Origin of the sequence: Rhodococcus rhodochrous (assembly GCF_900187265.1) — a bacterium.
Classification (GTDB): domain Bacteria; phylum Actinomycetota; class Actinomycetes; order Mycobacteriales; family Mycobacteriaceae; genus Rhodococcus; species Rhodococcus rhodochrous.
Genome location: NZ_LT906450.1, coordinates 1,779,049 through 1,836,719 on the forward strand (window position 1 = coordinate 1,779,049; position 57,671 = coordinate 1,836,719).

Here is a 57,671-nt window from a genome sequence, read left to right on the forward strand (position 1 = left end):
GACTGCGAAGAATGACCAGTCTGGATGCCACCGATGCGCGTCTGCTCCTCGAGCTCACACGCACACCGCGCGCCACGGGAGTCGAGCTGGCGCAGCGTCTCGGGTTGTCCCGCAACACCGTCCAGGCGCGCCTGGCCCGATGGGAGGCCGAGGGCGTGCTCGCCTCGTTCGACCGGCGCGTGGATCCCGTCAGCCTGGGCTATCCGCTCGCCGCCTACGTGGCCACCCGGGTCGATCAGCACCGTCTCGACGAGGTCGTCGACGAACTCGCGCAGATCCCCGAGGTCACCGAGGTCTACGGGCTGACCGGGCAGATCGACCTGTCGGTGAAGGTGGTCGCCCGCGACGCCGACGACCTCTACCGGCTCGCGGGCCGCATCCTGAAGATCCGCGGCGTCGAACGCACCGACATGTCGTTGGTCATGCAGGACCTCGTCCCGCAGCGCACGTCTCCGCTGCTGGCCCGGGCGGCCGGGCGCAGCGGAGACGAGACGGCGTAGAGCGTCAGCGGCCCGCGTTCGGGGTGGCCAGCTGTGCGGCGGCCTTGCGGATCTGATCGGGGATCGGGACGGGGCGGCGCGTCTGCGGGTCGACGTAGACGTGGACGAACCGGCCGGTCGCGGCGGGGATCAGGGTGTCGTCGGCCTCCCGGAAGATTGCGAGCGAATAGGTGATCGACTGTGTGCCCAGGCGTTCGACCGCCAGTCCGACCTGCAGGCGGTCGGGGAAGGACAGTTCGGCGAGATAACGGCAGGAGGTCTCGGCCACGACCCCGATCGCGTCGAGTTCGCGGATGTCGACACCGGTGGTGGAGATGAGCCACCCGTTGACCGCCGAGTCGAAGTACGAGTAGTACGTGACGTTGTTGACGTGGCCGTAATGGTCGTTGTCGGCCCAGCGCGTCTGCATGGGCCACAACACCGGGAACTGCTCCGGCTCAGGCGGGGCGGCTGGGCTCGTCGGTTGGCGGTTGCTCACGTCTCGACGATAGTGCTCTCGGCACGGCAAATCAGACCAACCCCCACGCCAATCCCGAACCGAGACGCAAAACCCTCGAATCGGACGTGTACAGGGCGTGTTCGCCGCTGGGTCGTCCCAGCGCGCGCGGCGTGTCGCCGCAAAGCCGGAACGGCATGTGCCGTTCGTGTCAGGATCGGGTCATGTCCGATACCCCCGTTCTCCTCTCCACCGTCGAACTCGCCGAGATGATCGAGCAGGGCCGGTCGCCGGTGATACTCGACGTCCGCTGGGCGCTCGGCGACAGACACGGACGGGACCGGTTCCACGAAGGGCACATCAGCGGCGCGGTCTACGTCGACCTGGACGAGGATCTCGCCGATCCGCCCGCCCCGGGGCTCGGCCGTCATCCGCTGCCCGACATCGACCGATTCCAGGCCACCGCACGCCGGTGGGGGATCGACGACGGTGCTCTGGTCGTCGCATACGACGACAGTGGTGATCTCGCCGCGGCCCGCGCCTGGTGGCTGTTGCGCTGGGCCGGGCACTCCGAGGTGCGGCTGCTCGACGGCGGACTGCAGGCGTGGATCGCCGGCGGGCACCCTCTCGCCGCAGGTCCGGGCGGCGAGAAGAAACCGGGCAACGTGACGTTGAGTCCCGGCCACATGCCCACGATCGGTCCCGACGAGGCCGCGGCCTTCGCGACCCACGGAGTCCTGCTCGATGCGCGGGCCCACGCGCGGTACTGCGGCGACGAGGAGCCGGTGGACCGCCGGGCGGGGCACATTCCCGGGGCGGTCAGCGCGCCGACCACCGAGAACCTCCGCCAGGACGGTTCGTTCCTGCCCGCGGATCAGATCGCGCACCGCTTCTCGAAGCTGGGTGTGAAGCGCACCGACGTCGCCGTGTACTGCGGATCGGGAATCAACGCCGCACACGAGATCGCCGCGCTGGAGATCGCGGGCATCGACGCCGCCCTGTATCCGGGCTCGTGGTCGCAATGGTCGGCGGATCCGAAGCGGGAGGTCGCCACCGGCAGTTGAGCGATCCGCCGGCCGATGCGCAGTTCTCGTCGACGATTCGCGAGATCGCCGACGAGAACTGCACGCCGGAGCCGGCCGCGAATGGGACACCCCGGAGTATCCCGGAGAAACGCCCGGTAAATTAACGCAAATGAAGCATTTCGCCCGAGGCCGTACGACGATCACCGTAGGTGCTGCAGTCCTGGCGACCCTGCTCGCCGCACCGACCGTATCGGCCGCGCCGGTGCCGGCCGATACGGCACCGTCCCACTGCGTATCCGCCACTCCCCAGGCCGAGATCGCCGCACTGACCGATCCCGCGGGAATCGACACCTTCGACGACGCCCGCACCCGGATCGCCGAGCTGCGCGACCTCCTCACCCGCAGCGACGACTACCGTGGCACGTTCGTCCTCGCCTTCGACGAGATCCTCGAACTCACCGGCCCGACCCTCGACTCCGGGATCTACGACGATCCCGAATGGGCGTCCGCGCTCGCCGTCGAAGTGGTGCGTCTCTACCTGGCGAATCTGCACGAGTACGTGACCGGCGGGTCGCCGGCGCCGCACTGGGCGGACGCGCTCGCGCTCACCGAACAGTGCGACCGCAGCCCCGGTCGCGTGTTGCTCGGCGCGATCGTCGCCCACCTGGTGGTCGACTTCCCGGAAGCGCTCGTGACCATCGGATCGACGCCCGAGCACACCCGCGATTTCTACACCTTCGGTGAAGCGCTCGTCGATGCTGCACCCGTGATCGCCGAGGAGTTCGAGGCGGTCTACGGCGTCGACCTCGGCCCGTTCTTCACCGGCTGGTTCGTCGGCGACCTGGTGGGCGACACCGAGACCACCACGTTCATGTTCCAGTCGGCACGAACAGCCGCGTGGGTCAACAACTTCGGTCTGCAGAACCCCGCCACGCACGACATCACCCGCCTCGAGATGAACGTCGCGGTCGACGCTGCCACCGTGGTGCTCGACGGTCTCGAGCAGGCCGGAATCGTCTGACGACGGGGTCGTCCTCGGTTCCCGCCGTTCAGGAACGGGAGTACTCCGACGCGCGGCGCACCTGCTCGCGCGTCGGAGCCACCCCCGTGTAGAGCTCGAACTGCAGCGCCGCCTGCAGCGCGATGACCTCGTCGCCCGTGATCGCCGGGATGTCGTGCTCGCGGGCGAACCGGACGAGCGGGGTGTCCGGCGGGACGGCCACGACGTCGAAGACCGTCGCCGCTGCGGCGACGAAGTCGTGGGGGAGCGGCAGGTCGCCCGATTCGGCGCCGCCCGCCATCCCGATCGGAGTGGCGTTGACGATCAGCCCAGGGGTGACCTCGCTCGTGTCGGCGCGCCATTCGTAGCCGTACTTGCGCGCGAGCGGCCGTCCGGTGTCCTCGTTGCGCGCGACGATCGTTCCGTCGGTGAATCCGTTGTGGCGCAGCGCCGCCGTCACCGCCTTCGCCATGCCCCCGCTGCCCACCACCGTGACCGGTAGGGCGGAGTCGACGCCGTGCTCGACGAGCAGATCGCTCACCGCCTGATAGTCGGTGTTGTAGGCGTGCAGGACGCCGTCGTCGTTGACGATCGTGTTCACGGACTCGATGGCCCGCGCCGAATCGTGCAGCACGTCGACGAGCGGCAGCACGGCTTCCTTGAACGGCATGGACACCCCGGCTCCGCGGATGCCCAGGCCGCGTATCCCCGCCACGGCGTCCTCGATGTTCACGGGCGCGAACGCCTTGTAGACGAAGTCGAGACCGAGTTCCTCGTAGAGGTAGTTGTGGAACCGGGTGCCGATGTTGCTGGGGCGGCCGGACATCGAGATGCACAGCCGGGTGTCCTTGGAGATGCGCTCGAGCATTTCCTCACCGTAGACCGGATGCACTCGGAAACATCGATGTTCTTGCTTGAGCATGCTGTTCTCATGATTAAGAATGAGATACTGTCCGATACATGGGAGACGATCTGGGCGCAGGCGGACTGAGATTCGAACGGGAAGGCGCGATCGGCTGGTGCATCATCGATCGGCCCGCAGCACGCAACGCATTCACCCCGGCGATGTACTACGGGATCAAACGTGCGGTGCGACTGGTCAATTCCGATCCCGACCTCGCTGCCCTCGTCATCACCGGTGTCGACGACGTCTTCGCGCCCGGCGGTGACCTCGGCGGTCGCGCCGAACCCGGCGACGATCTGCCCGAGGGCCTCTCGGGAGTGGACGTCGTCCCGTTCCTGACCATCCGCGACAGTCGCGCCCCCGTCATCTCCGCCGTCAACGGCATCTGCCAGGCCGGGGGACTGCTGGTCGCGATGATGTCCGACATCGCCGTCGCCAGCGAACGCGCGACCTTCCGTGTCCCCGAACTCCTCCGGGGCATCCCCGACGCGACCTTCGCCGCAGCACTACCCGCGCACGTCGGTCTCGCCGCCGCCCGCGACCTGCTGTTGTCGGCGCGGGTCTTCGACGCCCACGAGGCGCAGCGCCTGGGAGTCATCTCCCGCGTCGTCCCGCACGAGCAACTGCGCGAGGCCGCCCTCGAAGCCGCGCGGCAGGTCCTGCGGACCGCGCCGATCGCGCGTGCCCAGGTCAAGCGCATGCTCAACGAGCGCTACGGGCAGTTCGACTACCAGACGATGTTCGGGGCACTCGAGACCTCGCCCGAACCCCGCGAGGGGATGCGGGCCTTCATGGAGAAGCGCGAGCCCGACTGGATCCCGCGCAACCTTCCCGCCTGAGCGGCAACACGGGCACGCTCCCCGCGACGGCATCACGGGCACGACTCCGCCGCGCCCAGCAGGGCACGGTGGTCGTCGACCGTGATCGGCAACGCGTAACGCACCGCCACGGTCAGGTACCGGCCGGCGAACCAGCAGCGGTAACCCGGAGCCGGGGGCAACCACTGCGCCGGCGTGCCGTCGCGCTTGTCGAGGTTCGCCTGCCCGTCGACGGCGACGAGGTTGTAGATGATGTCGTTCGCGAACCGGCGCCGCCGTTCGGCAGGCCATGCGGAGGCACCGAGATCCCAGGCCGCGGCGAGTGGATAGATGTGATCGATGTGCACGGCGTTCGCCGCGGCGCGCCGGAACTCCACGCGCGCCCCGGTATACGGATCGTTGAGGACCCCGCTCGTCACGACGCAGTCGTCGGTGCCGGCCCGGAAGGTGGGGGAGGAGAGGTCGCGCGCGAGGACGTTGTTGCGGGTGTCGCACCCGTCGTGCCCACCGGCGCCGGGGTGGTCGTCGGACCAGGCCGGACCGAACACACATCGCTCGCCCGCGCCGCAGCCCCGCTGATAGCCGGGCACCTTCCGGCGCTCCTCGACCACCGTCACCTGCTCGAGCAGGGCATGCACCTCGGCTCGGGCGGGGCTGCCCGGCACCGTCCCGGATCCCGGCGCGGTGCGGTCCCACAACCACGACACCGCCACCGCGACCAGCACTGCCGCCACCCACCATGTCGCGTTCCCCCCACGCACGCGGCGATCCTGACATGCCCGGCCGACACGATGCTGCCGACAGGACCCTCGGGGCGGAGCGATCCGGAGTGAGGCGATTCGGAGTGAGGCGATTCAGGGGAGCGTGACGACGATCTTCCCGCCGGCGTGCCCGGACTCGACGAGTTCCAGGGCGGCCCCGGCTTCGGCGAGCGGGAAGGTCCGCTCGATGCGCGGCGCGAGGACACCCCGCTCGACGAACGCCGCGACCCGCTCGAACACCTCCCGGGTCCGTCGCCGCGTGATGCCCGAACCGCCCAGCTTCTCCGCGCGGGCCGGATCGGCGACACTCACGACCCGTTCCGGCGCCCGCGTCAGCGCGACCGCCCGTTCGAGCACGTCGCCACCCACGAGGTCGACGACCGCGGTCACCGCCCCGCACCGCTCGGTGATGGCCGCGACCCGCGCGTCGAATCCGTCACCGGACTCGATCCACAGTCCGCCGCACGATTCGACGAGTTCCCGTTTGCCCGCGCTCGCCACGCCGAGCACGGCGGCACCCGCGGCGTGCGCGAGTTGCGTCGTTGCCGACCCGACACCACCACCGGCCCCCAGGACAAGGACGGTGTCCGCATCGACGATCTCGAGGTGCTCGACGATGTCGAAGGCCGTTCCGGACGCGACCGGGAGGGTGGCCGCAACCTCGAACGGCACGGAGTCGGGCTTGTGCGCGGCAGCCCGCGCGTCGACGAGGGTGTACTCGGCGTAGCCGCCGTAGCCCTCCGCGGTGGCTCCGAAGACGGCATCGCCCGGCCGGAAGCGGGTGTCCGGACCGACGGCCTCCACCACACCCGAGACCTCCCGGCCGAGCACCGCCGGGAAGTGCACCGTGACGCTGCCCGTGCGCCGTCCGGACCGCACCTTCCAGTCGGCGGGATTCACGCCCGCGGCCCGGACCGCCACGAGGAGCTGCCCCGGACCGGGTGAGGGGACGGGGGTGTCGAACAGCTGCTGTGTCTCCGGACCGCCGTACTCCACGAAGCCGTATGCGCGTGCCATGGGACCCAGCCTGCCATCGGGGTCGGGTGCAGCTGGCACGATAGTGGGCATGTTGCACGGGCTGTGGTCACCGGGATCCGGCCTGATGCTGTGGTGGGACCCCGCCGCAGAGCCCGATCCCGACGCGCTGCCGTCTGCGCTGCGCCGGTGGATCGACCGCCCGTTCCGCCATCGCGTCACCCTCACCCTCCCCACGGACACCGAGCCGAGCACGCTGCCCGCCGTCGCGGTCGCACCGGCGGACGCAGCCGAGCTCCTGCTCGACATGCCGCGCCGTCCCGGGGGCGTCGGCGGCGACCTGCGATATCTCGCGCACGTCGCCCGCGGCATCGAGAGGTGGGCGCAGGCCGGCCGCGTCGCACCGGAACTCGTGCGTGTCGAGAAGCAGTGGTGGGCGCGGTGGCGCCTGCTCGGTGGTGAGAAGACGCGGGCGTGGTCCGCCGAACTCGCGGCGGCGATGTCGCCTGCGCAGCGACAGCTCGGACGACCCGTCGAGCTCCTCGACGATCTGTGCCGCGAACTGACCGATCCGATCGTGCGCACCCTCCACGGCTCGTCGACCTCGCTGCACCCGCTCGTCGCCGCACTGGCCGAGTGCAGCCCCCACCCCCGCGGGACCCAGCGCATGGCCGACGCGCTCGAGGAATGGCGTGCCAGCCTCGCCGGATACGAACCCGACCTCGTGCTGCGCCTCGTCGAGCCGGACGACGCCGACGACGCGGTCGGAGCCGACTCCGTCTGGCGGCTCGAGGTGTGCCTGCGTCCGGAGGGACAGTCCCCGACGCCGCTGCCCGTCGAGGACACCGACCCTCATCTGCTCCAGATCGGCGTGCGCAAGCTCGGGATCGCACTCCAGGCCTATCCCCGTCTGCAGGACGTGCCCCGCGACCCCGACAGTCTCGACCTGCTGCTGCCCACCCCGGTCGTCGTCGACCTCGTCGAGCACGGCGCCCGCGAACTCGAGGCCGCGGGCATCGCCGTGTTGCTGCCGCGTGCTTGGACCCGGGTCGATCCGTCCCTGCGTCTGCAGGTCGACTCGCCCGTCGCCCCCGTGAGCGCCGACGACAGCGTCGTCGGGATGAGCGCGATCGTCTCGTACGAATGGCAGCTCGCCGTCGGCGACATGCTGCTCACCCAGTCGGAGATGGAAGAGCTCGTCGCGGCCAACAGCGACCTGGTCAAGCTGCGCGGCAAGTGGGTCCGGGCCGACTCCGAGGCGCTGGCCCGCGCGGCCCGGTACGTCACGGCGCATTCCGCCGAGGATGCGACCCTCGGGTCGTTGTTCGCCCAGTTCACCGGCGACGATGCGCCGCCCGCGGAGGTCACCGAGATCTCCGCGTCCGGCTGGGTCGAGATGCTGCTCGACGGGCAGGCCCACCCCGAGTCCGTCCCCGTGCCGGCGGGACTGAACGCCGAACTGCGTCCCTACCAGCAGCGCGGCCTCGACTGGCTCGCGTTCATGAGCCGGCTCGGCCTCGGCGCCGTGCTCGCCGACGACATGGGCCTGGGCAAGACCATCCAGGTCCTCGCGCTGCTCGCCCACGAACGCGAGTCGGGGCTGCGGAAGGCGCCGACACTGCTCGTCTGCCCGATGTCCGTGGTGGGCAACTGGCAGCGCGAGGCCGAACGGTTCGTGCCCGACCTGCGGGTGCACGTCCACCACGGTGCCCAGCGGCTGAGCGGGCCGGCACTCGCCGCCGCTGCGGCCGACCACGATCTCGTGGTGACGACCTACGCCATCGCCGCCCGGGACGTCGCGCAGCTTGCGACCCTGACCTGGCAACGCGTGGTCCTCGACGAGGCCCAGCACGTGAAGAACACCGCGACGGCGCAGTCCCGTGCCACGCGCGCCGTGCCCGCCGCGCACCGGATCGCGCTCACCGGTACACCGGTGGAGAACCGTCTCGAGGAACTGCGCGCGATCCTGGACTTCGCGAATCCGTCCCTGCTCGGCAGTGCGGCATCCTTCCGTGCCCGGTTCGCGGTGCCGATCGAGCGCGACCACGACGCCGTCGCCGCGGCGCGGTTGCGGGCACTGTCCGCACCGTTCGTGATGCGCCGCGTCAAGACCGATCCCGACGTGATCTCCGATCTGCCCGAGAAGTTCGAGCAGACCGTGCGCGCCAACCTCACGGCCGAGCAGGCCGCCCTCTACCGGGCCGTGGTGGACGACATGATGCGCCGGATCCGCGACAAGGAGGGCATGGCCCGCAAGGGTGCGGTGCTCGCGGCGCTGACCCGGCTCAAGCAGGTGTGCAACCATCCGGCGCACTATCTGAGCGACGGCTCGCCCGTCCTGCGTCGCGGACGGCACCGCTCGGGCAAGCTCGGTCTGGTCGAGGACATCGTCGAGTCGGTACTGGCCGACGGCGAGAAGGTGTTGCTGTTCACGCAGTTCCGCGAGTTCGGTGAGCTCGTCGTCCCCTATCTCGAGGAGCGGTTCGCGACGACGGTGCCCTTCCTGCACGGGGGAGTGTCCAAGAGCCGTCGCGACGCGATGGTCGCCGGCTTCCAGGGAGAGGGCGGCCCGCCGATCATGGTGCTCTCGCTCAAGGCGGGCGGTACCGGACTGAACCTCACCGCCGCCAACCACGTCGTGCATCTCGACCGATGGTGGAATCCGGCGGTGGAGAACCAGGCCACCGACCGCGCGTTCCGGATCGGGCAGCGTCGCGACGTCCAGGTCCGAAAGCTCGTCTGTGTCGGAACGGTGGAGGAGCGTATCGACGAGATGCTCACCGGTAAGCAGGAACTGGCCGAGATCGTGGTCGGGGCGGGGGAGAACTGGATCACCGAGTTGTCCACCGACCAGCTGCAGAGCCTGCTCACGCTCGGCGACGACGCGGTGGGGGACTAGATGGCACGGGGCAACGTACGCCGCTACGGCACGGCCCGCCGGATCGACGGTGGCATCGAGGCGCGCACCAAGCGGGGCGCGATCGGCCGAAGCTGGTGGTCGAAGGAACTGATCTCGGCGATGGAGGAGGTCGCCGAGAAGGGGCGACTGACGCGGGGCCGTGCCTACGCGCGCGCCGGTCAGGTGATCTCCATGCGACTCGAACCCGGTGCGGCCGTCGGCGAGGTGCAGGGCAGCCAGCTCACACCGTTCACCTCGGCGGTGCGGGTGCGGACGCTCGACGAGGACGCGGTGGGTGAACTCGTGTCGCTGGTCCGCTCGTCGCCGGGCATGCTGGCGCGACTCGCGGCGGGCATCCTCCCCGAAGAGCTGGGATCCTCCCTGCTGCCGCGACGCGCGGGTGAACTCGATTTCGACTGCACGTGCCCCGACGACTCGTGGCCCTGCAAGCACGCTGCGGCCGTTGCCTACCTGCTCGCAGAACACGTCGACGACCAGCCGCTCGCGGTCCTGACCCTGCGCGGACTGGACCTCGCGACGCTGATCGGGGGTGTCGACGAAGCGGATGCCGACGACGACGCGGCCGCGTCGCAGGACTTCTACGGTGACGACACCGAGTTGCCCGAGTTGCCCGCGGAGCGGTTCCGCCCGGCCCTCGATGACCTCGATCCGATGCTGCTGCGCCGCGCCTTGCGGGCCGGTGGAACCGACGAAGCCGTGGTGATCCGCGGGATCACCGACCTCGAGGATCTCTACCGCCGCATGCGCTGACCGCGATCGGACGCCGGTGGTTGTGCCGTCCGCACCCGGGGTATGCCGCCCGATGAAGGTGACGGCTCCGGTCGCGCCGCCGACAGCACATGCCACGAGTGGAGGATTCATGCGGACACCGGAAGCACCGTCGACAGCGCGAGAGAACGCCGAACGTGCGGTCGATGCGGTCCAGGACGAGGCCGACACCTATCGGAACGGGGAGGATCGCCCCCTCGGCGGATATGCGGTGCTCATGTCCGTCTACCTCACCACCGTCGGCACGCTCGGTGCCGTCGCGGCCAGGCGCGGGCGGGCGATGCCGAGGCCCGATGCCGGGGATCTCGTGGTCACCGCGCTCGCGAGCCACAAGATCTCCCGGATCGTGAGCAAGGCGGCGGTGACCAGCCCGGTGCGGGCACCGTTCACGAAGTTCGACGGCCCCGGTGGTCCGGCCGAGGTGATGGAGCAGCCGCGCAAGTCGTCGCGGGTCCGTCACGCGGTCGGGGAACTGCTTGCGTGCCCCTTCTGCCTCGACCTGTGGACGGTGACGGCGCTGGTCTTCGGCCGTGTCTACGCTCCGAATCTCACACGTCTGGTGGCGGGTTCGTTCGCGGCGCTGACCGGAGCCGACTTCCTGCACCTTGCGTACGCGAAGGCGCAGCAGATGGCCGAGGGCTGATCTCGACCCTCGGGTATCGACCCGGGTGCACGGACCCCTCACGCGACGATCGTTCGTGAGGGGTGCCGGCCGATCCGGTCCGGTGTGACGGTAGACATACGTGGACTTCCAACTATAGGATGAGCGAAGACTTCGGGCCTTCGCCCGTTCGCGCCGAAAATCGCACATCCCACGTCATCGCACACCAGTAAAGGACGGGATCGGACATGAGCGTTCGAGAATTGACCCACTTCGTCGGCGGACAGCACGTCGCCGGCACCTCCGGCCGCTTCGCCGACGTCTTCGCCCCCAACACCGGAGAGGTCCAGGCCCGCGTGCCGCTCGCGGCCGACTCCGAGGTCGACGCCGTCATCGCCAACGCCGCCGAGGCGCAGAAGGTGTGGGCGTCCTGGAATCCTCAGAAGCGCGTGCGCGTCCTCATGAAGTTCGTGCACCTCGTGCAGGAGAACATGGACGAACTCGCCCACCTGCTGTCGAGCGAGCACGGCAAGACCGTCCCCGACGCGAAGGGCGACATCCAGCGCGGCCTCGAGGTGATCGAGGTCGCCATCGGCGCCCCGCACCTCCTCAAGGGTGAGTACACCGAGTCCGCAGGCGGCGGCATCGACGTCTACTCGATGCGTCAGCCCCTCGGTGTCGTCGCCGGGATCACCCCGTTCAACTTCCCGGCCATGATCCCGCTGTGGAAGGCCGGTCCTGCCCTCGCCGCCGGAAATGCATTCGTGCTCAAGCCTTCCGAGCGCGACCCCTCCGTGCCGCTCCGCCTGGCCGAGCTCTTCCTCGAGGCCGGCCTGCCCGCCGGTGTGTTCAACGTCGTCAACGGCGACAAGAGCGCCGTCGATTACCTGCTGAACGACCCGCGCATCAAGGCGATCGGCTTCGTCGGCTCGACCCCCATCGCGCAGTACATCTACGAGACGGCCGCGAAGAACGGCAAGCGCGCACAGTGCTTCGGTGGTGCGAAGAACCACGCGATCATCATGCCCGATGCCGACCTCGACCAGGTCGCGGACGCACTCGTCGGCGCCGCCTACGGCTCGGCCGGTGAGCGCTGCATGGCGCTGTCCGTCGCCGTCCCCGTCGGCGAGGAGACCGCGGACCGGCTCGTCGCCAAGCTCACCGAGCGCATCGCCGAACTGCGTATCGGCACCAGCTTCGACGAGAAGGCCGACTTCGGTCCGCTCGTGACCGCCGCCGCCCGCGACCGCGTGCACGGCTACATCGCCCAGGGCGTCGAGGAAGGCGCCGAGCTGGTCGTCGACGGCCGCGACTTCGTCCTCGAAGGACACGAGAACGGCTTCTTCTCCGGCGCCACCCTGTTCGACAAGGTCACCCCCGAGATGTCCATCTACAAGGAGGAGATCTTCGGCCCCGTGCTCACCGTGGTGCGTGCGCGCGACTACGAGGATGCCCTGCGCCTGCCGACCGAGCACGAGTACGGCAACGGCGTCGCGATCTTCACCCGCGACGGCGACACCGCCCGCGACTTCGCCGCCCGCGTCGAGGTCGGCATGGTCGGCATCAACGTCCCGATCCCCGTCCCGATCGCGTACTACACCTTCGGCGGCTGGAAGGCCTCCGGCTTCGGCGACCTCAACCAGCACGGCCCCGACGCCTTCCGCTTCTACACCAAGACCAAGACGGTCACGCAGCGCTGGCCGTCCGGTGTCAAGGAAGGCGACATCGAGGGTGCGCACGTGACCGACACCGACCACTTCGTCATCCCGACGATGAACTAGGCGGTCCATCGATGTTCGTTCTCTCCGACGACGACCGGGCGATCCGCGACACCGCCCGCGACTTCGCCACCGAGTATCTGGCCCCGAACGCGGTCGAATGGGACCAGAGCAAGCACTTCCCCGTGGACGTGCTGCGCAAGGCCGCCGAACTGGGCATGGGCGGGATCTACGTCCGCGAGGACGTGGGCGGATCGGGGCTGCGACGCCTCGACTCCGTCCGCATCTTCGAGGAACTCGCCAAGGGCTGCCCGTCCATCGCCGCGTACATCTCCATCCACAACATGGTCACGTGGATGATCGACAAGTTCGGCAACGACGATCAGCGCAAGCAGTGGATCCCGAAGCTCTGCACGATGGAGCACCTCGCGAGCTACTGCCTCACCGAGCCCGGAGCCGGATCCGACGCAGCGGCCCTGAGCACCAAGGCCGTTCGTGACGGTGACGAGTTCGTGCTCACCGGGGTCAAGCAGTTCATCTCCGGGGCCGGCACGTCCGACGTCTACGTGGTCATGGCCCGCACCGGCGACACCGGCGCCCGCGGCATCTCGGCGTTCATCGTCCCGAAGGACACCCCCGGGCTGTCCTTCGGTGCCAACGAGAAGAAGATGGGCTGGAACGCGCAGCCCACCCGCCAGGTCATCCTCGACGGTGCACGCGTGCCCGCCGAGAACCTCCTCGGCACCGAGGGCGGCGGCTTCCGGATCGCCATGCACGGCCTGAACGGCGGCCGCATCAACATCGCCGCGTGCTCGGTGGGTGGCGGCCAGACCGCTCTCGACCGGGCGGTCGCCTACCTCGCCGAGCGCAAGGCCTTCGGCGAGCGGCTGCTCGACTCGCAGGCGCTGCAGTTCCGCCTCGCCGACATGCGGATCGAACTCGAGGCCGCGCGCACGATGCTGTGGCGTGCCGCCGACGCGCTCGACCGCGGCGCCGACGACGTCGTGGAGCTGTGCGCGATGGCCAAGCGCTTCGCCACCGACACCGGTTTCGAGGTCGCGAACGAGGCGCTGCAGTTGCACGGCGGATACGGTTACCTTGCCGAGTACGGGATCGAGAAGATCGTGCGCGACCTGCGCGTGCATCAGATCCTGGAAGGAACCAACGAGATCATGCGGGTGGTCGTCGCGCGGAGCGTGGTGGCCGCAGCGCAGAACGGAGCGGCATGACCGGGCAGGAACCCGAGATCCTCATCGACGTGAAGGACGGCATCGGCCGTATCACGCTCAACCGGCCCAAGGCCATCAACGCCCTCAACCACGCCATGGTCCTCGAGATGTCGAAGGCCCTGAGCGCGTGGGAGAACGACGATTCGGTGCGTGCCGTGCTGGTGCGCGGTGCCGGTGAGCGCGGCCTGTGCGCCGGCGGCGACATCGTCTCGATCTACCACGACGCCAAGGATGGCGGCACGGGTTCGCAGGACTTCTGGCGCGACGAGTACATCCTCAACGCCGCCATCGGTCGCTACCCGAAGCCGTACATCGCGATCATGGACGGCATCGTCATGGGTGGCGGCGTCGGGATCTCGGCGCACGGCAACGTCCGGATCGTCACCGAACGCTCGAGCATCGCGATGCCCGAGACCGGAATCGGATTCGTTCCCGACGTCGGCGGCACCTACCTGCTCTCGCGCACGCCCGGTGAGATCGGCACGCACATCGCGCTGACCACCGGACGGATGAAGGCCGGCGACGCCATCGCTCTGGGCTTCGCCGACCACTACCTGCCGTCCGAGTCGCTCGACAAGTTCGTCGCCGCACTCGAATCCGGCTCGCTCGAGGACGCACTCGCCGAATACTCGCAGCCCGCACCGGAATCGGCACTGCTCGCGCAGCGCGAATGGATCGACGCGGCGTACTCCGCCGACACCGTCGAGGAGATCGTCGAACGCCTCCGGGCGTCCGATGTTCCGGAGGCGCGTGAGACCGCCGATCAGGTGCTCGCGAAATCGCCTGTCGCGCTGAAGGTGACCCTCCGGTCGCTGCGTCACGCCCGGCAGCTCGGCAGCCTCGAAGAGGTGCTGAACGAGGAATTCCGGGTCTCGACCGCCTCGCTGAAGTCGCACGACCTCGTCGAGGGCATCCGCGCACAGGTCGTCGACAAGGACCGCAACCCGCAGTGGTCGCCGGCGACCCTCGCCGATGTCACCGAGGCCGACGTCGACGCCTACTTCCAGCCGCTCGGCGATCTCGAACTCGGGCTCGCCGCTCCCAAGGAGAACGACCGATGAGTGAACTTCCCACCGTCGCCTTCCTCGGCCTCGGACACATGGGCGGGCCGATGGCCGCGAACCTCGTCCGCGCCGGGTACACCGTCAACGGCTACGACCCCGTTCCCGCTGCGCAGGAAGAAGCCACGAAGAACGGCATCACCGTCGCCGAGGCCGCGACCGACGCGGTGCGCGGCGCCCAGGTCGTGATCACCATGCTGCCCAACGGCAAGCTCGTCCTCGACCTGTACGACGAGATCCTGCCCGCGGCCGAGCCGAACACGCTGTTCGTCGACAGCTCGACCATCGACGTCGCCGACGCCCGCGCGGCGGCGGAGAAGGCACGCACGGCCGGTCACCGTGCCGTCGACGCCCCGGTCTCCGGTGGTGTCGCCGGTGCCGCCGCAGGCACTCTCGCGTTCATGGTCGGCGGCAGCGAGGACGACTTCGCCACCGCGAAGCCGCTGCTCGAGGCCATGGGACGCAAGATCGTCCACTGCGGCGGGTCGGGCAACGGCCAGGCCGCGAAGATCTGCAACAACATGATCCTGGGCATCTCGATGATCGCGATCAGCGAGGCGTTCGTCCTCGGCGAGAAGCTGGGCCTCGACAACCAGGCACTGTTCGACGTCGCGTCCAACGCGTCCGGCCAGTGCTGGGCGCTGACGAGCAACTGCCCGGTCCCGGGCCCCGTCCCGACCACCCCCGCGAACAACGACTATCAGCCGGGCTTCGCGGCCGCGCTCATGGACAAGGATCTCGGACTGGCCGCGAACGCGGTGCGGGCCAACGGTGTCGAGGCCGAACTCGGACTGCGTGCAGCCGAGCTCTACCATCGTTTCAACACCGAGGGTGGTGGAGGACTCGACTTCTCCGCCATCATCACCGACATCCGAGACCGCTCGACCGCGAAGGACAGCCAGTGACCGATTTCGAGACCATTCTGCTCGACCGCAAGGGCCGCGTCGGCATCGTCACCCTCAACCGGCCGAAGGCGCTCAACGCCCTCAACAGCCAGTTGATGCGTGAGGTCGTCGCCGCCGTCGAGGAACTCGACGCGGACGGCGAGATCGGTGCGATCCTGCTCACGGGCTCGGAGAAGGCGTTCGCCGCCGGCGCCGACATCAAGGAGATGGCGCCGAAGACCTTCGCCGAGGTCTACGCGGAAGACCTGTTCTCGCAGTGGGATCGGCTCTCGTCCGTGCGCAAGCCGATCGTCGCCGCGGTGTCGGGCTACGCGCTCGGTGGCGGTTGCGAGCTGGCGATGCTGTGTGACTTCATCATCGCGTCCGACACCGCCAAGTTCGGTCAGCCCGAGATCAAGCTCGGCGTCATCCCCGGCATCGGTGGATCGCAGCGCCTGACCCGCGCCGTGGGCAAGGCCAAGGCCATGGACATGTGCCTGACCGGCCGCAACATGGACGCCGAGGAGGCCGAGCGCGCCGGACTCGTCTCGCGCATCGTCCCCGCAGCGGAACTGTTCGACGTGGCGCTCGAGACGGCGACCGCCATCGCGTCGATGTCGCTGCCGGTCGCGATCATGGCGAAGGAAGCCGTCAACCGGTCCTTCGAGACGACGCTGGCCGAGGGCGTGAAGTTCGAGCGCCGCGTGTTCCATTCGACGTTCGCCACCGCCGACCAGAAGGAAGGCATGGCGGCCTTCGTCGAGAAGCGCACGCCGGAGTTCAAGCACGCCTGACCCGCACTACCCGTACACGACGAAGGGCCGCCCCGAACGGGGCGGCCCTTCGTCGTATGTCGGCCGTCTCTCGTGCCTCACCACTTGGAAGGCGCACCGCCGGTGTCGAAGTCGCCGGCGTCGTGCCGCATCGTCGCGATGATGCGCAGCAGTGTGTCGATGTGCTCCTCGGGGATACCCGGCCGGGCGAAGACCTCCGTGTTGAGCTTCTCGGTCGCCTGGATCGCCAATGCCCGTCCCTCGTCGGTGAGTTCGATGAGAGTGGCCCGTCGATCGCTCGGATGCGGGGTACGCCGGACCAGTCCGGCTTTCTCGAGCCGGTCGACGGCGTTGGTGACACTGGTGGGGTGCACCTGCAGGCGCGCACTGGCCTTCGCCATCGGCAACGCTCCCGACCTGGTGAAATGCAGCAGCGTGAGGAGTTCGTAGCGGGCGAAGGTCAGGCCGAAGGGCTTGAGCACCTCCTCGACCCGCGCCATCATGATCTGCTGTGCCCGCATCACCGAGGTGACCGCGGCCATGCCGTCGGCGACTTCGCCCCAGCCGTGGGCGGTCCACTGGCGGTGGGCTTCGGCGATGGGGTCGAGGGGGAGTGGTGCGGGCATGCCTCCATCATCCCACGGACGAACGCGCAGGTAGCCAGGGCACACCGGTTTCCGGTGCCTTTCCTGCCGGGTTCAGCGGTACGCGTAGTCGCGGAAACGCTCGTCGACCTCGCCCACACTCAACCCGAACTCCTCGAGCGTGTACCGGTGCGCGGGTTTCCTTGCCCCGCTGCGGCTTTCTTCGTGCAGGTCGGCCATTGCGCGTTCGGCCTCCGCGGTGAACGGCAGACCGAACCGGTCGTACAGGCCGCCGACGGTGCCGAGCGGATCGGCGACGAAATCCCGGTAGTCCACGTCGACGAATCGGGCGGGATCGTGCCGGCGGCGCACCTCGGTGAAATGATCGAAACCTCGTGCCCAGAGGTCGAGCTGGCTGCGCCCGATCGTCTCACCGACGAACGCGTCGGACCATCCCTCGGTGGCCTGTGCCGCGAGGCTGCACACCGACGGGATCACGGTGCGCGGATCTCGATGGGTGACGACGACGAGCGCGTCCGGATACACCGTGAGCAGTTCGTCCAGTGCGAACAGATGACTGGGATTCTTGAGCACCCACCGCTTGTCGGCGTCCGGCAGTCCGATGAGCTGCAGGTTCCTCCGGTGCCGGGCATAGGCCGCGGTCCAGTCCTGCTCCGCGAGCCACTGCGAATAGGTGGGCAGGTGGGCCAGGCACTCGTAGGAGATCGAGCGGAACGACTGGCGCAGCAACTGCCAGCATTCCTCGACCTCGGCGGCCGACATGTAGTGCACACCCATGAATTCGGGATGCTCGACGTGGTGCTGTGCGAATCCGGCCTCGATCCCGGCGAAGACGGGGTTCTCCGCCCAGGTCTCGCGAGGAGGTCGCGGTTGCGGCATCTCGGTCAGCCACATCTCGAGCCCCTGATGGGCGGGATCCGCGGCGAGCAGGCGGTGCAGTGCCGTCGTGCCGGTGCGGGGCAGGCCGGTGACGAAGATCGGCCGGGTGATCGGGACGTCGGCGTGCTCGGGATGGGCGGCCCAGGCCGATTCCGAGAGCAACCGCGCGACGAGGGCGCCGCGCAGGAAGACCCGTGACATCTTGCTGCCGAGCGGGGTGAGTTTCTCGTCCCGTGCATACGATTCGAGTAGGACCTCGAGCCCGTCACGGTAGTCGTCGTCGCCGAAATCGGTCAGGCCCGTCAGGCGGGTCGCGGAGGCGTGCAGATCCTCGACGGTGCCGACGGTGGTGCGTTCGCTCATGTGCTGTCCCGTTCAGTGGTGGTATTCGCCGCAGTTGACGTCGAGGCACTGGCCGGTGATCGCCGACGCCATCGGCGAGGCCAGGAAGATCACCGCATCCGCGATCTCCTCGGTGGTCGGGAGACGCTTCAGATCGGAGGCGGCGGCGGTGTGCTCGTAGATCTGTTCGACGGTGGTGCCGTACTTTCCGGCCTGGTGTTCGAAGTAGCCCTGCAGGATCGGACCCCAGATGTAGCCCGGCGCAACGGAGTTCACGCGGACTCCCTGCGGTCCGAGTTCGGTCGCCAGGGACTGCGACATCGCCAGCAACGCCGACTTCGCGAGTTTGTAACTGCCGTAACGTTCCTGGGAGTGACGCAGCACCATCGAATTGATGTTGACCACCGCGCCGGCCGACTCGGCGAGGGCGGGGGTGAACAACTGTGTGAGCCGCAGCGCGCCGAGGACGGTGAGTTCCACGCTATCGCGAATCTGCTGGAAGTCGGTGCGCGCCAACGGCTTCATCGACGGAACGGAGAAGGCGTTGTTGACGAGCACGTCGACACGCCCGAACTCCGAGACCGCCGCCTCGACGAGTGCGGCGGCGGACTCGTCGTCGGTGATGTCGGTGGGCACGACCAGGGCCCGGCGGCCCGTGCTCTCGACTTCCGCTGCAACCTTCTCGAGCCGCTCCCGGGTCCGGGCGGCAAGCACCACGTCGGCGCCGTGTTCGGCGCACCGCAGCGCGAGCGTGCGCCCCAGTCCCGGACCGACACCGGAGACCACGACGACGCGGTCGCGGAGCAGTCCCGCTGCCGCGCTCATGCGAGCATCCGATCGGCGACGCCCCGCTGGCGCTCCGCGATGCGCTGCGCCCACGCCTCGGGTGTGATGCGATTCGAATCGTGGAAGGGCAGGACCTCGGGGAGCCGATCGAACGGCACCACCTCGGCGGTCGGGCCGTCGGCCGCGGTCAGTTCGCGATCGAGGCGCTGCCAGCGGAACTGCAGGATCCCGCGGCTGCGGCCGAGGGTCTCGACCCAGTTCGTCAGCCCCGGATCGCGAGCCGAGACCACGATCCGGACCATGCCGTCGGGATCGACCTGCGCCTGGCTGTTGTTCAGGGAGGTCTGGTGGTGGATGTAGTCCAGGGAGATGTACCAGAGACTGCCGATCTGGAAGCCCAGATAGGGCGCGTCGCTCGCCGGGAGGGTCAGGACCATCGCCTCGTCGTCGGCGAGTTCGTAGTGCCCGACGGACGAGTACTGCGTGTCCAGGCCGCCGGGGGTGCGGCGCGGCTCGGTCACCGTGTTCACCGGCAGCTTCAGGTAGAACCACTCGGGGAACTGCAGCCAGGTCTTCACCCGCGAGACCAGCGCGCGACCGGCACGTTCGTAACGGGTGACCACGTCCTGGTGGGTGGGTTCGGGAGCCGGGGTGCCGAGGCTGTCGAGCCGGTGGATGCTCAGTGTGCCGCGGCGTTGCGTCCAGTCGCTGTAGACCTCGCGGACCACGAGCTGCGACGAGCCGGGCGCGAGCGGGAAGTAGTTCCGTTCCGGATCGCGCGGGCCGGGTCCGAACCGCACCTCGAAGGTGCCGTCGTCGGCGATGTTCAGTGCGCGGTCGTCGAAGGCCGTGACGTTGCCGGGTACCTCCGCATCGGTGTAGTTGCCGGCCAGCACCTGGAAGCTGAGATCGCAGGTCGTGCCGCGGCGCCCGGTGACGACGTACTCGGCGTCGTCGCGGATCGACGCGCCCCAGTACAGGGTGTCGGGATTGTCGAGGCCCATCTTCGCGTAGGGACCGGTGCCGGTGACGAAGGCCGGATGGGAGCGGCTGTACGCGAAGGTGGCGTGCACGCACGCCGAGATCCCGCCGGCCAGATATCCGTATCCCTCGACGAGGTCCTGTTCGGTGCGGATGTGCGGGGCGGTGGCGACGAGTTTCTCGGCCTCGGCTATCGCCGCGGTGAGCGGATCGGTGAGCACTGCGATCTCCTGTGGTCCAAATATGTACCGCTGCGGTAGTCTTCCGTTGCGCCGAGAGTAGAACGCGTTCCAGGGAGGGTCAATGGCTCGTCGTGAGACCGGGACGCTCGGAGAGTTCACCGCCGGGGCGGGAGCAGCCCGCCGGTCGCCACCCACGGAACGCGTCGTGCAGGTCCTCGACCACCTCGTCGCGCGACCCGGCGTCCGGTTCGGACTGTCGGAACTGGCACGCGAACTCGACCTGAGCAAGCCCACCTGCCTGGGCATCCTCACCGTCCTCGCCGACGCCGGCTATCTGATCCGCGACCCCGTCGACAAGACCTACGGGCTCGGTCCGGCGCTGATCGTCGCGGGACGCGCCGCCCAGCGCGGCTTCGCGTCCGGGCCGGTCGCGCACCGTCATCTCGCCGCACTCGCCGAGGAGTTCGGCGTGATGTGCTCCGCGTCGGCGGTCGTCGGCGACCGGATCGCGGTGCTCGACGTCGTCGGTGGCCACGGCACGGCCGCGGCGGCGCGTGTGGGGGAGGTCTATCCCTTCGCACCCCCGGTGGGGCTGATGTACGTGCTGTGGGACACCGACGAGCGCATCGAACAGTGGCTGCGGCGAGAGCCGACCCTGCCCGTCACCGTCGACCGCGACGACCTGTGGCGGATCGTCACCGAATGTCGCCGGACGGGTTATCTGGCCGAGTCCCTCACGCCCGGCGGCCGCCGCCTCTACGCGCTCATGGCCGGGGTGGTCTCGCACGATCTCGCGCCCGAGATGCGGGAGATGCTGGCGGAACTCGTGGCGAGCCCCGGTGAGCGCGTGCTGCTGCCCGACGCCTTCGCCGCGGGGGAAGAGCGGGCGGTCAACCTCGTGGCCGCCCCGGCCTACGATCCCGACGGCCACCAGTCGCTCGTGCTCACGCTGCACCTCGAGCGGGAGGTAGACGCGGCCGGGATCGAGCGGTGCGGCGCGGCGCTCGTGGCGGTTGCGGAGGCGATCACCGCGGATCTCGGCGGGCGTCGGCCGCCGCGCTGATGGAGGCCGCGAGGACCGCCCGTTGACCTGGAATTGAAACTCGTTCTACTGTTGCGGAGTAATCTTCGACCGCGTCGGTACACATGTGTACCGCGCCGGGTGAGAGGGGCACGAGTGACCACGGTGCCACCGCAACGACCACCGATCTACGAACTGCCGCTGCTCGGTGCGCTCGAGGCCGAGTCCGTCCACATCTTCCGTGAGGTCGCCGCGACCTTCTCCCGTCCCGTCCTGCTGTTCTCGGGTGGCAAGGACTCCGCGGTGATGCTCCATCTCGCGGTCAAGGCGTTCTGGCCCGCGCCATTGCCGTTCCCCGTGCTGCACATCGACACCGGGCACAATTTCGACGAGGTGATCGACTTCCGCGACCGCACCGTCGAGCGGCTGGGGCTCCGGTCGATCGTCGCCTCGGTGCAGGACGACATCGACGCCGGGCGTGCCGTCGAGGACGACGGACCGCACGCGACCCGCAACCGGCTGCAGACCGGAACCCTCCTGCGCGCGTTGCGGGAAGGGGGATTCGACGCCGTCTTCGGGGGCGCGCGCCGCGACGAGGAGAAGGCCCGCGCGAAGGAACGCATCTTCAGCCTTCGCGACGAATTCGGACAGTGGGACCCGAAGGCGCAACGACCCGAACTGTGGCAGCTGTACAACGGCCGGCACCGCCGCGGCGAACACATGCGGGTGTTCCCGTTGTCCAACTGGACCGAACTCGACATCTGGCGCTACATCCGCGACGAGGGTGTCGACCTGCCGTCCCTGTACTACGCCCACCGGCGTCCGGTGATCGAGCGCGACGGAATGCTGCTCGCGCACAACCGTTTTCTCACTCTTCTCCCCGGAGATGCCCCGCGCGAGAGCCTCGTCCGGTTCCGCACCGTCGGCGACGCGACGTGCACCGGCTGCGTCGAATCCGCCGCCGCCACCGCGGACGAGGTGATCACCGAGATCGCCGCCAGCCGAATCACCGAACGCGGCGCGACGCGGGCAGACGACCGGATCTCCGACGCCGGGATGGAAGACCGCAAGAGGGAAGGGTATTTCTGATGTCCCGCCTGCTGCGCATCGCCACCGCCGGCAGCGTCGACGACGGCAAGTCCACGCTGATCGGCCGATTGCTGTTCGATTCCAAGGCCGTCTTCGAGGACCAACTCGAGGCGGTCACCCGCACGAGCCTCGACCGCGGCGCCGACCGCGCCGATCTCGCCCTGCTCACCGACGGCCTGCGCGCCGAACGCGAGCAGGGCATCACGATCGACGTCGCCTATCGCTATTTCGCCACGGCGCAGAGAACATTCGTCATCGCCGATACTCCCGGCCACGAGCAGTACACGCGCAACATGGTCACCGGTGCGTCCACCGCCGACCTGGCGCTCGTCCTCGTCGACGCCCGCAACGGCATCGTCGAGCAGACCCGCCGGCACGCCTTCCTCGCGTCGCTGCTCGGGGTGCGGCACGTGGTGCTGTGCATCAACAAGATGGACCTGGTGGACTGGTCGCAGAGCCGATTCGACGAGATCTGCGACGAGTTCCGGAACTTCGCGGCGAAGCTCGACATGCCCGACCTCGCGTTCGTCCCCGTCTCCGCGCTGCACGGCGACAACGTCGTCTCCCGCACCGCGAACATGCCGTGGTACGAGGGCGCTTCGCTGCTGCACCATCTCGAGCAGGTCCACATCGCCTCGGACACCAACCTCATCGACGCGCGCCTGCCCGTGCAGTACGTGATCCGCCCGGGCGAGGGCGAACACCGCGACTTCCGCGGCTACGCCGGAACGGTCGCCGCCGGCGGATTCGCGCCCGGCGACGACGTGGTCGTTCTCCCATCCGGTTTCGGAACACGGGTACGGACGCTGTGGGGGCCGGGAGGAACGGAACTCGAGCACGCCTTCGCCGGTGCTGCGGTGTGCGTCGAACTCGAGGACGACCTCGACGTCGGGCGCGGCGACATGCTGTGCCGCCCCAACAACCGTCCGCTCGTCGGGCACGAGATCGACGCCATGGTGTGCTGGTTCGACGAACGCTCCGCCCTCGACCCGGACGCCCGCTACGCCTTGCTGCACACCACGCGTTCGACCACCGCGCGGGTCGGGCGACTGGACTACCGGCTCGACGTCAACAGCCTGCACCGCGACGAGGCCGCGACGACGCTCGGTCTCAACGAGATCGGCCGCGTGCAACTGCGAACGCAGCAGCCGCTGCTGTTCGACCCCTACCGGCGCAACCGCACCACCGGAAGCTTCGTGCTCGTCGACGAACGCACCGGCAACACCGTCGCGGCCGGGATGATCACCGGCCCGACACTCGCCGACACGGCGGTGGTCTGGCACTCGGCGGCGGTCTCACGGACCGAACGGGGGAGGGCCGGGGCGACGGTGTGGCTCACCGGGCTGTCCGCCTCCGGCAAGTCCACCCTCGCCGTCGAACTCGAACGACGACTGCTCGCCGAGGGCATCCCCGCCTACCGCCTCGACGGCGACAACCTCCGGCACGGCCTCAACGCCGACCTCGGGTTCGGTCCGGAGGACCGCGCGGAGAACGTCCGCCGCGTCGGTGCGGTCGCCCAGATGATGGCCGACGCCGGACTCGTCGCGATCTGCGCGCTCATCAGTCCCTACCGTCAGGACCGCGACCGCATCCGCCGGCAGCACGAGGAGGCCGGAATCCGCTTCGTCGAGGTCTTCGTCGACACCCCGCTCGCCGACTGCGAGGCCCGCGACCCGAAGGGCATGTACGCGCGGGCACGTGCCGGTGAGATCACCGGTTTCACCGGCGTCGACGATCCCTACGAACCACCGTCGGATCCCGAGCTGGTCGTGCGCCCCCACGACGGCACGCCTGCCGTGCAGGCGGGCCTCGTCGTGGAATTGTTGAGGACATGACGCACGACTACAGCGACGACGCTCGACCAGCAGCCGAGGGCGACGACGCTCGACCAGCAGCCGAGGGCGACGACGCTCGACCAGCAGCCGAGGGCGACGACGCTCGACTCGCAGCCGAGACGGCCTCCGGCGCAGGTGAACTGCTGCTCACGGTCCGCGCCATCGAATCGGATGCCCTCACCGGGCGCGAGTTGGGCCGCCGGGGCGACCACGCCGCCAACACGTACATCCTCGAACAGCTGGCGTCCGCGCGACCCGGCGACGCGGTGCTCTCGGAGGAATCCGCGGACGATCCGGCGCGGGTCGGCGCAGACCGCGTCTGGATCATCGACCCCCTCGACGGGTCGAAGGAGTACGGGATGCCCGACCACGTCGACTGGGCGGTCCACATCGCGCTGTGGGAGGCAGGCCGAGGGCTCACCGCAGCCGCGGTCGCGCAACCGGCGATCGGCGTCGTCCACAGCACCGCCGACCCGCTTCCGGCGCAGCGGCCTGCCCGTCGCCGCCCCCGCATCGTCATCAGCGGGAGCAGGCCGCCCGCTTTCGTCTTCGATCTGGCCCGCGATCTCGGCGCCGACCTGATCCGGATGGGCTCGGCCGGCGCCAAAGCGATGGCGGTGGTCCGCGGGGAGGCCGACGCCTACATCCACGCCGGTGGTCAGTGGGAGTGGGATTCGGCGGCGCCGGTCGCGGTCGCGCGCGCCGCAGGTCTGCACTGCGCCCGGATCGACGGCAGCGAACTCGAGTACAACCGGCCGCACCCCTATCTGCCCGACCTGGTGATCTGCCGCGCCGACTGGGCGCCGGAGGTGATGTCCGCGCTGGCCGTGTACGCCACCGGACCGACCGACAGTCCCCGCGTCGCGATGGCCCGCGCGTACATCCGATCCCTGGTCAGCCACGATGCGTCCCACGTCCGGCTCGCCGAGGACGCCTGGCGGGTCGAGAACGGGGAGCGCACCGGCGACAGTGGCATCGAGATCCGCGACCGCCTCGAGAACGGACCGGAATACCGGCCCATCCGCCGTATCCGCGACCTGCAGTTCCGCGAATGGCACCACAGCGTCGTCGCGCGGTTCGTCCTGGACATCGCGGCAGGCCCGAACGCCGAGACGTCGGTCGCGGTGACGGAGCACTTCGACATCCCGGCCGGGGAGATCAGGTCGATCGTCGCGATCATCGAGCCCGTGCAGGGTAATAGTTGAATTCATTGTTGTAGCTTTCGAACGAAAGTCACCATGACCGAGAGGCATCACCATGGCCGAAGCGCGTGATATCGGGGACGGCATCCACGTCGTTCCCGTCCCGGTGGCGGACCTGCCCGTCGGCGACACCCAGGTCTACGTGATGGAATCCCCGCGCGGCGCCGTCCTCGTCGACGGCGGCTGGAACGACGACCGGTCGTGGGCGGCACTGCAGGACGGCCTGGCCACTGCCGGCCTGTCGGTCACCGACGTCGAGGGCGTGGTGGTCACCCACTTCCACCCCGACCACGTCGGGCTCACCGGACGCATCCGGGAGGCCTCCGGCTGCTGGGTCGCGATGAACGAGGCCGACTTCGCTCACCTCGAGGTCATGCTCTCCGACGACGACCGCCGTCCTCAGGAAGCCGAACTGCTGCGCCGCGCCGGAGCACCCGAGGACGCGATCGAGGAATCGCTCGCCACCCTCGTACCGGCGATCGGCCGTCCCGACGCGCTGCCCGACCGCAAACTCGGTGCCGACGAGGAGATCCCGCTGACGGGCCGGACCCTGCGCACCGTGCTGACCCCCGGCCACACGGCGGGCCACGCGTGTTTCCTGCTCGAGGAACACGGTGTGCTGTTCAGCGGCGACCACGTCCTCGCGACCACGACCCCGCACGTCGGCGAGTTCGATTTCCCTCTGCCGCAACGCGACGCGCTGGGGGAGTACCTCGACTCGCTGCGCGCGGTCGCCGGCCTGCCCGTGCGACGCGCACTGCCCGCGCACCGGCAGCAGATCGACGACCTGCCGCACCGCGTCGGCGAACTGATCGCCCACCACGACCAGCGCCTCGACGATCTCTACGACGCCTTCGGCGACGAGGAGCTCACGCTGTGGGAGGCCACCGCCCGCATGCGCTGGTACCGGCCGTGGGACGAGACCCCCTTGCACGGCAAGAGGATGGCGCTCGCGGAGGGATCGGCGCACGTCCGGCAGCTCATCGAACGCGGACGGGTCCGTCGCGTGCCCGGTACCGAACCCGCCCGCTTCGCGCGAGTGCAGAACCGATGAGCCCCGACGAACTGGTCACCGAGTTCTGCCGGCGCTGGGCCGATCCCGATCCTGCCGAGCTCGCGGCCTTCTTCGCCGACGACGCCGTCTTCCACAACATCCCGATGGAACCGATCCGCGGCCGCGCGGCGATCGAGGAATACATCGCGGGTTTCGTGACGTCCTTCGGTGCCATCGACTACCGCATCCACCACCAGGCGGTGTCCGGCAACGTCGTGCTCAACGAACGGACCGATGTGTTCACGATGAACGGCCGGACGATCGAACTGCCCGTCACGGGCGTCTTCGAGATCGTCGACGGGAAGATCGCGGCCTGCCGCGACTACTTCGATCCCACACCCTTCACCGGCAACTGACGGGCACCCGCCACCGAGCCCGGGAACGCCGAAGGCCCCGCTTCGTGAGAAGCGGGGCCTTCGTGGTGCCCTCGGCAGGATTCGAACCTGCGACTTCTTGCTCCGGAGGCAAGCGCTCTATCCCCTGAGCTACGAGGGCATCCGGACCACCGGATGACCGGAGGTGCGGGAGTTAGCCTAGCGCATCGAGCGCTCAACTCCACATCGCCAGGTCAGAGCCGGTTTTCGGCCCGAAGTTGCGTTTCGCCCGATCGGTGGCTCAGTTGAGGGGCAGAGGTTCGGCGCCGCGCTCGGCGAGCAGCGACCTCATCAGATCCGACTCGCCCTGCTGCGTCGCGACCATCGTGCCCGCCAGATTGCGCACCGCCGAAGTGCTCGCGTACTGCTCGCCGTATTCCATCATCGGCAGACCACCCTCGTGGTGGCGCAGCATCAGCTGGAGGAAGAGCACGTCCAGTTCGGGCCCGCGCGCGGCCCGGAGATTCGCGAGATCCTCGGAGGTCGCCATCCCCGGCATCAGGTGCGAGCCGTCCGAATCCTCGGACTCGGCGGTCGCGCCGTGATCACCGTGGCCGTGACCCGTCCCGGTCTCGGTCATCCACTCCATGTACTCGCCCGTCGGCAGCGCCGGCTGTCCCCACAGCGACAACCAGCCCTGCATCTGACCGATCTGGTTCTGCTGGGTGGTGAGGATGTCGTACGCGATGTTGCGGATCCGATCGTCCTCCGAATTGGAGACCACCACGGCGGCCATCTCGACGCCCTGGTCGTGGTGCACGATCATGTCCTGCGCGAATCCGACGTCCACCGATCCGGCCTCCGGCGTCGCCTGCGCGGAGTCCTCGAAGGGGATCCGGGACAGGAACCCCGCGAGGAAGCCCACGGCGACCGCGGCGACGGTGAGCAGTACCAGCAGCAGCCGGTTGTGCCCACCGCGCTCGGGGGAGATGTCCGAGGAGGTCTCGCTCATCGTCAGCTCCCGGCCGGTGCCTGCTGCATGTCGCCGGCGGTCTCCGCGTTCATCGGCACGGCGTCGGGGCCGGGCTCGGAGGCGTCGAAGGCCGGCGGGTTCGCCGGATCGAACGAACCGGGGATCGTCGAGCAGCTCGCACCCACCTCGGGGTAGGTGTACTGGTTCAGGCGCAGCGCGCTGATGAACTGGTCGATGCGCTCGTCGTCGACGCTGTCGACCTTGAGCTGGTGACCCCACGACTGCAGCGCGATCGGGGTGTCGAGGTCCGGGTAGGGCGACATCAGCGTGTAGGTGCGGCCGTCGACCTTCTGGCGCAGCGTGTCGACCGCGGCGTCGTCGAGCAGATCAGGGTTGTACGCCACCCACACGGCGCCGTGCTCGAGGGAGTGGACCATGTTCTCGGTCCGGACCGGCTGCTCGTAGACGGTTCCGGTGCAGGTCGCCCACACGGAGTCGTGGGGGCCACCGAAGGGCGGCGACTGGTCGTAGGCGACGCGCTGGCCCGGCGCGACGTGCACACCGGCCGGGTACTCGATCTTCAGCACGCCCTCGATGTCGTCCGACGGGTCCTGGTTGGACTCCGACGGCGTCCACGCCGACATCTCCTGCTGGTTCTGGTACTTCGGGATCAGGCTCACAGCGATCACAGCGACGAGTACGACGACCAGGGCCACGCCGCCGATCGTCAACCACGGGATCTGACGCTGCGCGGGGACCCCGCGAGCGCCGCCGCTCTTCTTCTTGGCGGCCTGAATGGCCTTCGACGACTTGGCTCCGGTCTTCTTGTTACCGGAGCCGCCACTAACCGAACCGCTGGGCATCGCTGTGTGCTCTTTCGACGGGTGGACAGGCGGACGCGCGCCCATCGGGCGCACAAACACCCACAACTCTACGGGCGTGCTCCCGAGCGGTGCCCGGAGCTGCCGTAGGGGGAGCGTCGGCGCCGCGATCGACCAGCCAATAGGATGGACACCTGTGACTCCCTCCGACCTTGCTCAGCTGCTCCGCGGAACCGCCGCCGGTGTCCTCACCGACCGTGGTCTCGACGCGTCCGTTCTTCCCGAGACCCTCACCGTCGAGCGCCCGCGCAATCCGGAGCACGGCGACTATGCGACCAACGTCGCGATGCAGGTCGCGAAGAAGGTCGGCGTCAATCCCCGCGAACTCGCCACCTGGCTCGCCGAGGCCCTGACCGCCGCCGACGGCATCGATTCCGCCGAGGTCGCGGGCCCCGGCTTCCTCAACATCCGGCTCGCCGCCGACGCTCAGGGAGCGATCGTGGCGAAGGTGCTCGCCGAGGGCGACGCCTACGGCAACGGCAGCGACCTCACGAACACGAAGATCAACCTCGAGTTCGTCTCCGCCAACCCCACCGGCCCGATCCACCTCGGTGGCACCCGCTGGGCTGCGGTCGGCGACGCGCTCGGACGCATCCTCACCGCCCAGGGCGGCGAGGTCACCCGCGAGTACTACTTCAACGACCACGGCGCACAGATCGACCGCTTCACCCGGTCGCTCATCGCCTCCGCGCTCGGACAGCCCGCCCCCGAGGACGGTTACGCCGGCGCCTACATCGTCGACATCGCCTCCTCCGTGCTCGAGCAGCGTCCCGACGCCCTCGAACTCCCCGAGGACGAGCGGCACGAGACGTTCCGCTCGATCGGTGTGGACCTGATGTTCGCGCACATCAAGCGCACCCTCCACGAGTTCGGTGTCGACTTCGACGTGTACTTCCACGAGAACTCCCTCTTCGAGAGCGGAGCGGTCGACAAGGCCGTCGAGACCCTCAAGGCGTCGGGCAACCTGTACTTCGAAGACGGCGCCTGGTGGCTCAAGAGCACCGACTACGGCGACGACAAGGACCGCGTCGTCATCAAGTCCGACGGCAACGCCGCCTACATCGCCGGCGACATCGCCTACTTCCAGGACAAGCGCTCGCGCGGCTTCGACCTGTGCATCTACATGCTCGGGGCCGACCACCACGGTTACATCGCGCGCCTCAAGGCCGCCGCGGCGGCCTTCGGCGACGACCCCGACACCGTCGAGGTGATGATCGGCCAGATGGTCAACCTCGTCCGCGGTGGCGAGGCCGTGAAGATGAGCAAGCGGGCCGGCACCGTGATCACCCTCGACGACCTCGTCGAAGCGATCGGCGTCGACGCCGCGCGCTACTCGCTCGTGCGGTCGTCGGTCGACCAGAGCATCGACATCGACCTCGAACTGTGGGCGAGCACCACGAACGAGAACCCGGTCTACTACGTGCAGTACGCCCACGCGCGGCTCTCGTCGATCGCGCGCAACGCCGCCGATCTCGGCCTGACCGCCGAGGGCGCCGACTTCGCACTGCTCACGCACGAGCGCGAGGGCGACCTGATCCGCACCCTCGGCGAGTACCCCCGGGTCCTCGCGAAGGCAGCCGAACTGCGCGAGCCGCACCGCGTCGCCCGGTACCTCGAGGAACTCGCGGGCACCTACCACCGCTTCTACGACGCCTGCCGGATCCTGCCGCAGGGCGACGAGGAGGCCGGCCCGCTGCACACCGCGCGCCTCGCGTTGTGCGCGGCCGCACGTCAGGTTCTTGCCAACGGCCTCGGCCTGCTCGGCGTCAACGCCCCGGAGCGGATGTGAACGCGCATCCGGCGGGACCGCGCCACGCCCAGATCCCGCACGCCCCGAACCTGCCCGAGCGCCCCGCCGACGCCGCGGCGCTCAACGCGCTCGCCCCGCACGTGTGGCCGCGCAACGCCGAGCGCGGCGAGGACGGCGTCATGCGCATCGCCGGCATCCCGGTGACCGAGCTCGCCGAGAAGTACGGCACCCCGCTGTTCGTCGTCGACGAGGACGACTTCCGCTCCCGCTGCCGGGAGATCTCGGAGGCCTTCGGTCCGTCGGCGAAGGTGCACTACGCGTCGAAGGCGTTCCTGTGCAGCGAGATCGCGCGATGGGTCCACCAGGAAGGGCTCTCGCTCGACGTCGCGTCCGGCGGTGAGCTCGCCGTGGCCCTGCACGCCGGCTTCCCCGCCGAGAAGATCGCGATGCACGGCAACAACAAGTCCGTCCGCGAACTGCAGGCCGCCGTGACCGCCGGGGTCGGGCACATCGTGCTCGACTCGCTCGCCGAGATCGAGCGGCTCGACGCGGTCGCCGGTGAGGCCGGTGTCGTCCAGGACGTGCTCATCCGCGTGACCGTGGGCGTCGAGGCCCACACCCACGAGTTCATCTCCACCGCGCACGAGGACCAGAAGTTCGGGCTCTCGCTCGCCGGCGGCAACGCCATGCAGGCCGTGCGGCGCGTCTTCGCGGCCGACAATCTCCGCCTCGTCGGCCTGCACAGCCACATCGGCTCGCAGATCTTCGACGTCGACGGCTTCGAACTGGCCGCCCACCGCGTCATCGGTCTGCTGCGCGACATCGTCGCCGAGTTCGGCGTCGACAAGACCTCGCAGATGAACATCGTCGACCTCGGCGGCGGCCTCGGCATCTCGTACGTGCCGAGCGACGACCCGCCGCCGGTCGCCGATCTCGCGGCGAAGCTCAACGACATCGTCCGCAACGAGTCCGCGCTCGCGGGCCTGCCGGCCCCGACCCTCGCGGTCGAACCCGGCCGCGCCATCGCCGGGCCGGGCACGGTGACGCTCTACGAGGTGGGAACCCTCAAGGACGTCGAGGTCGGCTCCGGGCACGTCCGCCGCTACATCAGCGTCGACGGTGGCATGAGCGACAACATCCGCACATCGCTGTACCAGGCGGAGTACGACTCGCGCCTCGTCTCCCGCGTGAGCGAGGCCGCACCGGTGGTCTCGCGCGTCGTCGGCAAGCACTGCGAGAGCGGCGACATCGTCATCCGCGACGCCTGGATGCCCGCCGACGTCGCACCCGGTGATTTACTGGCGGTCGCGGCGACGGGTGCATACTGCTACTCGATGTCGAGCAGGTACAACCTGCTGCCTCGCCCCGCCGTCGTGGCGGTCAAGGACGGTGTCTCGCGGGTTCTGCTGCGCCGTGAGACCGTCGAAGATCTGCTCAACTTGGAGGTTTCGGAGTGACCAGTGCAACGGCGACCGATGCTTCGGGCCGGCGTCCTGTGGGTGTGGCGGTTCTCGGGCACGGCACCGTCGGTGCCGAGGTCGCGCGGATCATCCGCGAGGACGCCGCGGATCTCGAGGCGCGCATCGGTGCACCCCTCGAGTTGAGAGGGGTCGCCGTGCGCGACGCCTCCCGCGACCGGGGTCTTCCCGCGGAACTGGTCACCACGAACGCCGAGGCCTTGATCCGCCGCGACGACGTCGACATCGTCGTCGAACTCATCGGCGGCATCGAACTGCCCCGCAAACTCGTGCGCACGGCACTCGACTCCGGCAAGTCCGTCGTCACCGCCAACAAGGCGCTGCTCGCCGCCTACACCGGCGAACTGGCCGAGGTGGCCGAGGCCCGCAACGTCGACCTGTACTTCGAGGCGTCGGTGGCCGGCGCGATCCCGGTGATCCGTCCGCTGACCCAGTCGCTCGCAGGCGACAAGGTCAACCGGGTCGTCGGCATCGTCAACGGCACCACCAACTACATCCTCTCGGCCATGGACGAGACGGGCGCCGACTACGACGAGACGCTCGCCGAGGCGAGCCGCCTCGGATACGCCGAGGCCGATCCCACCGCCGACGTCGAAGGCTTCGACGCGGCCTCGAAGGCGGCGATCCTCGCGTCGATCGCCTTCCACACCCGCGTGACGGCAGCCGACGTCTACCGCGAGGGCATCTCGTCGATCACCGCCGCCGACCTCACCTCGGCCCGTGCGCTCAACTGCACGATCAAGCTGCTCGCGCTGTGCGAGCGCGTCCCGTCCGCCGACGGCAAGGACCGCGTGTCCGCCAGGGTCTACCCGGCGCTCGTGCCCCGCGAGCATCCGCTGGCCTCGGTCAACGGCGCGTTCAACGCCGTCGTCGTCGAAGCGGAGTCCTCGGGCCGGCTCATGTTCTACGGCCAGGGTGCCGGTGGCGCCCCCACCGCCTCCGCCGTGATGGGCGACCTCGTGATGGCCGCCCGCAACCGGGTTCAGGGTGGTCGTGGTCCGCGTGAGTCGAAGTACGCGCAGCTGGAGATCGCGCCCATGAGCGACATCCTCACCCGCTACTACGTCAATCTGAAGGTCGCCGACCGCGCCGGTGTGCTCTCCGCGGTCGCCGCCGAGTTCGCCACGCGGGGCGTGAGCATCGCAGCGGTCCGCCAGGAAGGCGCCGGCGACGCTGCCCGTCTGGTGGTACTCACCCATCAGGCCACCGACCGTGCGCTGGCGGATACCGTCGCAGCGCTCGACAAACTCGAATCCGTGATCGCTGTGACCAGCGTCCTGAGACTGGAGGGATCCGCCGAATGAGCGCGGCCGAGAAGAACACCACCCCCGTGCACACGCCGTGGCCGGGCCTGATCGAGGCGTACCGTTCGCGCCTGCCGATCGGTGACGACTGGAAGACGGTCACGCTGCGCGAGGGTGGCACGCCGCTGCTCCCGGCTCCGCGCCTGTCGGAGATCACCGGTTGCGAGGTCCACGTGAAGGTCGAGGGGCTCAACCCCACCGGCTCCTTCAAGGACCGCGGTATGACCATGGCGGTCACCGAAGCCCTCGCGACCGGCAAGCAGGCCGTGCTGTGCGCCTCCACCGGCAACACCTCCGCGTCGGCCGCCGCCTATGCCGCCCGCGCCGGTATCGGCTGCGCGGTGCTCGTGCCGCAGGGCAAGATCGCGATGGGCAAGCTCGCCCAGGCCGTCATGCACGGCGCGAAGATCGTCCAGGTCGAGGGCAACTTCGACGACTGCCTCGAGCTCGCCCGCAAGACCACCGCCGAGTTCTCCACCATCGGTCTGGTCAACTCGGTCAACCCGGTGCGCATCGAGGGCCAGAAGACCGCGGCCTTCGAGATCGTCGACGCGCTCGGCGACGCTCCCGACGTGCACATCCTGCCCGTCGGCAACGCCGGCAACATCACGGCCTACTGGAAGGGCTACAGCGAGTACGCGGCCGACGGCCTCAGCACGCGCCGCCCGCGCATGCTCGGCGTCCAGGCGGCCGGTGCCGCACCGCTCGTCCTCGGCCATCCCGTGAAGGATCCCGAGACCATCGCGACCGCCATCCGCATCGGTGCCCCCGCATCGTGGAACGGCGCGGTGGCCGCCAAGGAGGAGTCGAACGGCGCGTTCCGCGCGGCGACCGACGAGGAGATCCTCGAGGCGTACCGGCTGCTCGCGAAGTCCGAGTCGATCTTCGTCGAGCCGGCCTCGGCCGCGTCCATCGCCGGCCTGCTCGCGGCGAGCAAGGAAGGCTGGCTCGAGCGCGGCCTCAAGGTCGTGTGCACCGTGACCGGCAACGGTCTCAAGGATCCCGATACAGCCCTGCGCGACGTGCCCGTGGTCGAGCCCATCCCGGTCGACCCGGTCGCGGTCGCCTCCGCGCTCGAGTTGGCCTGAGTTGACCGCCACGCCTTCCTCCGTTGGGAATCAGGACATGACGCAGACGTTGCCCGTGGGGCTTTCGGTGACGGCACGGGTTCCCGCCTCGAGCGCGAATCTCGGTCCCGGCTTCGACTGCCTGGGTCTCGCCCTCGGTCTGTACGACGAGATCACCGTCACGACAACGGCTTCCGGGCTCGACGTGAAGGTGGAGGGGGAAGGTGCCCAGGAGGTCCCGTGGGGACCCTCGCACCTCGTGGTCCGTGCCGTCGAGCGTGGGCTCGAGGCCGCCGGTGTGTGGGCGGACGGACTGGACGTCGTGTGCCACAACGTCATCCCGCACTCGCGTGGTCTGGGATCCTCCGCCTCGGCGGCCGTGGGAGGGCTGGCGGCGGCCAACGGGCTCGTCCGCAAGATCGCTCCCGAGCGCGTGCTCGACGACGAGCAGCTCGTGCAGCTCGCCTCCGAGTTCGAGGGCCATCCCGACAACGCCTCCGCGAGCGTCCTCGGTGGGGCAGTGGTGTCGTGGACCGAGGCCGAGGTCGACTCCGAGCAGCGGACCTACCGCGCGGTGAACCTGCGGGTGCACCCGGACATCAAGGCGTACGCCTTCGTCCCGTCGGTCCGTTCGTCGACGGCCCACACCCGGGGCCTGCTGCCCGAACTCGTCCCGCACCGGGACGCGGCGTTCAACGTCAGCCGGGCGGCCCTCGCGGTCGTCGCGCTCACCGAGCGGCCCGAGCTCCTGATGCCGGCGACACAGGATCTGCTCCACCAGGCCCAGCGGGCACCCGCACTGCCGGTCACCACCAAATGGGTGGCCGCACTGCGCGAGGCGGGCATCCCCGCCGTCGTCTCGGGTGCCGGGCCGACAGTGCTCGCGCTCACGACCTCCGCGCTGCCCGACGAACTGCGGGCCGCCGCCGAGGCCGACGAACTGACGGTGCTCGACCTCGAGATCGCCGAGGGCGTCCAGGTCGACTGAGCAGACGCGCGGTGCCGGATGGGAGTCGACGGGTGGTGCAACACACACGTCCCATCCGGCACGGCGATTCTTGCTCTACGTACAGATCGTCGCTATTCTGTGGGGTGTCCGCACGTCGTGCGTATCAGTCGCCGGATTCTCCAGGGCAATCACTCCAGCTCCATCGGGGCGTCGAGCCTGGATCGATCCTCACCTGCTCCCGGATCCGGGAGGGGGACAGACCGCACCTACCGGATTTCGGTGTGGTGGCGGACGTGCCGACCGTTCGTTTTCCCTGAACTCGTACGGCAAATCCCAGCTCAGTGGACGAACTGATCTGCGGGACGAACCCTCTGCTGCGCATGAGCGAGCGAGGGAAGGAAGGATCTCCGTGACAGATACGGACCTGATCACTACACCTGCTCTCGACATTCCCGAGGCCGGTAGCCGGACGACCACGCGCGGTCGCCGCGGAGCAGGCCTTTCGGGCATGGTGCTTGCCGAGTTGCGGACTCTTGCCGCCGAGCTCGGAATCAAGGGCACCTCCGGGATGCGCAAGGGTGATCTCATCGCTGCGATCAAGGAGAAGCAGGGCGGCGGCGCCGCCGCACCTGCCGAGCAGCCTGCAGCCGCGCAGAACACCGGTGCCGAGAAGACCACTGCCCCCGAGAAGACCGACGCGGCAGTGAAGACCGAGACGGCGGGGAAGCCCGAGACGGCCGACAAGTCCGAGGGAGCGCCCTCGCGTGGCACCCGCGGTCGCCGTGGCCGTGCCGCCGCCGACGAGACCGCCACACCCGAGCAGAAGGCCGACGCCAAGCCGGCCGAGCAGAAGGCCGACGCGAAGTCCGGCGAAGAGGGTTCGCAGGAGAAGTCGCAGGGCGGCCAGACCTCCAGCGGCGACAACGAATCCGACGGAAACCGTCGTGGCCGTGGCCGCCGCGGACGCCGCGGTGGCGACAACGCCGACCAGAACCAGCAGAACGAGAGCGCCGACGCGTCCGATGACGGCCGCCAGGATCGCGACTCGCAGCGTGAGCGTGGCCAGGACCGCAACTCCGGAGACGGCTCCTCGCGCCGCGATCGCAACCAGGGCGACCGCAACCAGGGCGACCGCAACCAGGGCGACCGCAACCAGGGCGACCGCAACCAGGACGGTGGCGATCGCGACGGCGGGAACCAGGGTCCGCGCCAGGGCCAGGACAATCGTGGGGGAGACGACGAGGAAGGCGGCCGCGGCCGCCGGGGCCGTCGTTTCCGCGAGCGTCGTCGTGGACGCGACCGCGGCGAGAGCGGTTCGGACTCGCGCGAGCCCGAGATCCGCGAGGACGACGTCCTGCAGCCGGTCGCCGGCATCCTCGACGTCCTCGACAACTACGCGTTCGTCCGCACGTCCGGCTACCTCGCCGGCCCGAACGACGTGTACGTCTCGATGAACATGGTGCGCAAGAACGGCCTGCGCCGCGGCGACGCCATCACCGGTGCCGTGCGGGTTCCCCGCGAGGGCGAGCAGAGCAACCAGCGCCAGAAGTTCAACCCGCTGGTCCGCCTCGACACGGTCAACGGCCGCGACGTGGATTCGGCCAAGCGCCGCCCCGAGTTCAACAAGCTCACGCCGCTGTACCCCAATCAGCGCCTGCGGCTCGAGACCCAGCCGAACATCCTCACCACGCGCGTGATCGACCTGGTCATGCCGATCGGTAAGGGTCAGCGCGCACTCATCGTGTCGCCGCCGAAGGCCGGTAAGACCACCGTCCTCCAGGACATCGCGAACGCGATCGCCGTCAACAACCCCGAGTGCTACCTGATGGTCGTGCTCGTCGACGAGCGCCCCGAAGAGGTCACCGACATGCAGCGTTCGGTGAAGGGCGAGGTCATCGCCTCGACCTTCGACCGCCCGCCGTCAGATCACACCTCGGTCGCCGAGCTCGCCATCGAGCGCGCGAAGCGTCTCGTGGAGATGGGCCAGGACGTCGTGGTGCTCCTCGACTCCATCACCCGTCTCGGCCGCGCGTACAACAACTCGTCGCCGGCATCCGGACGCATCCTCTCCGGTGGTGTCGACTCGACCGCGCTGTACCCGCCGAAGCGTTTCCTCGGTGCTGCCCGCAACATCGAGAACGGCGGATCGCTCACGATCATCGCCACCGCGATGGTCGAGACCGGTTCCACCGGCGACACCGTGATCTTCGAGGAGTTCAAGGGCACGGGTAACGCCGAGCTCAAGCTCGACCGGAAGATCGCCGAGCGGCGTGTGTTCCCGGCGGTCGACGTCAACCCATCCGGTACGCGCAAGGACGAGCTGCTCATGAGCCCCGACGAGTTCGCCGTGGTGCACAAGCTGCGCCGCGTGCTCTCGGGCCTCGATTCGCACCAGGCGATCGATCTGCTCATCGACCGGCTCAAGAAGTCCAAGACGAACATCGAGTTCCTCATGAATGTGGCGAAGACCGCACCGGGGGCACTCGACGACTGACGTCGGCGCCCCGGGGAATTTCTTCCCGGGGCCCTACGTTTGGCATAATCGACAGGCTCAGTCCGGCTCCGGTTCACGTCTTCGACCCGCGAAGGCGACCCGGCGGCCACGAAAGGGACACCATGAAGGCAGGAATCCACCCCAACTACGTGACGACGACCGTCGTCTGCGGTTGCGGTAACACGTTCGAGACGCGCAGCACCAAGGAGTCGGGACGTATCAACGTCGAAGTCTGCTCCAACTGCCACCCGTTCTACACCGGCAAGCAGAAGATCCTCGACACCGGTGGACGCGTCGCGCGCTTCGAGGCTCGCTACGGCAAGCGTGCGCCGAAGAACGCCGCTTCCGACAGCTAGCTGTCACGCCGACGCCCGGTACTGCCCTCGTGCAGGCCGGGCGTCGGCTTTTTCATCGCAAGGATCGAAATCAGAGCGGAGCACACTCATGGCGGGGCAGACCAAGCCGTCGGCCATCGACGACATCCTGGCCGAACACACGGGTCTGGAGCAGCAGCTGTCCGACCCGTCGCTGCACGACGATCCTGCGGCAGCGCGTCGGGTGGGTAAGCGGTTCGCCGAACTCGCCCCCGTGATGTCGACCTACAACGCTCTGAAGCAGGCCCGTGAGGATCTCGAGGCGGCGCGCGAACTCGCCGCCGACGATTCGTCGTTCGCGTCCGAGGTCGAGGACCTCGAGGCGCAGGTCGCCGAACTCGACCGTTCGCTGACCGATCTGCTCGCCCCGCGCGACCCGCACGACGGTGACGACGTCGTCCTCGAGGTCAAGTCCGGTGAGGGCGGCGAGGAGTCGGCCCTGTTCGCCGGCGATCTCGCCCGGATGTACACGCGCTACGCCGAACGTGCCGGTTGGCGCGTCGAGATCCTCGGTGCCACCTACTCCGATCTCGGCGGCTACAAGGACGTCACGTTGTCGATCAAGTCGCGGACCGACGTGCGCGACGGCGTGTGGTCCCGCCTGAAGTTCGAGGGCGGCGTGCACCGCGTCCAACGTGTGCCCGTCACCGAGTCGCAGGGACGCGTGCACACCTCCGCGGCCGGCGTCTTCGTATATCCCGAGCCCGACGAGGTCGAGCAGGTACAGATCGACGAGGGCGACCTGCGCATCGACGTCTACCGGTCGTCCGGCAAGGGCGGTCAGGGAGTCAACACCACCGACTCGGCCGTGCGCATCACGCACCTTCCCACCGGCATCGTGGTGACCTGCCAGAACGAACGCTCGCAGCTGCAGAACAAGGCCCGCGCGATGCAGGTCCTCGCGGCGCGCCTACAGGCGGCGGCCGAAGAAGCGGCCGAGGCGGAGGCATCGGCGGGTCGCGCCAGCCAGGTCCGGACAGTCGACCGGTCGGAGCGCATCCGCACCTACAACTTCCCGGAGAACCGGATCACCGATCACCGCATCGGCTTCAAGTCCCACAACCTCGACGCGGTGCTCGACGGCGAACTCGACGCGCTGCTCGACGCCCTGGGCGCTGCGGACAGAGAAGCCCGGCTCGCGGCGGAGTAACCGAGAACCGGGCTCGTCGGCAGGGGATCAGGCAGGAACGTCGTCGCCTTCGCCGTCCCCGTTGTCGTCGGGTGCCGGTGCCGCCGGCACATTCGTGAGATCGACGCCCGGCAGCAGGAAGCAACCCTGGCCGTCGGAGTTCTGATGAGCACCCCAGACTGCGCTGACCACGAGTCCGTCACCCGTCTGGAGGGCGATCGCGGGCTCGTCCCCCTCGGCCGCGTCCGGAAGAACGCCGCCACCGAGCTGCAGCGTCCTCAGGTTCACCCAGTTGATCTGGCCTCCGCCGCTGCCCTCCTGCTCGATCTCGTATTCGATCCCGGCGGGCGCCGCGTCCTCCTCGGCGACGGCGGTCTCCGTGTCGACCACGCCGACGCCCGCCGGGCATCCGATGGGGATCGGCTGGAAGTCGATGGGCTCGGCGCTCGCGAGAGCAGGGGCCGCGAATGCGGTTGCACCCGCAGCGGCAAGAACGGTGATTCCACGCACAGTCCGCGTCTTCATGGAGCAATCCCTTTCTGTCGATGAAACCGACCGGAAGGTATCGGTCCTCGTTCGGGTGCCCACCCTGCCGTGTCGTCAATCACGTTGCCGGAAACACACTCGATGTCCGGTCCGTGCGTTCTGCCTGCAATGCGAGGGCTACCTCCCCGTAGTGCAGGGCCGAGGTCGTGGCACGCTGTAAGGCGTGAGCCGTCAACCTCTGCGCCTGGCCATCATCGAAGCGGCATCGGTCCTCGAGGAAGCAGGAGTCCCGAGTCCCCGGGTCGACGCCGAACTTCTCGCAGCGCACCTCCTCGGCATCGAGCGCGGGCGACTCGGGCTGGTGCCGCTCGTCGACGCCGCGATCATCGACGCCTACCGGTCCATGGTCGAACAGCGGGCGAAGCGGATACCCCTGCAATACATCACCGGCACCTCACCGATGGGAGAGATCGACCTGGCGGTGGGGCCGGGTGTCTTCGTTCCGCGTCCCGAGACGGAACTGCTGCTCGGGTGGGCGCTGGCCTTCCTCGAACGCCACGGCAGCCGCAATCCGGTCGTGCTCGACCTGTGCACCGGATCCGGCGCGCTGGCCCTGGCGATCGCGCACGCGCGTCCCGACGCCGAGGTCCACGCCGTCGAACTCGAAGCGAAGGCCCTCGGGTGGGCGCGACGGAACGCCGAGGCCCGTGTGCAGGAGGGGGACACCCCTATCCGGCTGTACCAGGGGGACGTCACCGACCGCACTCTGCTCACCAACCTCGAAGGCAGTGTCGACCTCGTGGTCGCCAACCCGCCCTACATCCCCGAGGGGGCCGACCTCGAACCCGAGGTGATCGAACACGATCCGCACTCGGCGCTCTTCGGGGGAGCCGACGGCCTGTCCGTCATCCGGCCGATGGTCTCCAACATCGCGCGGTGGCTGCGGATCGGGGGAGCGGCAGCGGTCGAGCACGACGACACGCACAGCCTGCTGGTCGCCGAACTGTTCGAGCAGCGCCGGGTGTTCGGGGACGTCGTACGGCACCCCGACCTCGCCGGGAAGGCCCGCTTCGTGACCGCACACCGTGTGCCCACCGCAGTGGAGGCCGACCGCATGAAGTCGGTACGGTCTGCGGCGGACGGCTGACGGGCAGGACCCGTCCGGTGCCGATTGCGGCCGAAGTGGAAGGATGAGCGCGTGAGCACCGTGTACGACTGCAACAACGAAGCTTCGCGCGCCGCCGGACTCAACGCGGCGCGCGGTGCACTCAAGGCCGGACGACTCGTCGTCGTACCCACCGACACGGTGTACGGCATCGCTGCCGACGCGTTCGACTCGGACGCCGTGACCGCGCTCCTGCGCGCGAAGGGACGCGGCCGCGACATGCCGGTGCCGGTCCTCGTCGGATCGTGGACGACCATCGACGGCCTCGTCGCCTCCGTGCGTCCCGAGGCGCGGGAGTTGATCCGCGCGTTCTGGCCGGGCGGGCTCAGCCTCGTGGTGCACCAGGCGCCGTCTCTGGCCTGGGATCTCGGCGACACCCGCGGCACGGTCATGCTCCGCATGCCGCTGCACCCGGTCATCCTGGAACTGCTGCGCGAGGTCGGTCCGCTCGCGGTCTCCAGCGCCAACGTCTCCGGCCGGCCCCCCGCCACGAACGTCACCGAGGCGCGCGAGCAACTCGGAGCGTCGGCGAGTGTCTATCTCGACGGTGGCCCCGCCGAGCACGGTGTCGCATCGACGATCGTCGACCTCACGGGTGACCGCCCGCGCATCCTGCGCGAAGGCGCGGTGACGGCCGAGGCACTCGCGGAGGTTCTCGGCGACGATCCCGAGCGTCTCCGGTCCGGCGGGGAGTAGCGGCGGAGGAACGGAGCACGTGACTGCAGCCGACACCACCGCCGTACTGCTCGCCCAGGCCGGGCGAGGCGCCGGCGTCCCCATCCGGGAACTTCTCCTCGTCCTGCTCACCGCCGCGGTGGTGACCTTTCTCGCGACCGGTGTGGTGAGGATCCTCGCGCTGAAGTTCGGGGCGGTTGCCGTTCCCCGCGACCGCGACGTGCACGTGACCCCGACCCCGCGGATGGGTGGGGTCGGCATGTACATCGGCCTCGTCGCGGGAATCGTGTTCGCTCAGCAATTGCCTGCTCTGACAAGGGGTTTCGAATTCACCCCGGATATGGGGGCGGCGCTCGTCGCGGCCTCGATCATCGTCGTCGTCGGCATCGTCGACGACCGGTGGGGACTCGACGCGCTCACCAAGTTCGTCGGCCAGGTCACCGCGGCCGGCGTGCTCGTGATCATGGGCGTGAGCTGGATCGTCATCTACGACCCGTTCAGTGCCTCGACGCTCGTGCTCGACCAGCTCCAGGGCGGCCTCATCACCGTCGCCGTCGCCGCGGTGACGATCAACGCGATGAACTTCGTCGACGGACTCGACGGACTGGCGGCCGGACTGGGGCTCATCGCCGCACTCGCGATCTGCGCGTTCTCCGTCGGTCTGCTGCTCGATCAGGGCGGCGACGTCTCCGCCTACCCGCCGGCCCTCATGGCCGCGGCCCTCGCCGGCGCCTGCCTCGGCTTCCTGCCGCACAACTTCCAGCCCGCCAAGATCTTCATGGGCGACTCCGGGTCGATGCTCATCGGTCTCATGCTCGCCGCGATCTCCACGAGCGCCTCGGGCCTCATCCCGCTCAGTGCCTACGGTTCGCGCGACCTGCTCGGTCTGCTCTCGCCGCTGATCCTGGTCGGTGCCGTGATGTTCATCCCGATCCTCGACCTGCTCCTCGCGATCGTGCGGCGCACCCGGGCCGGCGTCAGCCCCTTCAGCCCCGACAAGATGCACCTCCACCACCGCCTGCTGCAGATCGGGCACTCGCACCGTCGCGTGGTGCTGCTGCTCTACCTGTGGGTCGGCATCCTGGCCTTCGGGGCCGTCGGTTCCTCGCTGCTCGACCGGCGGGCGGTGGTGTTGATCCTCGCGGGCGGTCTCGTGTTCGCCCTCGTCGTGACCGCCGTGCCGTCGCTGCGGCGGCACGACGAGTCGGGGGAGACGCCGCCGGAGCACTCGCGAGAGGTCGGTTAGGCTCGGATATCGTGACGAACCCGGATCATCCCGAACCCGACCACGGTCCGCCCTCGCTGCCCGACCCGATCGCGCCGATGCGTGCGGCCGTGCGGTACGGCGCCCTCGGACTTCTCGCACTCGCCGTCGTGGCGTCGGTGATCTCGGTGCTCGTCGCCGGGATGCCCGGCCTGTGGGGTGCACTCATCGGAGCGGCCGTCGGCGGAGGGTTCATCCTCTTCACCGCACTCGGCGTTCTCCTGACGTCGAAGATGCCGGCGATGACCGCCGGAGCCGTACTTCTCGGCACCTGGCTGCTGAAGCTGATCCTCGCCATCGTCGTGATGGGCTCGCTCGACTCGCTCGACTTCTACAACCGCAACGCGCTCGTCCTCACCATCGTGTTCGCCCTGGTCATCGTTCTGGGAGCCGAGACCTACGGGGTGCTCTCGCAACGCGCCCTGTATGTCGATCCCCAGGCGTCGTCCGGATCCGACAACGACGATCGGTAGTAGCACCGCTTGTCCATAACCCCCCACGTAGGAACCCACCTACGCACTGTCGTAGAGCAGTTGGTAGGGTGAGTTCTACGAGAGTGACGCTGCCCGCATCGGGTTCGAAGAGGGTGCGCAGTTGTGACTTCGTAGGCGGTCGTGTTCAAATGGCCGCCGAGTCGACGAGAGTCGCCGACACCGGCAGGAAGCGGGACCGTTCACGCGGTTCGGACCACTGGCGAATACGCGAGCCGACCTGGTCGACTTCTGGATCGTCAATGTCCGATCGAACCGCAGACGGCATGCCTGCGGCCGACTACGGGAGAGAGCGCTGAGCGTCACCACCTTGGCAGCCGGAGAATTCCACGCGCCGTCACTAGCTGATTTTTTCCCACCGGCAGTCCTGTTCGAAGGCACCCCCTTCGAGATGGACCGGCTGATGCTCATCCGCGTCGCCGTCGCCCTGATCGTCGCGCTGTTCTTCTTCTTCGCGCTGCGGAGTCCGAAGATCGTGCCGCGGGGCGTGCAGAACGTCGCCGAGATCATGCTCGACTTCGTCCGGATCCATATCGCCGAGGACATCCTCGGTAAGGAACAGGGACGCCGGTTCCTCCCGGTGATCGTCACCATCTTCTTCTTGGTGGTCGGTCTGAACCTGACATCGGTCATCCCGTTCCTCAACATCTCGTCCAACGCACGAATCGGTATGCCGATCGTGCTCGCGGCACTCGCCTACATCGTCTTCAACTATGTGGGCATCAAGAAGTACGGATTCTTCCGCTACGTCAAGAGCAGCATCGTCATCCCGAACCTGCCGCCCGCTCTCCACGTGCTGGTGATCCCGATCGAGTTCGTCTCGACGTTCATTCTGCGGCCGTTCACGCTGACCATTCGTCTCATGGCCAACATGCTGGCCGGTCACATCATGCTCGTGCTGTTCTTCAGTGCCACGCAGTTCTTCTTCTTCGATTCCGACGGCTTCATGAAGGTGTTCGGCATCGGTTCTCTCATCGGCGGAATCGCGTTCACCTTCTTCGAGCTCCTGGTGATCGTCCTGCAGGCCTACATCTTCGCGCTGCTCACCGCGGTGTACATCGACCTGGCCCTGCACGCCGAAGAGCACTAGCTCGACGAACGGCACGACCCACATCTACACAAAGACTGACTCGGTTGCCGACTCCCGGGGCCGAGCCACAAGAAAGGGAATGGAACACCAATGAGCGTTGCGCTTCAGGCAGCAGACGTCCTCGCCCAGGAGACCACGATCTCGGGTGCAGGCGCCATCGGCTACGGCCTCGCCGCCATCGGCCCCGGCATCGGCATCGGCATCGTCGTCGGCAAGGCGATCGAGGGCATGGCTCGTCAGCCCGAGATGGCCGGCCAGCTGCGCACCACGATGTTCCTCGGTATCGCATTCACCGAGGCCCTCGCGCTGATCGGCATCGTCGCCGGCTTCATCTTCTGATCCGACGATCACAATGGCTGACAGCATCCTGATCCTCGCGGCAGAGGAAGGGGAGACTCCCAATCCCCTTCTCCCCGCGACATACGACATCGTCTGGTCGCTGGTCGCCCTGATCCTCGTCGGATTCGTCTTCTGGAAGTTCGTGCTTCCGATGTTCCAGAAGGTGCTCGACGAGCGTTCGGAGCTGATCGAAGGCGGCATCAAGAAGGCAGAGGAAGCTCAGGCGGAGGCTGCGGCCGCGCTCGAGCAGTACCGTAGCCAGCTCGCCGAGGCCCGCACCGAGGCGGCGCAGATCCGTGAAGAGGCCCGTGCACAGGGCCAGCAGATCATCGCCGACATGAAGGCGCAGGCCCAGGAGGAGAGCGACCGTATCGTCGCCGCCGGTCACAACCAGCTGCAGGCCCAGCGCCAGCAGATCGTGGCCGAGCTGCGTAGCGATCTCGGACGCAGCTCCGTGGATCTCGCCGAGAAGATCCTCGGCGAAGCGCTCGCGGACGACGTGAAGCGTGCCGGCTCGATCGATCGGTTCCTCGACGAACTCGACTCCCTCAGCGCTGACTCTGCATCCGGAAAGTGAGCACCATGTACGCAGCAAGCCGTGAGGCACTCGCTCATACGCGTTCCGCGTTGCAGTCCGCCCTGGGCTCGGGTGCCGCGACTGCCGCTGCGGCTCAGGCCGGTTCCGAACTCTTCTCGGTGGTCGAGGCGCTCGACAGCCAGCGGGCTCTCCGGACCGCGCTGGCCGACGCCTCGGCCCCGGCTGCCGTTCGCGAGCGGCTGGCCGAGCAGGTCTTCGGCGGCAAGGTTTCGGCCCAGACCCTCGCGACCGTCAAGGCCGCAGCGGGGCAGGACTGGTCGGCGCAGTCCGACCTGACCGGCTCGCTCGTCCAGCTCGGCCGTGAGGCACTGCTGAAGGCGGCGGCGGACCAGGACCAGCTCGACACCGTCGAGGACGAACTGTTCCGCCTCGGTCGCATCGTGGCCGGCGACCCCGAACTCGAGCAGACGCTCTCGGATCGCAGCACCCCGGCTTCGGCCAAGCGTGATCTGCTGACGCGCCTGCTGTACGGCAAGGTCACCGCGGTCACCGAGGCCCTGGCGGTCCACGCGGTCGGTCGGCTGAGCACGTCGCCGGCCGAGACGTTCGACGAGTTGTCGGCGCTCGCCGCGGCCCAGCGGGACCGTGCCGTCGCGCACGTCCGCAGCGCGGCACCGCTCGATGCGAAGCAGGAGGAGCGGCTCACCGCGACCCTGACCCGCATCTACGGGAAGCCTGTGACGGTGCACGTCGAGGTCGATCCCGAGCTTCTCAGTGGATTGGTCGTCCGGGTGGGCGACGAGGTCATCGACGGTAGTGCCGCGGGTCGACTCGCTGCAGTGCGCAAGAGCCTCACGTAGTCCACTACCGAACACACACATAGATCTTTTCGAAGACCAGATACCGAGAGCAGGAAGAACATGGCGGAGCTGACGATCTCCTCCGACGAGATCCGTAGCGCGATTGACAATTACACCGCGAGCTACTCCCCGGAGGCCTCCCGCGAGGAGGTCGGCGTGGTCGTCGACACCAGTGACGGCATCGCGCACATCAGCGGTCTGCCGTCGGCGATGGCGAACGAGCTGCTGGAGTTCCCCGGTGGCGTCCTCGGCGTGGCCCTCAACCTCGAGGCCACCGAGATCGGTGCCGTTATCCTGGGCGACTTCCAGACCATCGAGGAAGGCCAGGAAGTCAAGCGGACCGGCGACGTTCTGTCGGTGCCGGTGAGCGACAACTTCCTCGGTCGCGTCGTGAACCCGCTCGGTCAGCCGATCGACGGCCTCGGCGACATCGAAGCCGATGAGACCCGCGCCCTCGAGCTGCAGGCCGCGACCGTGCTGGAGCGCCAGCCGGTCGAGGAGCCGCTGCAGACCGGCATCAAGGCCATCGACGCGATGACCCCGATCGGCCGCGGCCAGCGTCAGCTCGTGATCGGCGACCGCAAGACGGGCAAGACCGCGGTCTGCATCGACGCGATCCTGAACCAGAAGGCGAACTGGGAGACCGGCGACCCGAAGCAGCAGGTCCGCTGCATCTACGTCGCGATCGGCCAGAAGGGCTCGACCATCGCGGGTGTCAAGCAGGCACTCGAGGAGAACGGCGCGATGGAGTACACCACCATCGTCGCGGCTCCGGCCTCCGACTCCGCCGGCTTCAAGTGGCTCGCCCCCTACACCGGTTCGGCCCTCGGCCAGCACTGGATGTACCAGGGCAAGCACGTCCTCATCGTGTTCGACGACCTGACCAAGCAGGCCGAGGCCTACCGCGCCATCTCGCTGCTGCTGCGTCGTCCGCCGGGCCGCGAGGCATACCCCGGCGACGTCTTCTACCTGCACTCGCGTCTGCTGGAGCGCTCCGCCAAGCTCTCCGACGAACTCGGTGGCGGCTCGCTGACGGCCCTGCCGATCATCGAGACCAAGGCGAACGACGTGTCGGCCTACATCCCGACCAACGTCATCTCCATCACCGACGGCCAGGTCTTCCTCGAGTCCGACCTGTTCAACAAGGGTGTCCGCCCCGCCATCAACGTCGGTATCTCGGTTTCCCGAGTCGGTGGCGCCGCCCAGACCAAGGGCATGAAGAAGGTCTCCGGTTCGCTGCGTCTCGAGCTCGCGCAGTTCCGTGAGCTCGAAGGCTTCGCCGCCTTCGCATCCGACCTCGACGCCGCGTCGAAGGCTCAGCTCGAGCGCGGTCAGCGTCTCGTCGAGCTCCTCAAGCAGGACCAGTACGCTCCCATCGCGGTCGAGGACCAGATCGTGTCGATCTACCTCGCCGGCGAAGGTGTCTTCGACTCGGTTCCGGTCGAGGACGTGCGTCGCTTCGAGACCGAGCTCCTCGAGGATCTGCACCGCAACGCCGCAGGCGTCTACGAGCAGATCGCCGGTGGCAAGGCCCTGTCCGACGAGTCGATCGAGGCTCTCCGCGCCGCGACCGCCAAGTTCAAGGAGGGCTTCATCGCCTCCGACGGCAGCCGTGTCGTGAACGAGGCAGAGGCCGAGGCCCTCGGTGCCGACGAGGTCCAGCAGGAGCAGGTCTCCGTCAAGCGCACCACCGTTCGCAAGTGAGCGGGGAGTCCATGACCCAGCGTCCAGTGAAGGGAGTGTGATCGACGAATGGCGAACTTGCGCGAACTGCGCTCGCGGATCAAGTCGGTCAACTCGACCAAGAAGATCACCAAGGCGCAGGAACTGATCGCGACGTCGCGTATCACGAAGGCCCAGGCCCGAGTGGCAGCGTCCAAGCCGTACGCCGAGGAGATCACCAAGGTGCTCTCCGAGCTGGCGAGTGCGTCGGCCTCGTTGGATCACCCCCTGCTCAACGAGCGCGAGAACCCCAAGCGTGCCGCAGTGCTGGTCGTGACCAGCGACCGCGGTATGGCCGGCGGTTACAACTCCAACGTCCTCAAGGAAGCCGAGGAGCTGCGGCAGCTGCTCCTCAGCGAGGGCAAGGAGCCTGTGCTGTACGTGATGGGCGGCAAGGGCCTCGGCTACTACACGTTCCGTGAGCGTGAAGTGGCCGCTGCCTGGACGGGCTTCTCGCAGGACCCCCGTTACACGGACGCCGCGAAGGCGAGCCGTCACCTGGTCGAGCTGTTCATGGCGGGTTCGGGCACCGAGGTGCCCGCCCCGAACGGCGAGGGCACCATCGAGGGCGTCGACGAACTGCACATCGTCTACACCCGCTTCGTGTCGATGCTGACCCAGACCCCCCAGGTTCGCAGGATGGCTCCGCTCGAGGTGAGCATCACCGAGGACGAGATCGACCTCGGCGAGGACATGCTCACCGACGGACGCCGCGCCACGGACACCGAGGGACCGCAGGCCGTGTACAACTTCGAGCCGGAGGCCGGAGTTCTGCTCGAGGCTCTCCTGCCGAAGTACATCAGCACGCGGATCTACGCGTCGCTGCTGGACGCGGCGGCCTCCGAGTCGGCAGCCCGTCGTACCGCCATGAAGGCCGCGACGGACAACGCCACGGAACTGGTGAACACCCTCAGCCGTCAGGCGAACCAGGCCCGCCAGGCCCAGATCACCCAGGAAATCAGCGAGATCGTCGGCGGTGCCGGTGCGCTCGCCTCGAGTGCAGGAAGTGACTGAACCACAATGACCGCAGCAGTAACCGACAACAACGCCGGTGCGGCGTCGGCCCTTGCCGGGCGCGTCGTCCGCGTCATCGGCGCCGTCGTCGACGTGGAATTCCCGCGTGGCGCCGTGCCCGAGCTGTTCAACGCCCTGCACGCAGAGGTCACTCTGCCGTCCGTGGCGAAGACCCTGACCCTCGAGGTCGCGCAGCACCTGGGTGACAACCTGGTCCGCACGATCTCGATGCAGCCCACCGACGGCCTGGTGCGTGGCGCCCCCGTCAGCGACACCGGCAAGCCGATCTCGGTTCCCGTCGGCGACGTCGTCAAGGGCCACGTGTTCAACGCGCTGGGCGACTGCCTCGACGCGCCGGGCACCGGCCGCGACGGCGAGCAGTGGGGCATCCACCGCAAGCCCCCGGCCTTCGACCAGCTCGAGGGCAAGACCGAGATTCTCGAGACCGGCATCAAGGTCATCGACCTGCTGACCCCGTACGTGAAGGGCGGCAAGATCGGTCTGTTCGGTGGTGCCGGTGTCGGCAAGACCGTTCTGATCCAGGAGATGATCACCCGTATCGCGCGTGAGTTCTCCGGTACGTCGGTGTTCGCCGGCGTCGGTGAGCGCACCCGTGAGGGCACCGACCTCCACCTCGAGATGGAAGAGATGGGCGTCCTCCAGGACACCGCCCTCGTCTTCGGCCAGATGGACGAGCCGCCGGGCACGCGTATGCGCGTCGCTCTGTCGGCCCTGACGATGGCGGAGTACTTCCGCGACGTCCAGGGACAGGACGTGCTCCTGTTCATCGACAACATCTTCCGCTTCACGCAGGCCGGCTCGGAGGTTTCGACCCTCCTCGGCCGTATGCCGTCGGCCGTGGGTTACCAGCCCACGCTGGCAGACGAGATGGGTGAGCTCCAGGAGCGCATCACCTCGACGCGTGGCCGCTCGATCACCTCGCTGCAGGCGATCTACGTGCCTGCCGACGACTACACCGACCCCGCGCCGGCCACGACGTTCGCTCACCTCGATGCGACCACCGAGCTCTCGCGTCCGATCTCGCAGATGGGTATCTACCCCGCTGTGGACCCGCTGACGTCGACCTCGCGAATCCTCGAGCCGGGCATCGTCGGTGCCGACCACTTCCGGGTGGCCAACGAGGTCAAGCGCATCCTGCAGAAGTACAAGGAACTGCAGGACATCATCGCCATCCTCGGTATGGACGAGCTCTCCGAAGAGGACAAGGTCACGGTCGCCCGTGCCCGTCGTCTCCAGAAGTTCCTCGGCCAGAACTTCATCGTCGCCGAGAAGTTCACGGGTCAGCCGGGTTCGGTCGTGCCGCTCGCCGACACCATCGAGGCCTTCGACCGCGTGTGCAAGGGCGAGTTCGACCACCTGCCCGAGCAGGCGTTCAACAGCTGCGGTGGACTCGACGACGTCGAGGCTGCAGCCAAGAAGATCGCCGGAAAGTAGGCCACCGTGGCTGAGATGAGCGTGGACATCGTTGCCGTCGAGGAGCGTGTGTGGTCCGGATCGGCGACTCTCGTCACCGCCCAGACCACCGAGGGCGAGATCGGCATCATGCCCGGTCACGAGCCCGTGCTCGGCCAGCTCGTCGAGGGTGGCGTCGTGTCCGTCAGGACCGCGGACGGTGAGCGGATCGTCATGGCCGTCCATGGCGGATTCCTCTCGGTGACCGCGACGACGGTGACGGTGCTCGCCGAAGCCGCCGACCGCGTGGAGGACATCGACGTCGAGGCAGCGAAGTCGACTCTGAACGATGCGGATCGTGACGAGTCGGAGATCGCAGCGGCCCGCGGCCGCCTGCGGGCTGTCGAACGAGCCTGATCGTCGAACAACGAGAGCCGCGACGGAGCCGACGAGCAGTGTCACTTGGATTTCTGATTCTTACTATCCTTGTGGTGCTGCTCGCGGTCTCCGTCGCGGCTTTGTTGTACCGCCTCTTCACCCTGCGCGGCGGGGGTACCGCCGCCATTCTGCGAGTTATGCCTCAGAACGAAGGTTCCGGCTGGAGGCACGGAATCGTTCGGTACGGCGACGAGACACTCGCGTTCTACAAGCTTTCGAGCCTTCGGCCCGGACCCGACGTACGACTGACCCGTCAGGGCATCGATGTGCGTTCGCGGCGCAAGCCGGAAGGCAGTGAGTTCGACATCATGACCGAGGACATCGTGATCCTCGATGTGATCGACCGCGACGACTCGTACGAGATCGCGCTCGACAGCGGCGCTTTGATGGCCTTCATGTCCTGGGTCGAGTCCAGGCCCGATGGCCGGTCGCAGCGCCGCCGCCCCCTCTAGAGGGACTTCCTCACGCGCCCGCTCCCGGCTTCCACAGCACGTCGCCGTCCGGGTTCGCGATCCGGCACAGGATGAAGAGCAGATCCGAGAGCCGGTTCAGATACTTCGCCGGCAGGACGTTCGTGTCGTCCGGAGCCGCGTCCACCGCCGCCCACGCCGACCGTTCCGCACGTCGTGCGACGGTCCTGGCGGTGTGCAGCAGGGCAGCCCCCGGCGTGCCGCCCGGAAGAATGAACGAGTTGAGCGGTTCCAGCTCCTCGTTGAATTCGTCGCACCAGCCCTCGAGCCGATCGATGTACTGCTGGGTGATCCGCAGCGGCGGGTACTTCGGGTTCTCGACCACGGGCGTCGACAGATCGGCGCCGGCATCGAAGAGATCGTTCTGGATCTGCCGGAGTACCGCGACGAGCCGTTCCGGGAGCGCTCCCAGTGCGAGCGCCACACCGATCGCCGCATTGGTCTCGTCGCAATCGGCGTAGGCGACCAGACGAGGGTCGTTCTTCGAGACGCGCGAGAAGTCGCTGAGCCCCGTCGTTCCGTCGTCTCCGGTGCGCGTATAGATCCGTGTCAGGTGGACTGCCATGAGCGTCACGGTACCGGCTCTGCTCTTCCCTCGGACACGCCCGTTACGCTGTGTCGTTGTGAGTGAACGCTTTCTTGTCACAGGTGGGAACCGCCTTTCCGGCGACGTCGTCGTCGGGGGTGCCAAGAACAGCGTCCTCAAGCTGATGGCTGCGGCACTCCTCGCCGAGGGCACCACCACGATCACGAACTGCCCCGACATCCTCGACGTGCCCCTGATGGCCGATGTCCTGCGCGGACTCGGATGCGAAGTCGAACTCGAAGGCGACGCCGTACGCATCACGACGCCTGCCGAACCCGAGTACCGCGCCGATTTCGCGGCCGTGCGGCAGTTCCGAGCGTCGGTCTGCGTGCTCGGCCCGCTGGTCGCACGCTGCCGCAAGGCGATCGTGGCGCTGCCGGGTGGCGACGCCATCGGCTCCCGTCCGCTCGACATGCACCAGGCGGGTCTGCGACTGCTCGGCGCCCATTCGTCGATCGAGCACGGGTGTGTCGTCGCGGAAGCGGACGATCTGCACGGTGCCACCATCCGCCTGGCGTTCCCCTCGGTGGGGGCGACGGAGAACATCCTCATGGCCGCGGTTCTCGCCAAGGGGGACACGACCATCGACAATGCAGCCCGTGAACCGGAGATCGTCGACCTGTGCAACATGCTGGTCCGCATGGGGGCACGGATCACCGGTGCGGGCAGTACGACGCTGCGGGTCTCGGGAGTCTCGTCCCTCCGCCCCACCGAGCACCGGTGCATCGGCGACCGGATCGTCGCGGCGACATGGGGGATCGCAGCGGTGATGACGCGGGGCGATATCGCCGTCCACGGCGTCAATCCGAAGCACCTCGCGTTGGTGCTGGACAAGTTGCGCAGTGCCGGCGCCGAAGTCACGCCGTTGGCCGACGGATTCCACGTCGTGCAGAAGGAACGGCCCCGTGCCGTCAACTTCGCGACGCTGCCGTATCCGGGATTCCCGACCGACCTGCAGCCCATGGCCATCGGTCTCGCGGCCATCGCCGACGGGACGTCGATGATCACCGAGAACGTCTTCGAAGCACGGTTCCGGTTCGTCGAGGAGATGGTGCGTCTCGGAGCGGACGCCCGTACCGACGGACATCACGCGGTCGTGCGGGGAGTGGAGCAGTTGTCGAGCGCACCTGTGTGGGCATCGGACATCCGTGCGGGCGCAGGCCTGGTGCTCGCCGGGCTGTGCGCGGACGGGGTCACGGAAGTGCACGACGTCTACCACATCGACCGCGGTTATCCGCGGTTCGTGGAGATCCTGCAGGAGCTCGGCGGAACCATCGAGCGAGTGGGTGTCGAGGAAGGCCGGCTCCTGTCGCACTAGGGAGAAATCCCTGGTCGGGAGCTGTGTCCGGCGTCACCGGTGGCGATCTCGGTCCGGCCGGCGACTTTCGTGGGTAGCCACCTGGGCTTTCTCGGAGGTCCACCCACTCTGACCAGGCGATTTGGCAGGCAGTTGATCCTCGCGTAACTTATTCCAGGTCAGAGCGACACGGACACCGACCCGGGCCGAGAGGAACGGGACAACGAGGTTGGACGAAGGCGCCTGAACTTGGTTACGAGCCCCTGATTCTTCTGGTAAGGTCAGTGGCCCGGGAGGTCGAAGAGACCTCCTGATGAACAGTCACCCCGGAGTGAACGAACCGGAAGGTTCGGGATCGATGGTGTGTGCGTGTTCTTTGAGAACTCAACAGTGTGCCGATGAATGTCAGTGCCAATATTATTTGGTACTCCGCTCCGTCGTTTCGATGGGGTGGGTATTTGCTGATCGTCTCATTCTTCCGTCTGGGATGGTCAGTGTTTTTGAGCTAGTTTGAGTTTTTTGCTAGTGATTTGACTCGATGTCTTTGACTGATTGCCCCTTCGGGGTGATTGTGAGTCTTCAACGGAGAGTTTGATCCTGGCTCAGGACGAACGCTGGCGGCGTGCTTAACACATGCAAGTCGAACGATGAAGCCCAGCTTGCTGGGTGGATTAGTGGCGAACGGGTGAGTAACACGTGGGTGATCTGCCCTGCACTCTGGGATAAGCCTGGGAAACTGGGTCTAATACCGGATATGACCTCTTGCTGCATGGTGAGGGGTGGAAAGTTTTTCGGTGCAGGATGAGCCCGCGGCCTATCAGCTTGTTGGTGGGGTAATGGCCTACCAAGGCGACGACGGGTAGCCGGCCTGAGAGGGCGACCGGCCACACTGGGACTGAGACACGGCCCAGACTCCTACGGGAGGCAGCAGTGGGGAATATTGCACAATGGGCGAAAGCCTGATGCAGCGACGCCGCGTGAGGGATGACGGCCTTCGGGTTGTAAACCTCTTTCAGCAGGGACGAAGCGAAAGTGACGGTACCTGCAGAAGAAGCACCGGCCAACTACGTGCCAGCAGCCGCGGTAATACGTAGGGTGCGAGCGTTGTCCGGAATTACTGGGCGTAAAGAGCTCGTAGGCGGTTTGTCGCGTCGTCTGTGAAATCCCGCAGCTCAACTGCGGGCTTGCAGGCGATACGGGCAGACTCGAGTACTGCAGGGGAGACTGGAATTCCTGGTGTAGCGGTGAAATGCGCAGATATCAGGAGGAACACCGGTGGCGAAGGCGGGTCTCTGGGCAGTAACTGACGCTGAGGAGCGAAAGCGTGGGTAGCGAACAGGATTAGATACCCTGGTAGTCCACGCCGTAAACGGTGGGCGCTAGGTGTGGGTTTCCTTCCACGGGATCCGTGCCGTAGCCAACGCATTAAGCGCCCCGCCTGGGGAGTACGGCCGCAAGGCTAAAACTCAAAGGAATTGACGGGGGCCCGCACAAGCGGCGGAGCATGTGGATTAATTCGATGCAACGCGAAGAACCTTACCTGGGTTTGACATGTACCGGACGACTGCAGAGATGTGGTTTCCCTTGTGGCCGGTAGACAGGTGGTGCATGGCTGTCGTCAGCTCGTGTCGTGAGATGTTGGGTTAAGTCCCGCAACGAGCGCAACCCTTGTCCTGTGTTGCCAGCACGTGATGGTGGGGACTCGCAGGAGACTGCCGGGGTCAACTCGGAGGAAGGTGGGGACGACGTCAAGTCATCATGCCCCTTATGTCCAGGGCTTCACACATGCTACAATGGTCGGTACAGAGGGCTGCGATACCGTGAGGTGGAGCGAATCCCTTAAAGCCGGTCTCAGTTCGGATCGGGGTCTGCAACTCGACCCCGTGAAGTCGGAGTCGCTAGTAATCGCAGATCAGCAACGCTGCGGTGAATACGTTCCCGGGCCTTGTACACACCGCCCGTCACGTCATGAAAGTCGGTAACACCCGAAGCCGGTGGCCTAACCCCTTGTGGGAGGGAGCCGTCGAAGGTGGGATCGGCGATTGGGACGAAGTCGTAACAAGGTAGCCGTACCGGAAGGTGCGGCTGGATCACCTCCTTTCTAAGGAGCATCTGCCCACACACCCCGAATTGTCGGGTGTCGTGTGCGGCCAGAGACCGATTGTCCCCGATCGTGGGACACGGTTGCTCATGGGTGGAACGCTGACAATCGCTCTCCAACACGAATTCTTCACAGGAAGAATTCGGGGAGCTATATCGGTGCACTGTTGGGTCCTGAGAGAACACGCGAGTGTTTGATCAGCGACGATGACTTACGAAGACGGTTGGCCGTGTGGTCGGCGTTGGTAGGGGTTGTTGTGTGTTGTTTGAGAACTGCACAGTGGACGCGAGCATCTTTGTTGTAAGTGTTTATGAGCGTACGGTGGATGTCTTGGCACCAGGAGCCGATGAAGGACGTGGGAGGCTGCGATATGCCTCGGGGAGCTGTCAACCGAGCTGTGATCCGAGGATTTCCGAATGGGGAAACCCAGCACGAGTGATGTCGTGTTACCCGCACCTGAATATATAGGGTGTGTGGAGGGAACGTGGGGAAGTGAAACATCTCAGTACCCACAGGAAGAGAAAACAACATGTGATTCCGTGAGTAGTGGCGAGCGAAAGCGGATGAGGCTAAACCGAGTACATGTGATACCTGGCAGGGGTTGTGTATTCGGGGTTGTGGGGTTCGTTGTGTCGGCGCTGCCATGCCGGCCGACAGTAAGAAATCGTCGTGTTAGTCGAAGTGGTCTGGAACGGCCTGTCGTAGAGGGTGAGAATCCCGTAGACGAAAACACGGCGACTGTCGATTCGAATACCCGAGTAGCACCGGGCCCGTGAAATCCGGTGTGAATCTGTCGGGACCACCCGATAAGCCTGAATACTCCCTGGTGACCGATAGCGGACTAGTACCGTGAGGGAAAGATGAAAAGTACCCCGGGAGGGGAGTGAAATAGTACCTGAAACCGTGCGCTTACAATCCGTCAGAGCCTTCGAACACTTCGGTGTTGGGGGTGATGGCGTGCCTTTTGAAGAATGAGCCTGCGAGTTAGTGGCATGTCGCGAGGTTAACCCGTGTGGGGTAGCCGTAGCGAAAGCGAGTCCGAATAGGGCGCATCTAGTGGCATGTTCTAGACCCGAAGCGGAGTGATCTACCCATGGCCAGGGTGAAGCGATGGTAAGACGTCGTGGAGGCCCGAACCCACTTAGGTTGAAAACTGAGGGGATGAGTTGTGGGTAGGGGTGAAAGGCCAATCAAACTCCGTGATAGCTGGTTCTCCCCGAAATGCATTTAGGTGCAGCGTCGCGTGTTTCTCACCGGAGGTAGAGCTACTGGATGGTCTAGGGGGCCCACAAGCTTACCGAAATCAGCCAAACTCCGAATGCCGGTGAGTGAGAGCGCGGCAGTGAGACTGCGGGGGATAAGCTTCGTAGTCGAGAGGGAAACAGCCCAGATCGCCGGCTAAGGCCCCTAAGCGTGTACTAAGTGGAAAAGGATGTGGGATCGCTGAGACAACCAGGAGGTTGGCTTAGAAGCAGCCACCCTTGAAAGAGTGCGTAATAGCTCACTGGTCAAGTGGTCCTGCGCCGACAATGTAGCGGGGCTCAAGTACACCGCCGAAGCCGCGGCATTCACATAACACCCCGGAAGGGTTACGGCTTTTCCGGCAGTGGTGTGGATGGGTAGGGGAGCGTCGTGTGGCCGTGGAAGCGCCGGAGTGATCCAGGTGTGGAGGCCACGCGAGTGAGAATGCAGGCATGAGTAGCGAAAGACGAGTGAGAAACTCGTCCGCCGGATGACCAAGGGTTCCTGGGCCAGGTTAATCCGCCCAGGGTGAGTCGGGACCTAAGGCGAGGCCGACAGGCGTAGTCGATGGACAACGGGTTGATATTCCCGTACCCGTGTATCCGCGCCCAATGGCGAATCAGTTGTGCTAACCGTCCAAAAGGTCGGTCGTCTCCTTCGGGAGTCGGCGGGCTGGCTGCACGGGACCCTGATTGTAGTAGTCAAGCGATGGGGTGACGCAGGAAGGTAGCTGGGCCAGGTGATGGAATACCTGGTGTAAGCCGGTAGGGCGAATGGTAGGCAAATCCGCCATTCATCAAGCCTGAGAGGTGATGCGTACCCGTTGAGGGGAATTCAGTGATCCTATGCTGCCGAGAAAAGCCTCTAGTGAGTTGGTACACGGCCCGTACCCCAAACCGACACAGGTGGTCAGGTAGAGAATACCGAGGCGATCGAGAGAACTGTGGTTAAGGAACTCGGCAAAATGCCCCCGTAACTTCGGGAGAAGGGGGACCACGCTCGGTGACGAGTCTTGCACTCTGAGCTGGGGGTGGTCGCAGAGACCAGAGAGAAGCGACTGTTTACTAAAAACACAGGTCCGTGCGAAGTCGTAAGACGATGTATACGGACTGACGCCTGCCCGGTGCTGGAAGGTTAAGAGGACCGGTTAGTCACTTCGGTGGCGAAGCTGAGAATTTAAGCCCCAGTAAACGGCGGTGGTAACTATAACCATCCTAAGGTAGCGAAATTCCTTGTCGGGTAAGTTCCGACCTGCACGAATGGCGTAACGACTTCTCTGCTGTCTCGACCACAGACTCGGCGAAATTGCATTACGAGTAAAGATGCTCGTTACGCGCGGCAGGACGAAAAGACCCCGGGACCTTCACTATAGCTTGGTATTGGTGTTCGGTTCGGTTTGTGTAGGATAGGTGGGAGAC

General features: G+C 67.5%; 52 protein-coding genes, 1 tRNA gene and 2 rRNA genes (1 of these 55 running past the window's edge). 42 read left to right on the forward strand and 13 right to left on the reverse strand.

The window, feature by feature from the left end; all coding sequences use genetic code 11:
* Positions 1-11: 11 nt before the first annotated feature.
* Positions 12-500 (forward strand): Lrp/AsnC family transcriptional regulator, encoded by a 489-nt coding sequence (locus tag CKW34_RS08100; RefSeq protein WP_059383676.1) that lies wholly within the window; start codon positions 12-14, stop codon positions 498-500.
* A gap of 4 nt (positions 501-504) precedes the next feature.
* Here CKW34_RS08100 and CKW34_RS08105 read toward each other — a convergent pair whose 3' ends face one another.
* Positions 505-978 (reverse strand): acyl-CoA thioesterase, encoded by a 474-nt coding sequence (locus CKW34_RS08105; RefSeq protein WP_024103679.1) that lies wholly within the window; start codon positions 976-978, stop codon positions 505-507.
* Between the two features lie 182 nt (positions 979-1,160).
* Here CKW34_RS08105 and CKW34_RS08110 point away from each other — a divergent pair, with 182 nt between their 5' ends.
* A complete protein-coding gene (locus tag CKW34_RS08110; RefSeq protein ID WP_059383677.1) occupies positions 1,161-2,000 on the forward strand; it encodes a sulfurtransferase in 840 nt (279 codons plus the stop codon).
* 130 nt (positions 2,001-2,130) lie between these two features.
* Positions 2,131-2,982 (forward strand): DUF5995 family protein, encoded by an 852-nt coding sequence (locus CKW34_RS08115; protein WP_059383678.1) that lies wholly within the window; start codon positions 2,131-2,133, stop codon positions 2,980-2,982.
* 28 nt (positions 2,983-3,010) lie between these two features.
* Here the strand turns inward: CKW34_RS08115 and CKW34_RS08120 are convergent, their stop codons facing one another.
* Positions 3,011-3,829 carry a shikimate 5-dehydrogenase gene (locus CKW34_RS08120; RefSeq protein ID WP_059383727.1) on the reverse strand — a complete coding sequence of 273 codons (819 nt, stop codon included), beginning with the start codon at positions 3,827-3,829 and terminating at the stop codon, positions 3,011-3,013.
* Between the two features lie 92 nt (positions 3,830-3,921).
* Here CKW34_RS08120 and CKW34_RS08125 point away from each other — a divergent pair, with 92 nt between their 5' ends.
* Positions 3,922-4,704, forward strand: coding sequence for an enoyl-CoA hydratase/isomerase family protein (locus tag CKW34_RS08125; RefSeq protein WP_059383679.1), 783 nt, complete (start codon positions 3,922-3,924; stop codon positions 4,702-4,704).
* A gap of 32 nt (positions 4,705-4,736) precedes the next feature.
* On the opposite strand, the gene CKW34_RS08130 is transcribed toward CKW34_RS08125, so the two are convergent.
* Both CKW34_RS08130 and CKW34_RS08135 read right to left on the reverse strand, forming a co-directional pair.
* Positions 4,737-5,408: an HNH endonuclease family protein gene (locus tag CKW34_RS08130; RefSeq protein WP_059383728.1), complete on the reverse strand. Its 672-nt coding sequence runs from the start codon at positions 5,406-5,408 to the stop codon at positions 4,737-4,739.
* A 129-nt stretch (positions 5,409-5,537) separates the two neighbouring features.
* Positions 5,538-6,461, reverse strand: a complete 924-nt coding sequence (locus tag CKW34_RS08135; RefSeq protein WP_059383680.1) for an NADP-dependent oxidoreductase — start codon at positions 6,459-6,461, stop codon at positions 5,538-5,540.
* Between the two features lie 49 nt (positions 6,462-6,510).
* Here CKW34_RS08135 and CKW34_RS08140 point away from each other — a divergent pair, with 49 nt between their 5' ends.
* The 8 genes from CKW34_RS08140 to CKW34_RS08175 all read left to right on the forward strand — a co-directional run bounded on the left by CKW34_RS08140 (position 6,511) and on the right by CKW34_RS08175 (position 16,394).
* Positions 6,511-9,318, forward strand: coding sequence for a DEAD/DEAH box helicase (locus CKW34_RS08140; RefSeq protein ID WP_059383681.1), 2,808 nt, complete (start codon positions 6,511-6,513; stop codon positions 9,316-9,318).
* On the forward strand, positions 9,319-10,089 hold the full coding sequence (locus CKW34_RS08145; protein ID WP_059383682.1) for an SWIM zinc finger family protein: 771 nt from the start codon (positions 9,319-9,321) through the stop codon (positions 10,087-10,089).
* Between the two features lie 109 nt (positions 10,090-10,198).
* A complete protein-coding gene (locus CKW34_RS08150) occupies positions 10,199-10,750 on the forward strand; it encodes a DUF1360 domain-containing protein (protein WP_059383683.1) in 552 nt (183 codons plus the stop codon).
* Positions 10,751-10,956: 206 nt separating this feature from the next.
* Entirely contained in the window at positions 10,957-12,489 is a 1,533-nt protein-coding gene (locus tag CKW34_RS08155; protein WP_059383684.1) for a CoA-acylating methylmalonate-semialdehyde dehydrogenase, read from the forward strand.
* An 11-nt stretch (positions 12,490-12,500) separates the two neighbouring features.
* On the forward strand, positions 12,501-13,655 hold the full coding sequence (locus CKW34_RS08160) for an acyl-CoA dehydrogenase family protein (protein WP_059383685.1): 1,155 nt from the start codon (positions 12,501-12,503) through the stop codon (positions 13,653-13,655).
* Complete coding sequence (locus tag CKW34_RS08165; protein WP_059383686.1) at positions 13,652-14,716, forward strand: enoyl-CoA hydratase/isomerase family protein; 1,065 nt, start codon at positions 13,652-13,654, stop codon at positions 14,714-14,716. Before CKW34_RS08160 ends, CKW34_RS08165 begins: the two co-directional genes overlap by 4 nt.
* On the forward strand, positions 14,713-15,621 hold the full coding sequence (gene mmsB, locus CKW34_RS08170; RefSeq protein WP_059383687.1) for a 3-hydroxyisobutyrate dehydrogenase: 909 nt from the start codon (positions 14,713-14,715) through the stop codon (positions 15,619-15,621). The genes CKW34_RS08165 and mmsB overlap by 4 nt, the downstream gene beginning before the upstream one ends.
* Positions 15,618-16,394: an enoyl-CoA hydratase gene (locus CKW34_RS08175; protein WP_095092015.1), complete on the forward strand. Its 777-nt coding sequence runs from the start codon at positions 15,618-15,620 to the stop codon at positions 16,392-16,394. The genes mmsB and CKW34_RS08175 overlap by 4 nt, the downstream gene beginning before the upstream one ends.
* Positions 16,395-16,471: 77 nt before the next feature.
* Here the strand turns inward: CKW34_RS08175 and CKW34_RS08180 are convergent, their stop codons facing one another.
* The 4 genes from CKW34_RS08180 to CKW34_RS08195 all read right to left on the reverse strand — a co-directional run bounded on the left by CKW34_RS08180 (position 16,472) and on the right by CKW34_RS08195 (position 20,187).
* Entirely contained in the window at positions 16,472-16,999 is a 528-nt protein-coding gene (locus CKW34_RS08180) for a MarR family winged helix-turn-helix transcriptional regulator (protein WP_006552564.1), read from the reverse strand.
* Between the two features lie 72 nt (positions 17,000-17,071).
* The gene (locus CKW34_RS08185; protein WP_059383688.1) at positions 17,072-18,220 is read right to left on the reverse strand and encodes a sulfotransferase family protein; all 1,149 of its coding nucleotides are present in this window, start codon (positions 18,218-18,220) and stop codon (positions 17,072-17,074) included.
* 12 nt (positions 18,221-18,232) lie between these two features.
* Positions 18,233-19,024 (reverse strand): SDR family oxidoreductase, encoded by a 792-nt coding sequence (locus CKW34_RS08190; RefSeq protein ID WP_016693782.1) that lies wholly within the window; start codon positions 19,022-19,024, stop codon positions 18,233-18,235.
* Positions 19,021-20,187 (reverse strand): hypothetical protein, encoded by a 1,167-nt coding sequence (locus CKW34_RS08195; RefSeq protein WP_059383689.1) that lies wholly within the window; start codon positions 20,185-20,187, stop codon positions 19,021-19,023. The genes CKW34_RS08190 and CKW34_RS08195 overlap by 4 nt, the downstream gene beginning before the upstream one ends.
* Before the next feature lie 82 nt (positions 20,188-20,269).
* Here CKW34_RS08195 and CKW34_RS08200 point away from each other — a divergent pair, with 82 nt between their 5' ends.
* The 6 genes from CKW34_RS08200 to CKW34_RS08225 all read left to right on the forward strand — a co-directional run bounded on the left by CKW34_RS08200 (position 20,270) and on the right by CKW34_RS08225 (position 26,705).
* Positions 20,270-21,211, forward strand: coding sequence for an IclR family transcriptional regulator (locus CKW34_RS08200; RefSeq protein ID WP_059383690.1), 942 nt, complete (start codon positions 20,270-20,272; stop codon positions 21,209-21,211).
* A gap of 114 nt (positions 21,212-21,325) precedes the next feature.
* On the forward strand, positions 21,326-22,258 hold the full coding sequence (gene cysD / locus CKW34_RS08205) for a sulfate adenylyltransferase subunit CysD (protein WP_059383691.1): 933 nt from the start codon (positions 21,326-21,328) through the stop codon (positions 22,256-22,258).
* Positions 22,258-24,093: an adenylyl-sulfate kinase gene (gene cysC / locus CKW34_RS08210; protein WP_059383692.1), complete on the forward strand. Its 1,836-nt coding sequence runs from the start codon at positions 22,258-22,260 to the stop codon at positions 24,091-24,093. The genes cysD and cysC overlap by 1 nt, the downstream gene beginning before the upstream one ends.
* Complete coding sequence (locus CKW34_RS08215) at positions 24,090-25,298, forward strand: 3'(2'),5'-bisphosphate nucleotidase CysQ (protein WP_080968358.1); 1,209 nt, start codon at positions 24,090-24,092, stop codon at positions 25,296-25,298. The genes cysC and CKW34_RS08215 overlap by 4 nt, the downstream gene beginning before the upstream one ends.
* A 52-nt stretch (positions 25,299-25,350) precedes the next feature.
* Positions 25,351-26,349 carry an MBL fold metallo-hydrolase gene (locus CKW34_RS08220; protein WP_059383693.1) on the forward strand — a complete coding sequence of 333 codons (999 nt, stop codon included), beginning with the start codon at positions 25,351-25,353 and terminating at the stop codon, positions 26,347-26,349.
* Positions 26,346-26,705, forward strand: coding sequence for a nuclear transport factor 2 family protein (locus CKW34_RS08225; RefSeq protein ID WP_059383694.1), 360 nt, complete (start codon positions 26,346-26,348; stop codon positions 26,703-26,705). The genes CKW34_RS08220 and CKW34_RS08225 overlap by 4 nt, the downstream gene beginning before the upstream one ends.
* A gap of 63 nt (positions 26,706-26,768) precedes the next feature.
* Here the strand turns inward: CKW34_RS08225 and CKW34_RS08230 are convergent.
* From CKW34_RS08230 to CKW34_RS08240, 3 genes are all read right to left on the reverse strand, one after another.
* Positions 26,769-26,844: transfer RNA gene (locus CKW34_RS08230), tRNA-Arg, on the reverse strand.
* A 120-nt stretch (positions 26,845-26,964) separates the two neighbouring features.
* A complete protein-coding gene (locus CKW34_RS08235) occupies positions 26,965-27,675 on the reverse strand; it encodes a DUF305 domain-containing protein (protein WP_059383695.1) in 711 nt (236 codons plus the stop codon).
* A 2-nt stretch (positions 27,676-27,677) separates the two neighbouring features.
* On the reverse strand, positions 27,678-28,499 hold the full coding sequence (locus CKW34_RS08240; RefSeq protein WP_059383696.1) for a DUF3105 domain-containing protein: 822 nt from the start codon (positions 28,497-28,499) through the stop codon (positions 27,678-27,680).
* A gap of 154 nt (positions 28,500-28,653) precedes the next feature.
* Between CKW34_RS08240 and argS the strand changes: the two genes are divergently transcribed.
* From argS to prfA, 8 genes are all read left to right on the forward strand, one after another.
* Positions 28,654-30,306 (forward strand): arginine--tRNA ligase, encoded by a 1,653-nt coding sequence (gene argS / locus CKW34_RS08245; protein ID WP_059383697.1) that lies wholly within the window; start codon positions 28,654-28,656, stop codon positions 30,304-30,306.
* Positions 30,303-31,724, forward strand: coding sequence for a diaminopimelate decarboxylase (lysA, locus tag CKW34_RS08250; protein ID WP_059383698.1), 1,422 nt, complete (start codon positions 30,303-30,305; stop codon positions 31,722-31,724). Before argS ends, lysA begins: the two co-directional genes overlap by 4 nt.
* Before the next feature lie 38 nt (positions 31,725-31,762).
* A complete protein-coding gene (locus tag CKW34_RS08255) occupies positions 31,763-33,049 on the forward strand; it encodes a homoserine dehydrogenase (protein ID WP_059383699.1) in 1,287 nt (428 codons plus the stop codon).
* Complete coding sequence (gene thrC, locus CKW34_RS08260; RefSeq protein ID WP_016693795.1) at positions 33,046-34,137, forward strand: threonine synthase; 1,092 nt, start codon at positions 33,046-33,048, stop codon at positions 34,135-34,137. Before CKW34_RS08255 ends, thrC begins: the two co-directional genes overlap by 4 nt.
* 37 nt (positions 34,138-34,174) lie before the next feature.
* On the forward strand, positions 34,175-35,104 hold the full coding sequence (gene thrB, locus CKW34_RS08265) for a homoserine kinase (RefSeq protein ID WP_059383700.1): 930 nt from the start codon (positions 34,175-34,177) through the stop codon (positions 35,102-35,104).
* Between the two features lie 469 nt (positions 35,105-35,573).
* Positions 35,574-37,559 carry a transcription termination factor Rho gene (gene rho / locus CKW34_RS08270; RefSeq protein WP_059383701.1) on the forward strand — a complete coding sequence of 662 codons (1,986 nt, stop codon included), beginning with the start codon at positions 35,574-35,576 and terminating at the stop codon, positions 37,557-37,559.
* A 122-nt stretch (positions 37,560-37,681) separates the two neighbouring features.
* A complete protein-coding gene (gene rpmE, locus CKW34_RS08275) occupies positions 37,682-37,915 on the forward strand; it encodes a 50S ribosomal protein L31 (RefSeq protein WP_059383702.1) in 234 nt (77 codons plus the stop codon).
* Between the two features lie 88 nt (positions 37,916-38,003).
* Positions 38,004-39,083 carry a peptide chain release factor 1 gene (gene prfA / locus CKW34_RS08280; protein WP_059383703.1) on the forward strand — a complete coding sequence of 360 codons (1,080 nt, stop codon included), beginning with the start codon at positions 38,004-38,006 and terminating at the stop codon, positions 39,081-39,083.
* 27 nt (positions 39,084-39,110) lie between these two features.
* On the opposite strand, the gene CKW34_RS08285 is transcribed toward prfA, so the two are convergent.
* Positions 39,111-39,587, reverse strand: coding sequence for a hypothetical protein (locus CKW34_RS08285; protein WP_059383704.1), 477 nt, complete (start codon positions 39,585-39,587; stop codon positions 39,111-39,113).
* Positions 39,588-39,771: 184 nt separating this feature from the next.
* Between CKW34_RS08285 and prmC the strand changes: the two genes are divergently transcribed.
* The 13 genes from prmC (at position 39,772) to CKW34_RS08350 (ending at position 51,009) form a co-directional block, all read left to right on the forward strand.
* The gene (prmC, locus tag CKW34_RS08290) at positions 39,772-40,695 is read left to right on the forward strand and encodes a peptide chain release factor N(5)-glutamine methyltransferase (RefSeq protein ID WP_059383705.1); all 924 of its coding nucleotides are present in this window, start codon (positions 39,772-39,774) and stop codon (positions 40,693-40,695) included.
* A gap of 51 nt (positions 40,696-40,746) precedes the next feature.
* Positions 40,747-41,409 carry an L-threonylcarbamoyladenylate synthase gene (locus CKW34_RS08295; protein ID WP_024103704.1) on the forward strand — a complete coding sequence of 221 codons (663 nt, stop codon included), beginning with the start codon at positions 40,747-40,749 and terminating at the stop codon, positions 41,407-41,409.
* 19 nt (positions 41,410-41,428) lie between these two features.
* Positions 41,429-42,634 carry an MraY family glycosyltransferase gene (locus CKW34_RS08300; protein ID WP_059383706.1) on the forward strand — a complete coding sequence of 402 codons (1,206 nt, stop codon included), beginning with the start codon at positions 41,429-41,431 and terminating at the stop codon, positions 42,632-42,634.
* 11 nt (positions 42,635-42,645) lie between these two features.
* Complete coding sequence (locus CKW34_RS08305; protein ID WP_059383707.1) at positions 42,646-43,125, forward strand: hypothetical protein; 480 nt, start codon at positions 42,646-42,648, stop codon at positions 43,123-43,125.
* Positions 43,126-43,534: 409 nt separating this feature from the next.
* Positions 43,535-44,233, forward strand: a complete 699-nt coding sequence (gene atpB, locus CKW34_RS08310; RefSeq protein WP_006552590.1) for a F0F1 ATP synthase subunit A — start codon at positions 43,535-43,537, stop codon at positions 44,231-44,233.
* A gap of 90 nt (positions 44,234-44,323) precedes the next feature.
* Complete coding sequence (locus CKW34_RS08315; RefSeq protein WP_006552591.1) at positions 44,324-44,572, forward strand: ATP synthase F0 subunit C; 249 nt, start codon at positions 44,324-44,326, stop codon at positions 44,570-44,572.
* 13 nt (positions 44,573-44,585) lie between these two features.
* A complete protein-coding gene (locus CKW34_RS08320) occupies positions 44,586-45,149 on the forward strand; it encodes a F0F1 ATP synthase subunit B (RefSeq protein WP_006552592.1) in 564 nt (187 codons plus the stop codon).
* A gap of 5 nt (positions 45,150-45,154) precedes the next feature.
* Positions 45,155-45,970: a F0F1 ATP synthase subunit delta gene (locus tag CKW34_RS08325; RefSeq protein WP_059383730.1), complete on the forward strand. Its 816-nt coding sequence runs from the start codon at positions 45,155-45,157 to the stop codon at positions 45,968-45,970.
* A gap of 60 nt (positions 45,971-46,030) precedes the next feature.
* The gene (gene atpA, locus CKW34_RS08330; protein WP_059383708.1) at positions 46,031-47,674 is read left to right on the forward strand and encodes a F0F1 ATP synthase subunit alpha; all 1,644 of its coding nucleotides are present in this window, start codon (positions 46,031-46,033) and stop codon (positions 47,672-47,674) included.
* A gap of 48 nt (positions 47,675-47,722) precedes the next feature.
* Positions 47,723-48,706, forward strand: a complete 984-nt coding sequence (locus CKW34_RS08335) for a F0F1 ATP synthase subunit gamma (protein WP_059383709.1) — start codon at positions 47,723-47,725, stop codon at positions 48,704-48,706.
* A 6-nt stretch (positions 48,707-48,712) separates the two neighbouring features.
* Positions 48,713-50,161 carry a F0F1 ATP synthase subunit beta gene (gene atpD, locus CKW34_RS08340; protein WP_016692470.1) on the forward strand — a complete coding sequence of 483 codons (1,449 nt, stop codon included), beginning with the start codon at positions 48,713-48,715 and terminating at the stop codon, positions 50,159-50,161.
* A gap of 6 nt (positions 50,162-50,167) precedes the next feature.
* On the forward strand, positions 50,168-50,536 hold the full coding sequence (locus CKW34_RS08345; protein WP_006552597.1) for a F0F1 ATP synthase subunit epsilon: 369 nt from the start codon (positions 50,168-50,170) through the stop codon (positions 50,534-50,536).
* Positions 50,537-50,610: 74 nt separating this feature from the next.
* Positions 50,611-51,009 carry a DUF2550 domain-containing protein gene (locus CKW34_RS08350; RefSeq protein ID WP_370670867.1) on the forward strand — a complete coding sequence of 133 codons (399 nt, stop codon included), beginning with the start codon at positions 50,611-50,613 and terminating at the stop codon, positions 51,007-51,009.
* A 10-nt stretch (positions 51,010-51,019) separates the two neighbouring features.
* Here the strand turns inward: CKW34_RS08350 and CKW34_RS08355 are convergent, their stop codons facing one another.
* Complete coding sequence (locus tag CKW34_RS08355; RefSeq protein WP_059383711.1) at positions 51,020-51,592, reverse strand: cob(I)yrinic acid a,c-diamide adenosyltransferase; 573 nt, start codon at positions 51,590-51,592, stop codon at positions 51,020-51,022.
* A gap of 58 nt (positions 51,593-51,650) precedes the next feature.
* Between CKW34_RS08355 and murA the strand changes: the two genes are divergently transcribed.
* From murA to CKW34_RS08370, 3 genes are all read left to right on the forward strand, one after another.
* Positions 51,651-52,931 (forward strand): UDP-N-acetylglucosamine 1-carboxyvinyltransferase, encoded by a 1,281-nt coding sequence (gene murA, locus CKW34_RS08360; RefSeq protein WP_059383712.1) that lies wholly within the window; start codon positions 51,651-51,653, stop codon positions 52,929-52,931.
* A gap of 558 nt (positions 52,932-53,489) precedes the next feature.
* Positions 53,490-55,011: ribosomal RNA gene (locus CKW34_RS08365) — 16S ribosomal RNA — on the forward strand.
* 298 nt (positions 55,012-55,309) lie between these two features.
* Positions 55,310-57,671 (forward strand): 23S ribosomal RNA (locus tag CKW34_RS08370); it runs 771 nt beyond the window's last position.
* Together the 16S and 23S rRNA genes form the textbook arrangement of a ribosomal RNA operon.

Coding starts and splice junctions, on each gene's coding strand:
- CKW34_RS08100 (WP_059383676.1), top strand. CDS start 12: ATGACCAGTCTGGATGCCACCGATGCGCGTCTGCTCCTCGAGCTCACA.
- CKW34_RS08110 (WP_059383677.1), top strand. CDS start 1,161: ATGTCCGATACCCCCGTTCTCCTCTCCACCGTCGAACTCGCCGAGATG.
- CKW34_RS08115 (WP_059383678.1), top strand. CDS start 2,131: ATGAAGCATTTCGCCCGAGGCCGTACGACGATCACCGTAGGTGCTGCA.
- CKW34_RS08120 (WP_059383727.1), bottom strand. CDS start 3,829: ATGCTCGAGCGCATCTCCAAGGACACCCGGCTGTGCATCTCGATGTCC.
- CKW34_RS08125 (WP_059383679.1), top strand. CDS start 3,922: ATGGGAGACGATCTGGGCGCAGGCGGACTGAGATTCGAACGGGAAGGC.
- CKW34_RS08135 (WP_059383680.1), bottom strand. CDS start 6,461: ATGGCACGCGCATACGGCTTCGTGGAGTACGGCGGTCCGGAGACACAG.
- CKW34_RS08140 (WP_059383681.1), top strand. CDS start 6,511: ATGTTGCACGGGCTGTGGTCACCGGGATCCGGCCTGATGCTGTGGTGG.
- CKW34_RS08145 (WP_059383682.1), top strand. CDS start 9,319: ATGGCACGGGGCAACGTACGCCGCTACGGCACGGCCCGCCGGATCGAC.
- CKW34_RS08150 (WP_059383683.1), top strand. CDS start 10,199: ATGCGGACACCGGAAGCACCGTCGACAGCGCGAGAGAACGCCGAACGT.
- CKW34_RS08155 (WP_059383684.1), top strand. CDS start 10,957: ATGAGCGTTCGAGAATTGACCCACTTCGTCGGCGGACAGCACGTCGCC.
- CKW34_RS08160 (WP_059383685.1), top strand. CDS start 12,501: ATGTTCGTTCTCTCCGACGACGACCGGGCGATCCGCGACACCGCCCGC.
- CKW34_RS08165 (WP_059383686.1), top strand. CDS start 13,652: ATGACCGGGCAGGAACCCGAGATCCTCATCGACGTGAAGGACGGCATC.
- mmsB (WP_059383687.1), top strand. CDS start 14,713: ATGAGTGAACTTCCCACCGTCGCCTTCCTCGGCCTCGGACACATGGGC.
- CKW34_RS08180 (WP_006552564.1), bottom strand. CDS start 16,999: ATGCCCGCACCACTCCCCCTCGACCCCATCGCCGAAGCCCACCGCCAG.
- CKW34_RS08185 (WP_059383688.1), bottom strand. CDS start 18,220: ATGAGCGAACGCACCACCGTCGGCACCGTCGAGGATCTGCACGCCTCC.
- CKW34_RS08190 (WP_016693782.1), bottom strand. CDS start 19,024: ATGAGCGCGGCAGCGGGACTGCTCCGCGACCGCGTCGTCGTGGTCTCC.
- CKW34_RS08200 (WP_059383690.1), top strand. CDS start 20,270: ATGGCTCGTCGTGAGACCGGGACGCTCGGAGAGTTCACCGCCGGGGCG.
- cysC (WP_059383692.1), top strand. CDS start 22,258: ATGTCCCGCCTGCTGCGCATCGCCACCGCCGGCAGCGTCGACGACGGC.
- CKW34_RS08215 (WP_080968358.1), top strand. CDS start 24,090: ATGACGCACGACTACAGCGACGACGCTCGACCAGCAGCCGAGGGCGAC.
- CKW34_RS08220 (WP_059383693.1), top strand. CDS start 25,351: ATGGCCGAAGCGCGTGATATCGGGGACGGCATCCACGTCGTTCCCGTC.
- CKW34_RS08225 (WP_059383694.1), top strand. CDS start 26,346: ATGAGCCCCGACGAACTGGTCACCGAGTTCTGCCGGCGCTGGGCCGAT.
- CKW34_RS08235 (WP_059383695.1), bottom strand. CDS start 27,675: ATGAGCGAGACCTCCTCGGACATCTCCCCCGAGCGCGGTGGGCACAAC.
- CKW34_RS08240 (WP_059383696.1), bottom strand. CDS start 28,499: ATGCCCAGCGGTTCGGTTAGTGGCGGCTCCGGTAACAAGAAGACCGGA.
- thrC (WP_016693795.1), top strand. CDS start 33,046: ATGAGCGCGGCCGAGAAGAACACCACCCCCGTGCACACGCCGTGGCCG.
- thrB (WP_059383700.1), top strand. CDS start 34,175: ATGACGCAGACGTTGCCCGTGGGGCTTTCGGTGACGGCACGGGTTCCC.
- rho (WP_059383701.1), top strand. CDS start 35,574: ATGGTGCTTGCCGAGTTGCGGACTCTTGCCGCCGAGCTCGGAATCAAG.
- rpmE (WP_059383702.1), top strand. CDS start 37,682: ATGAAGGCAGGAATCCACCCCAACTACGTGACGACGACCGTCGTCTGC.
- prfA (WP_059383703.1), top strand. CDS start 38,004: ATGGCGGGGCAGACCAAGCCGTCGGCCATCGACGACATCCTGGCCGAA.
- CKW34_RS08285 (WP_059383704.1), bottom strand. CDS start 39,587: ATGAAGACGCGGACTGTGCGTGGAATCACCGTTCTTGCCGCTGCGGGT.
- atpB (WP_006552590.1), top strand. CDS start 43,535: ATGGACCGGCTGATGCTCATCCGCGTCGCCGTCGCCCTGATCGTCGCG.
- CKW34_RS08315 (WP_006552591.1), top strand. CDS start 44,324: ATGAGCGTTGCGCTTCAGGCAGCAGACGTCCTCGCCCAGGAGACCACG.
- CKW34_RS08320 (WP_006552592.1), top strand. CDS start 44,586: ATGGCTGACAGCATCCTGATCCTCGCGGCAGAGGAAGGGGAGACTCCC.
- CKW34_RS08325 (WP_059383730.1), top strand. CDS start 45,155: ATGTACGCAGCAAGCCGTGAGGCACTCGCTCATACGCGTTCCGCGTTG.
- atpA (WP_059383708.1), top strand. CDS start 46,031: ATGGCGGAGCTGACGATCTCCTCCGACGAGATCCGTAGCGCGATTGAC.
- CKW34_RS08335 (WP_059383709.1), top strand. CDS start 47,723: ATGGCGAACTTGCGCGAACTGCGCTCGCGGATCAAGTCGGTCAACTCG.
- atpD (WP_016692470.1), top strand. CDS start 48,713: ATGACCGCAGCAGTAACCGACAACAACGCCGGTGCGGCGTCGGCCCTT.
- CKW34_RS08355 (WP_059383711.1), bottom strand. CDS start 51,592: ATGGCAGTCCACCTGACACGGATCTATACGCGCACCGGAGACGACGGA.